This window comes from Algibacillus agarilyticus (genome assembly GCF_003286125.1).
Lineage (GTDB): Bacteria > Pseudomonadota > Gammaproteobacteria > Enterobacterales > Alteromonadaceae > Algibacillus > Algibacillus agarilyticus.
The window spans coordinates 230,687-288,357 of sequence record NZ_QMED01000003.1 but is presented as its reverse complement, the minus strand read 5'-3'; the positions used below and the strand labels follow the sequence as shown (position 1 = coordinate 288,357).

The 57,671-nt window shown below is 38.6% G+C and carries 43 protein-coding genes, 1 tRNA gene and 1 other annotated feature (2 of these 45 running past the window's edge); of the genes, 21 read left to right on the top strand and 23 right to left on the bottom strand.

What is annotated here, in order from left to right; genetic code table 11:
- From DPX34_RS04550 to DPX34_RS04535, 4 genes are all read right to left on the bottom strand, one after another.
- Nucleotides 1–1,310, bottom strand: partial view of an ABC transporter permease subunit gene (locus DPX34_RS04550; protein ID WP_111977224.1) — the 5' portion only. It extends 925 nt beyond the left edge of the window; 1,310 of the gene's 2,235 nt are visible here — the first part of the coding sequence; it begins with the start codon at nt 1,308–1,310; its stop codon lies off the left edge, out of view.
- 485 nt (nt 1,311–1,795) lie between these two features.
- Entirely contained in the window at nt 1,796–3,064 is a 1,269-nt protein-coding gene (locus tag DPX34_RS04545; RefSeq protein WP_111977223.1) for an inorganic phosphate transporter, read from the bottom strand.
- Between the two features lie 18 nt (nt 3,065–3,082).
- On the bottom strand, nt 3,083–3,760 hold the full coding sequence (locus DPX34_RS04540; RefSeq protein WP_111977222.1) for a TIGR00153 family protein: 678 nt from the start codon (nt 3,758–3,760) through the stop codon (nt 3,083–3,085).
- 143 nt (nt 3,761–3,903) lie between these two features.
- Entirely contained in the window at nt 3,904–5,853 is a 1,950-nt protein-coding gene (locus DPX34_RS04535; protein ID WP_111977221.1) for a methyl-accepting chemotaxis protein, read from the bottom strand.
- Between the two features lie 128 nt (nt 5,854–5,981).
- Between DPX34_RS04535 and DPX34_RS04530 the strand changes: the two genes are divergently transcribed.
- The 11 genes from DPX34_RS04530 to DPX34_RS22250 all read left to right on the top strand — a co-directional run bounded on the left by DPX34_RS04530 (nt 5,982) and on the right by DPX34_RS22250 (nt 15,030).
- Nucleotides 5,982–6,788: a TatD family hydrolase gene (locus DPX34_RS04530; protein WP_111977220.1), complete on the top strand. Its 807-nt coding sequence runs from the start codon at nt 5,982–5,984 to the stop codon at nt 6,786–6,788.
- A gap of 49 nt (nt 6,789–6,837) precedes the next feature.
- Nucleotides 6,838–7,572 carry an ion transporter gene (locus DPX34_RS04525; protein ID WP_232824653.1) on the top strand — a complete coding sequence of 245 codons (735 nt, stop codon included), beginning with the start codon at nt 6,838–6,840 and terminating at the stop codon, nt 7,570–7,572.
- Between the two features lie 228 nt (nt 7,573–7,800).
- On the top strand, nt 7,801–8,958 hold the full coding sequence (locus tag DPX34_RS04520; protein ID WP_111977218.1) for a cytochrome P450: 1,158 nt from the start codon (nt 7,801–7,803) through the stop codon (nt 8,956–8,958).
- A gap of 49 nt (nt 8,959–9,007) precedes the next feature.
- A complete protein-coding gene (locus DPX34_RS04515) occupies nt 9,008–9,316 on the top strand; it encodes a 2Fe-2S iron-sulfur cluster-binding protein (protein WP_111977217.1) in 309 nt (102 codons plus the stop codon).
- A gap of 31 nt (nt 9,317–9,347) precedes the next feature.
- Nucleotides 9,348–10,604: an NAD(P)/FAD-dependent oxidoreductase gene (locus DPX34_RS04510; protein ID WP_111977216.1), complete on the top strand. Its 1,257-nt coding sequence runs from the start codon at nt 9,348–9,350 to the stop codon at nt 10,602–10,604.
- A 1,015-nt stretch (nt 10,605–11,619) separates the two neighbouring features.
- Nucleotides 11,620–12,903, top strand: coding sequence for a hypothetical protein (locus DPX34_RS04505; protein WP_111977215.1), 1,284 nt, complete (start codon nt 11,620–11,622; stop codon nt 12,901–12,903).
- A 376-nt stretch (nt 12,904–13,279) separates the two neighbouring features.
- On the top strand, nt 13,280–13,486 hold the full coding sequence (locus DPX34_RS04500; protein WP_111977214.1) for a hypothetical protein: 207 nt from the start codon (nt 13,280–13,282) through the stop codon (nt 13,484–13,486).
- A gap of 365 nt (nt 13,487–13,851) precedes the next feature.
- On the top strand, nt 13,852–13,986 hold the full coding sequence (locus tag DPX34_RS22255; RefSeq protein ID WP_269815508.1) for a hypothetical protein: 135 nt from the start codon (nt 13,852–13,854) through the stop codon (nt 13,984–13,986).
- A 61-nt stretch (nt 13,987–14,047) separates the two neighbouring features.
- A complete protein-coding gene (locus DPX34_RS04495; protein WP_157964616.1) occupies nt 14,048–14,494 on the top strand; it encodes a hypothetical protein in 447 nt (148 codons plus the stop codon).
- Between the two features lie 135 nt (nt 14,495–14,629).
- Complete coding sequence (locus DPX34_RS04490) at nt 14,630–14,881, top strand: hypothetical protein (protein ID WP_232824652.1); 252 nt, start codon at nt 14,630–14,632, stop codon at nt 14,879–14,881.
- Nucleotides 14,882–14,907: 26 nt separating this feature from the next.
- Nucleotides 14,908–15,030, top strand: a complete 123-nt coding sequence (locus DPX34_RS22250) for a hypothetical protein (protein ID WP_269815507.1) — start codon at nt 14,908–14,910, stop codon at nt 15,028–15,030.
- A 268-nt stretch (nt 15,031–15,298) separates the two neighbouring features.
- Here DPX34_RS22250 and DPX34_RS04485 read toward each other — a convergent pair whose 3' ends face one another.
- The 17 genes from DPX34_RS04485 to cysZ all read right to left on the bottom strand — a co-directional run bounded on the left by DPX34_RS04485 (nt 15,299) and on the right by cysZ (nt 38,932).
- A complete protein-coding gene (locus DPX34_RS04485; RefSeq protein ID WP_198673620.1) occupies nt 15,299–16,420 on the bottom strand; it encodes a Gfo/Idh/MocA family protein in 1,122 nt (373 codons plus the stop codon).
- A complete protein-coding gene (locus DPX34_RS04480; RefSeq protein ID WP_232824651.1) occupies nt 16,417–17,838 on the bottom strand; it encodes a divalent metal cation transporter in 1,422 nt (473 codons plus the stop codon). The genes DPX34_RS04485 and DPX34_RS04480 overlap by 4 nt, the downstream gene beginning before the upstream one ends.
- Nucleotides 17,839–17,904: 66 nt before the next feature.
- Nucleotides 17,905–19,068: a Gfo/Idh/MocA family protein gene (locus tag DPX34_RS04475; protein WP_232824650.1), complete on the bottom strand. Its 1,164-nt coding sequence runs from the start codon at nt 19,066–19,068 to the stop codon at nt 17,905–17,907.
- A gap of 23 nt (nt 19,069–19,091) precedes the next feature.
- On the bottom strand, nt 19,092–21,548 hold the full coding sequence (locus DPX34_RS04470; RefSeq protein WP_111977212.1) for a PVC-type heme-binding CxxCH protein: 2,457 nt from the start codon (nt 21,546–21,548) through the stop codon (nt 19,092–19,094).
- Between the two features lie 559 nt (nt 21,549–22,107).
- Nucleotides 22,108–24,048, bottom strand: coding sequence for an alpha/beta hydrolase family protein (locus DPX34_RS04465; RefSeq protein ID WP_111977211.1), 1,941 nt, complete (start codon nt 24,046–24,048; stop codon nt 22,108–22,110).
- A 649-nt stretch (nt 24,049–24,697) separates the two neighbouring features.
- A complete protein-coding gene (locus DPX34_RS04460; protein ID WP_111977210.1) occupies nt 24,698–27,907 on the bottom strand; it encodes a hypothetical protein in 3,210 nt (1,069 codons plus the stop codon).
- A gap of 10 nt (nt 27,908–27,917) precedes the next feature.
- Nucleotides 27,918–29,234: a vWA domain-containing protein gene (locus tag DPX34_RS04455; RefSeq protein WP_111977209.1), complete on the bottom strand. Its 1,317-nt coding sequence runs from the start codon at nt 29,232–29,234 to the stop codon at nt 27,918–27,920.
- A complete protein-coding gene (locus tag DPX34_RS04450) occupies nt 29,224–30,243 on the bottom strand; it encodes an AAA family ATPase (protein ID WP_111977208.1) in 1,020 nt (339 codons plus the stop codon). The genes DPX34_RS04455 and DPX34_RS04450 overlap by 11 nt, the downstream gene beginning before the upstream one ends.
- A 470-nt stretch (nt 30,244–30,713) precedes the next feature.
- Nucleotides 30,714–31,334 carry a bifunctional phosphoribosyl-AMP cyclohydrolase/phosphoribosyl-ATP diphosphatase HisIE gene (hisIE, locus tag DPX34_RS04445; RefSeq protein ID WP_111977207.1) on the bottom strand — a complete coding sequence of 207 codons (621 nt, stop codon included), beginning with the start codon at nt 31,332–31,334 and terminating at the stop codon, nt 30,714–30,716.
- Nucleotides 31,328–32,104: an imidazole glycerol phosphate synthase subunit HisF gene (hisF, locus tag DPX34_RS04440; protein WP_111977206.1), complete on the bottom strand. Its 777-nt coding sequence runs from the start codon at nt 32,102–32,104 to the stop codon at nt 31,328–31,330. Before hisF ends, hisIE begins: the two co-directional genes overlap by 7 nt.
- The gene (hisA, locus tag DPX34_RS04435) at nt 32,086–32,823 is read right to left on the bottom strand and encodes a 1-(5-phosphoribosyl)-5-[(5-phosphoribosylamino)methylideneamino]imidazole-4-carboxamide isomerase (protein WP_111977205.1); all 738 of its coding nucleotides are present in this window, start codon (nt 32,821–32,823) and stop codon (nt 32,086–32,088) included. The genes hisF and hisA overlap by 19 nt, the downstream gene beginning before the upstream one ends.
- A complete protein-coding gene (gene hisH / locus DPX34_RS04430) occupies nt 32,820–33,431 on the bottom strand; it encodes an imidazole glycerol phosphate synthase subunit HisH (RefSeq protein ID WP_111977204.1) in 612 nt (203 codons plus the stop codon). Before hisH ends, hisA begins: the two co-directional genes overlap by 4 nt.
- Nucleotides 33,432–34,502 carry a bifunctional histidinol-phosphatase/imidazoleglycerol-phosphate dehydratase HisB gene (gene hisB, locus DPX34_RS04425; RefSeq protein ID WP_111977203.1) on the bottom strand — a complete coding sequence of 357 codons (1,071 nt, stop codon included), beginning with the start codon at nt 34,500–34,502 and terminating at the stop codon, nt 33,432–33,434.
- 4 nt (nt 34,503–34,506) lie between these two features.
- The gene (gene hisC, locus DPX34_RS04420) at nt 34,507–35,580 is read right to left on the bottom strand and encodes a histidinol-phosphate transaminase (RefSeq protein ID WP_111977202.1); all 1,074 of its coding nucleotides are present in this window, start codon (nt 35,578–35,580) and stop codon (nt 34,507–34,509) included.
- Nucleotides 35,577–36,908 carry a histidinol dehydrogenase gene (gene hisD, locus DPX34_RS04415; RefSeq protein WP_111977201.1) on the bottom strand — a complete coding sequence of 444 codons (1,332 nt, stop codon included), beginning with the start codon at nt 36,906–36,908 and terminating at the stop codon, nt 35,577–35,579. Before hisD ends, hisC begins: the two co-directional genes overlap by 4 nt.
- A gap of 42 nt (nt 36,909–36,950) precedes the next feature.
- Nucleotides 36,951–37,853, bottom strand: coding sequence for an ATP phosphoribosyltransferase (hisG, locus tag DPX34_RS04410; RefSeq protein WP_111977200.1), 903 nt, complete (start codon nt 37,851–37,853; stop codon nt 36,951–36,953).
- A gap of 17 nt (nt 37,854–37,870) precedes the next feature.
- Nucleotides 37,871–37,993 (bottom strand) — a sequence feature (His leader region).
- Nucleotides 37,994–38,239: 246 nt separating this feature from the next.
- Nucleotides 38,240–38,932, bottom strand: a complete 693-nt coding sequence (gene cysZ / locus DPX34_RS04405; protein ID WP_111977199.1) for a sulfate transporter CysZ — start codon at nt 38,930–38,932, stop codon at nt 38,240–38,242.
- 142 nt (nt 38,933–39,074) lie between these two features.
- Here cysZ and smc point away from each other — a divergent pair, with 142 nt between their 5' ends.
- Nucleotides 39,075–42,575, top strand: coding sequence for a chromosome segregation protein SMC (gene smc / locus DPX34_RS04400; protein WP_111977198.1), 3,501 nt, complete (start codon nt 39,075–39,077; stop codon nt 42,573–42,575).
- Nucleotides 42,576–42,590: 15 nt separating this feature from the next.
- On the top strand, nt 42,591–43,418 hold the full coding sequence (zipA, locus tag DPX34_RS04395; RefSeq protein WP_111977197.1) for a cell division protein ZipA: 828 nt from the start codon (nt 42,591–42,593) through the stop codon (nt 43,416–43,418).
- Between the two features lie 295 nt (nt 43,419–43,713).
- On the opposite strand, the gene msrP is transcribed toward zipA, so the two are convergent.
- Nucleotides 43,714–44,727, bottom strand: a complete 1,014-nt coding sequence (msrP, locus tag DPX34_RS04390; protein WP_111977196.1) for a protein-methionine-sulfoxide reductase catalytic subunit MsrP — start codon at nt 44,725–44,727, stop codon at nt 43,714–43,716.
- A gap of 377 nt (nt 44,728–45,104) precedes the next feature.
- On the opposite strand from msrP, the gene DPX34_RS04385 reads away from it, so the two are divergent.
- A tRNA-Leu gene (locus tag DPX34_RS04385) sits at nt 45,105–45,189 on the top strand.
- A gap of 756 nt (nt 45,190–45,945) precedes the next feature.
- Here the strand turns inward: DPX34_RS04385 and DPX34_RS22440 are convergent.
- Nucleotides 45,946–46,134 carry a hypothetical protein gene (locus tag DPX34_RS22440; protein ID WP_499698285.1) on the bottom strand — a complete coding sequence of 63 codons (189 nt, stop codon included), beginning with the start codon at nt 46,132–46,134 and terminating at the stop codon, nt 45,946–45,948.
- Nucleotides 46,135–46,331: 197 nt separating this feature from the next.
- On the opposite strand from DPX34_RS22440, the gene DPX34_RS04375 reads away from it, so the two are divergent.
- The 7 genes from DPX34_RS04375 to DPX34_RS04345 all read left to right on the top strand — a co-directional run.
- Nucleotides 46,332–47,846: a sigma 54-interacting transcriptional regulator gene (locus tag DPX34_RS04375; protein WP_111977195.1), complete on the top strand. Its 1,515-nt coding sequence runs from the start codon at nt 46,332–46,334 to the stop codon at nt 47,844–47,846.
- Nucleotides 47,847–47,898: 52 nt separating this feature from the next.
- Nucleotides 47,899–51,378: a DEAD/DEAH box helicase family protein gene (locus DPX34_RS04370; protein ID WP_111977194.1), complete on the top strand. Its 3,480-nt coding sequence runs from the start codon at nt 47,899–47,901 to the stop codon at nt 51,376–51,378.
- A 1-nt stretch (nt 51,379) separates the two neighbouring features.
- Nucleotides 51,380–52,387: a virulence RhuM family protein/type II toxin-antitoxin system death-on-curing family toxin gene (locus DPX34_RS04365; protein WP_111977193.1), complete on the top strand. Its 1,008-nt coding sequence runs from the start codon at nt 51,380–51,382 to the stop codon at nt 52,385–52,387.
- Nucleotides 52,388–52,466: 79 nt separating this feature from the next.
- Nucleotides 52,467–54,116 (top strand): type I restriction-modification system subunit M, encoded by a 1,650-nt coding sequence (locus DPX34_RS04360; RefSeq protein ID WP_111977192.1) that lies wholly within the window; start codon nt 52,467–52,469, stop codon nt 54,114–54,116.
- The gene (locus tag DPX34_RS04355) at nt 54,113–55,285 is read left to right on the top strand and encodes a restriction endonuclease subunit S (protein ID WP_198673619.1); all 1,173 of its coding nucleotides are present in this window, start codon (nt 54,113–54,115) and stop codon (nt 55,283–55,285) included. Before DPX34_RS04360 ends, DPX34_RS04355 begins: the two co-directional genes overlap by 4 nt.
- Entirely contained in the window at nt 55,286–55,951 is a 666-nt protein-coding gene (locus DPX34_RS04350; RefSeq protein WP_111977191.1) for a DUF6602 domain-containing protein, read from the top strand. It begins immediately after the preceding gene.
- A 26-nt stretch (nt 55,952–55,977) separates the two neighbouring features.
- On the top strand, nt 55,978–57,671 hold the 5' portion of the coding sequence (locus DPX34_RS04345) for a DEAD/DEAH box helicase (RefSeq protein WP_111977190.1). Its footprint extends 1,354 nt past the window's final position; the window shows 1,694 of its 3,048 coding nt (coding positions 1–1,694); the start codon lies at nt 55,978–55,980; its stop codon lies off the right edge, out of view.

Below are 57,671 nucleotides of genomic sequence, written 5' to 3'. Positions count from 1 at the left end.
CTGAATTTTGATTCAAAATCATCACTGGCTGAAGTTGACTGCCAGATGTAATCGGGTTCAGGATAACCTTCATACCACACTTCTTGCCATAAAGCCGACCAGGTTACTTCTGGGTGCTCGTTTTCTACATGAAAGAGTTGAAGTTTATTGTCGGCTTGTAAAAATACCGCATTAGCTCTTGGTGCAACGGCTAAATGAGTAATGCTGCCTTCAGTTAAGCTGTCGGTAAATAAAGTTGCTTCACTTGTTGTGTAATGAACGCCAAATTGTCCTTTTGCGCCAGTGGTAAAGAATGTTTTACGATAAAGTTCAGGGTAAATTGCATTAACTGATGCTTCTTCACTTTTAAATGAACGCGCTTTAACAAATTCACGTCCGTTTTTACCATTAATTTCAAACCATTGGCTGATAGTGCCTTCGTTGTTGGCAATGAGAATTGAATTGGCACCCGAAAGTAGGGCTGACGCGGTAATTTGGGTATTAAAGTCAGTTACGTTTATTTGATAAAGTATTTCAATCTCATCGATGTCTCTTATATCAATTACCGATAATAAAGTACCTTGAATAGCAAAAGCGCGACTTAAATCAGGGCTAATGTGTAATTGCTGAATATTGCCTTTGATTTGTTCAATCGCAACCGTTTCGCCAACCCATTCAATTTCATCGGTCATGAAATTTTCTTCAGCCAGTAATTGTTTATAAAACAACTCACCGCTGTCGTTGGTAAATATAAAACCTGTTGTTTCTTCAGAAATTGAAAAGGCGAGTTGAGTGATCGCATCACCTTCTTCACTTAATTCTAAAGGTGCATCGCCAAGAGGCATTCTATAGGTTGGCGTGATTTTTCTTACATCATTTGGAAAGGTTATTCTAAAGCTAGGCTTAACAACTTGAACTTGGCCATTTTCAAAACCATAAGCATATAAGTTTAAGTGAGGTGCAGATTGTGCAAATGAAGTAACTTCACTTTGAAAATCAAAAGCATGTTCAAATATTTTTGCACCTAAATTGGTGTGTAAGTCATAAAACTCAAGTTTAGAATCTTTAGTGAAACGATAAGCTGTTTCAAGATGTTCATCGACACCAATAGATAAAGTATTTAAGGGTTCGTTTAACGCTATGCTTTGATGGTGTTCTACATCCACATCATCAAAGATAGGCTTAACGACATAAAGCAGATAGAAAAAAATCATTAATAATGCCGCTAATACGAGTAAACCACCGGCGGTGACTCCATATTTTGCGACCTTATCTTTTACTTTTCTAAATTGGTCTTTATTAGACGTTTGTGTTAATTGCTGAGACATCATTAACCTTAAGCAGCTGAAGTTGCCGCGCAGTATATGATAATTTTATTACACTTTTGTTACAGCTGTCATATTTCAACGTAAGCCTTGATCTTTATCATTTTAAAGACTCAGATAAACGTTAGATATCGCTGTTAAAGCTTATTATCACGGGGTTTAAATTAAGATTGTTTTATAAATGAGTAGAACTTATAAAATAAAAATACAGCTATTGGCTTCAAGGTGAATGACGATTTTATGACCGTTATTGTCACTTTAAAATACGCTAATAGCGGTTTTAAATTATGGTTCTTTCATTTTGGTATATCGCTAAAGCTGATTAAGTGCTATATGCACTCGCAAGCACTTTGCAAAATTATGTATACGAAGATTTTTTAATTTTCGATACTCAAAAATGTTACTAACAAATTGTGACATTTTGAGACGCCAGCATAAAAAAAGCAGCTAAACGCTGCTTTTTAGTTGGCCTTTCTTAACTATTTAGCTAATTACAATAAAATAGCGGTTAGTGCAAAGTAAGAGATAATCGCTAAAGCAGCGCCAATTGGCAGGGTAACAACCCAAGAGATAGCAATGTTTCTAACAACACCTAAATTAAGCGCGGCAATACCACGTGCTAAACCAACACCTAATACCGCACCTACTAATGTTTGAGTAGTCGATATTGGTAAGCCGGTACCTGAAGCAATAACAACGGTAGAAGCCGCGGCTAGTTCAGCCGCAAAACCACGACTCGGTGTTAAATGTGTAATCCCTTTACCTATCGTAGCCATAACGCGATGACCAAATAAAGCTAAGCCCGATACAATACCTAAACCACCCAGTGGTAAAATCCACCACGCTAATTCAGCTTTGGCAACAATTTGACCATCGTTTGCGATAATGCTGCTAACCGCAGCTAAAGGACCAATTGCATTGGCGACATCATTTGAGCCATGTGCAAATGCCATACAACAAGCCGTCACAATCATTAATACGGCAAATATTTTTTCAACATTGTTATATTGCATTTCTTTATCGGCTTCAGGGTCGATCTTAACGCGTGAAACAAAATAAGCACCGATTAACGCAACTAAAATAGAGATGGCAATAGCGGCTAAGTATGACTCTGCTGTGGTGAATTTAATATCACTGACATGCTTAAGCCCTTTTTTAATTGTAACTAATGAAAGAACAAAGCCCGCAAGCGCCATGTAAACCGGCACAAAACGTTTTGCATTTTTAATCGGATTATCAGTGTCGAAGATGAGTTTTTGCGCACTCATGAAGATGAGGTAAGCCACAATACCAGACAACAGTGGGGTCACAATCCAACTCCCAACTATACCTGTTACTTTTGCCCAATTTACAGCCTCTGGCCCAGCGCTCACAACGGCGAAACCCACAATAGCACCAACAATTGAATGTGTCGTTGATACAGGCCAGCCCATATAAGAGGCAACAGCAAGCCAAGTACCGGCTGCTATTAAGGCTGAGATCATACCAATAACCAATAATTCAGGGTGCGGAATGAAAGGTGCAGAATCAATAATTCCTTTTCTGATGGTCGAGGTCACTTCACCACCGGCCAAATAAGCACCGGCAAACTCGAAAATCATAGCAATAATAATTGCCTGTTTGATAGTTAACGCTTTTGAACCCACTGAGGTGCCCATGGCATTAGCAACATCATTTGCCCCAATACCCCAAGCCATAAAAAAGCCAACAACAGCGGCAAAGATAATTAAAATTAAACCGTAACTTTGAATAATATCCACGAATATAGTCTCTGTTATTTATTTTGCTAAAAGCAGTTCTAAGCGACCGCCAACTGATTCAGCTCTATCGGCTAAATCACCAATCCATTCCATTACGTTGTACAGAAATATAACATCTACAGGGTTGCGACCTTCTTCGACATTACGTAATGCTCTGCGTAATTTAATTTGTAACTTATCCGTTTCTTCTTCGATTTCATCAACTTGGTTGATTATTTTTTCAACCAGAACCACTTCACGCCCGCGGAAGCCGGTTTCAAGTAATTCATCTAATTCATTAATTGCTTTTGCTGCAAGTTGAACCGCATCTAGGGCGAGTTTCAAATAAGCCATGAAATCTTCTTGTAATGGCTCAGGAATTTCTAACTCACGACCCACAACACGGCCTGCAATGTCTTTCGCTTTATTGGCTATTTTGTCTTGTTCGGTTAGGAGTTCGAGAAGGTCGGTGCGATCAATAGGTAAGAATAAGCCTTTAGGTAAGTTTAATCGTATGCTTTGTTTCTGATCATCGGCTTTGCGTTCGATTTTTGAAATTTCTTTACGAACTTTTTCTGCTTCTTTCCAATCTTTGGCGAAAACAGCATTAAAAAATGGAACGAGTTGTTGAGCTGCAAAGGCAGCTGTATCAATATGCTTTTCCATCGCTTTAAAGGGCGACTTAGCAAAAACACTTAGAATGGAATTGCCGGACATTTGAGTATACCTATTTTGATTTGTAGTATAGGTCGCGGATTTTACACAAATATCTCAGACAATCCACCGTATGGGGGATTTAAGTAACTATTTTAATTTAATCTTAACGTTATATGACCTGAAATGTTATTCAATTTAAGGGGTTAAGCGGCATTGAGGGTGTTAATTATTTTAGCCGCTTGTTGTTCTGTATTATCGGCGATGTTTCTGGCAGTGTGATTTGAATGCTCTGCCGCGTTAACCGCTTGGTTAATTTCAGATTGAAAACGCGTTAAATAGTTAACTTGTGTTTTAGCATTTTGCACACATTGGTTTGCTGCTGCGGCCGAGTTTTGTGCTTTAGCCATGATCTCGATGCCGGTTTGACTCAGTGTTTGATTAATTTGTGTTTGGTTTGCGGTGAGTGAGCTGATGTCATTGACATTATTTTTTAAATCATTGGACGACTGTTTTAACTTCTCAAGAATGTTTGATATATCACGCAATGAATTTTGGGTGTGTAATGAAAGGTTACGGACTTCATCGGCAACCACGGCAAATCCTCGTCCGTGCTCACCCGCTCGTGCGGCCTCAATAGCAGCATTGAGTGCTAATAAATTTGTTTGATCGGCAATGGTACCAATCACCTCAACAATCGAAGATACATCGTTAACTGAGCTTAATAAACTTTCAACAGAATGATGGCTGTGCTCAACATGCTTAACAATAATATTAATTTCGGCGCTCATCAGTGCTATTTTTTGGTTACTGAGTTCAACGGCATTTTGGGTTTCTGTAGCATCAAGCTGTACGCCTTCTGAGCCCGAATAGACTTCTTGCGCTAAAGTGATAAGTTCTTGCGTAAAATGATTTGAATTACTGAGCTGCTCAACTATTTGTTTAGTTTCGGATTGGATACTGTTTGTTTCTTCCACCAAGGCATCAAGTGAACCAGACACATCCATAAGTTGTGTTGATTTCTGACTTTTATCACTTTCTAACATATCGATTAATATATTGAAGTTTTTAAATACAGAGTTTATTTCGGCTTTAGATTGGGTTGTTGGTAATGCTTTTAATTGGCCATTACTCACTAGCTCCGCAAATGCTGAATGCAAAATTTTAATCCGCTTAACAATTAAGGTGTACTGAAAAACCGTTGATAATAGGGCGGTAAAAATGAGCAAAATTGCCGCGATGTATAACCATGTCCGTGTTAAATTATTGATATTGACCAGTTCTTGTTTGATTTCTATTTCAGCATCAAAAAAACTATTCTCAAATCCTTTAACGGCTTGTTTCAATGTTGAAAAATCAGTTTCTAACTTATTTTTGTTATTTAACGTGTTTTTGAGTTCTTTTGGGTAACGATTTATTAAGCTGTTTAATTCACTTAAGATCGTATCTCCACTTTCTTCTGCTTCGTCTTCGTCATCGAGAAATAAATCGAAGTCATCCGCTTGTTCCTCTTCTTGCTCTGGGTATAAATTAAAACGTGGCAACGCATCCATTATTTTGAGTTGGGTTTGTACTTGTTCAACTCGGTTTAAAATATTGTTTTGGTTTTCTGCGGTGGGGTAATTAAACAGACGCGTGCGATCAACACTTAATTGGTTTAATAAATTAGCAAATTGTAGTGCGGTATTTTGATAAGTCGCCGCCAGCTCAATATCTTTATCTTTGCCCATACTGATATAATGAGATAAATCTTGGCTGTAACTTAGTAAATTATTTTCAGCGTGGTCAAGTAATGAAAATAAGTCGGCGCTAATTTTACCAGCAGAACGAATATCGCCTTGCAATACGGTTTCGAGTTTGAGAATGTGTTTAAGTGACGATTGGATTAGCGGACTATTTTGATTATTTATATTGGTTTTAATCGCTTTTAATTCAGCTTCTGCTGCGGTTAATTTTAATGTATTACCGGTTTCTAGGTATTCATCAACTAAAACTTTAAAGTGACGAGTGATCCGGTTTTTAGTTTCTTGATAAGTATCAACGGTGGCTTGCGCTTGATCTTGGGTTGTTGTTGACCAATTTATAATCACCAACAGTGATAATGCAATGGTAATAAGTAAAGAAGCAGATAAAACTGAAAAACTGGAGATTTTCATGCAAATACCACAGGTTATAGTGAATAAACGGTTGCACCATAACAGCCTTTTATTACATTTTTATTTCTATTCTTAAAACTGTAACAATAGGTGCGTTATGGTGAGTTTTTGTGGAAAAAGAGAAATAAATGATCAGTGAATCAACCTTAATAGACAGTCATTGTCATCTTGATTTTGAATGTTTTGATTTAACGCTTGAAAATCTACTTTATCGTTGCCGGCAAAAAAATATTAGTCACTTTATTGTTCCTGCCGTTAAAACCGATTCTTGGTCGCGTCTGTTATTACTGGCAGAGCGGCATAAAAATTGGTTTGTCGCTTTGGGGTTGCATCCTTATTTTATTCATCAGCATGAAGAAAAACATCTAATTCATTTAAACCAACAATTAGCGCAGCCACGATTTTCACGTATTATCGCTGTTGGCGAAATAGGGTTGGACTTTTCTTTAACTGAAGCATCATGGCCAAAACAAATTGCGTATTTTCAACAGCAATTACAAATGGCTAAAGATCACAAATTACCCATAATATTGCATCATAGGCAATCGATTGATGTGTTATGCAAATATATTAAAGCGACTAATTTTGAATATGGTGGCGTGCTACATGCTTTTTCGGGCAGTTTGCAGCAAGCACAACGCATGATAGATTTAGGTTTTAAATTGGGAGTGGGCGGCACAATAACTTACCCGCGTGCGCAAAAAACACGCAAAGTGATTCAACAATTACCTTTAGAAAGTTTAGTGCTTGAGACCGATTCGCCCGATATGCCGATTAATGGACAACAAGGGCAACAAAATACGCCTTTAAGTTTATTGGCCATTTTAACGGTATTAACCGAAATAAGATGTGAATCACCCCAGGTGATCAAACAGGCTTTATGGGATAATACCCAAGCGGCTTTTAAATTAAACTTAAGTTGTAATCAATCTTAATGGCGTTAATATTGCGCAAAATAAACGAGAACGAAAATAGGAATGCGGTTTGAGTATTAGAAGCCAGTTGCAGCAAATGATTGAGCATAATGAGAGTGTGCAGAGCCGTATTTTTGCGATCACGGTACAAATTTTAATTGTTGTTTCGTTACTGAGCTTTTCAATATCAACCTTACCCAATTTAGCGCCCGCAACCATTATTTGGTTAGATCGACTTGAAATGTTTATCGTTATTATTTTCACGATAGAATACATATTGCGTTTAGTGAGCTCGCCAAAACCTGTCTCTTTTATATTTAGCTTTTATGGCTTAATTGATTTAATCGCGATTGTCCCTTTTTATCTAGCGGTGGGCTTAGACTTAAGAGTTGTCCGTTCGTTTAGGTTATTAAGATTGGTCTTGATTTTCAAATTACTTAAATACAGTAAAGCGATGGATCGATTTAGACGCGCAATGCTGATTGCTAAAGAAGAACTGTTATTGTTTATGATGGTTGCCTGCATTTTATTATATTTATCGGCTGTGGGCATTTATTATTGTGAAAATGCCGCGCAGCCTGAATTATTCAAATCGGTTTTTCACAGTTTGTGGTGGGCCGTAACGACGTTAACCACGGTTGGTTATGGTGATATGGTGCCTATTACGGTGGGCGGAAAAATATTTACCTTCTTTATTTTAATGCTTGGCCTTGGGATCGTTGCATTACCCACGGGGTTAATTGCTTCGGCTTTATCTGAAGTTAGAAAAGCCGATCGTAAAAAAGCAGCAAAAATAGCTAAATAATCTTTTTATTCCTCGTCTCCATTCAATAGTTTATTTAGAACTAAGTAAACTTATTTTTAATCTTCTTTGTTATTTCAAAGCGCATATAAATGATATTTTTAACGTTTTTATGCGTATTTTAAGCCTGTTTAGCACAATATAATGCTGAATAATCTAATTTTGGTTTGATTGTTGTTAACCAAATTATTCAACTCATTTGAGTTTAGGCAGACTGACAGAGAGAATACAATGAAGAAAAGTGAACTTTCAGACCCATTTGAACAAGCCCGGTTAGAAAAAGGTTACGGTGAAATGAATGATCAAGATGATCCTGTCACTATTCTTTTACGCCACAAAGATGTTCGCAAATGTGCTCATAATTGGAAGACCTTTCAATCTGGTGCGGTGCCTGGCCGTATTGTTGTGCCATCTGAAGTCAATATTCGCGAAACCCGCCAAATTCCTTTTGAAGTTGATCCCCCCATGCATGGTGGTTACCGAGCGATTGTTGAACCTTGGTTTAAACGCCCTTTACAACCAGAGTATCAAGCCAAATTAACGGCGCAAATTCAAGACTTAGTTGACGAAGTAGCAGATTGGGATTCGGTTGAAGTCGTGAGTGACTTTGCTTTGCGTTTACAATCAAGAGCGTTAACGTTGTTGCTAAACATTCCTTATGAAGAAGCGCAAACATGGATAGAGTGGGGTACGCATGTATTTAGAAGTGAAGATGACGCGCTTGATGGATCTAAAGCCGCTATTTTGTATGACTATATTGATGCCCAAATAGATAAAGCGATTGCACAACCGGGTGAAGATTTATATTCGGTATTACTTGATTCTGAATTAGACGGCAAAAAACTCACCCGAGAAGAAGTAAAAGGCGTAATGATTTTAACGTTTGCGGGTGGCCGAGATACCGTTATTAATGCGGTAACCAATTCAATTGCTTACTTTGCTGAACACCCAGAATCGTTAACTCGATTACGCAATGAACCTGAAATTACCGGTCGAGCTATTGAAGAACTTATACGTTATTTTGCCCCTTTAACCCATATGGGCCGTGTTGTAACAGAAGACACACAAGTTTGCGAGCATGCGGCAAAAGCGGATACACGCGTGTCATTATGCTGGGCTTCAGCTAACCGTGATGCCGCGGTGTTTGAAAAACCAAATGAAGTTGTGCTTGACCGTAAACTGAATCCACATGTTAGTTTTGGGTTTAGCCATCATAATTGCTTAGGCGCAACTCATGCCCGTCAAATTATGAATATTTTAGTCAAAACCTTAGCTGATAAAGTGCAATCAATCGATATTCTGGCAAGCCAAGAAAATATTGAAGAGTTGGGCGAGTTCAATCGTAAAGTCGGTTTTGACAGTATCAAGGTTAAGTTTAACGCACGTTAATTTTATTAAATTTATTCATTCAACGATTTGTAAAAAGAGAGTAAAAATCATGGCTAAAATCACATTTATAACAACAGACAACGAAAGTGTAACGTTAGAAGCCGATTCAGGTTCGGTAATGGAACTCGCAGTGCAAAATAATATTAAAGGTATTGATGGCGATTGTGGTGGTGTTTGTTCATGCGCCACGTGTCATGTGCATGTAGCACCTGAACATGTTGAAAAAGCCGGTGAAGCCAGCGAAATTGAAAAAGACATGTTAGAGCTTGATGACAACGCAGATGAATTTAGCCGTTTATGTTGTCAGTTAGATGTTACCGATCAACTCGATGGCATTATTTTACGTGTTGCTGTTTAACTAATATCTAACTATTAAGAGAACTTATTATATGAATCAAGTCGTTAGTCAATTACCTATTTGTGTTGTGATAGGGGCGAGTCATGCAGGTGTCAATTTAGCTTTCTCATTAAGAAAAGAAGGTTGGCAGGGTAAAATTAAATTGTTCGATGCCGATCCCGTTTTACCTTATCACCGCCCGCCTTTATCTAAAGCGTATTTAACTAGCGAAGATGGCATTGATAAAAATTTACTTAAAAGTGCAGAGAGTTATGAAAAAGAAGATATTCAACTCGCTTTAGGTACCAAAGTGAGCTCAATTGATCGTGAAAATAAAATGATCACGCTTGATGATGGCTCACAGCAAGCTTACGACAAATTAGTTTATGCTGCCGGTGCTCGACCGATTATTCCACCTATAACCGGTATTGAAACCGCAAAGCATTTATACCCGTTAAGAACGGCTGCAGATGTTACTCATATTCGTCAAGCGCTGAATGCCAGTGAGACCAAGCGAGTGGTTATTATAGGCGGCGGCTATATTGGGCTTGAAACGGCTGCGTCTCTTAAAAAACTAGGGGCTAAAGTAACGGTACTTGAACGTGAGCCGCGAATATTAGCGCGTGTGACTGCACCTGAAATGTCGAACTTCTTTGCTAAATTACATGCAGAGCAGGGGGTTGACGTATATACCCATAAGAATGTGGTCGAGATTGAAACGCAGGCCGGTCTTAATCAGGTTAAATGTTCTGACGGCACACAATATACGGCTGATATTATTATTGTTGGTGTTGGGATACGTGTTAATAGCGAATTAGCCGCGAGTGCGGGCATAAAGCTTGATAATGGCATTTTAGTAGATGAAATGGCTTGTACTAATGATAAAGATATTTATGCCATCGGGGATTGTACCTACCATTTTAATCCACATTATGATCGTTATATTCGGCTTGAATCGGTGCAAAATGCGGTTGATCAAGCCAAAGTCGCGGCAGCGGCGATTTGTGGTAAAGCGCCAGTTTATAACACATTACCTTGGTTTTGGTCAGATCAGTATGGTATTAAACTACAAATGGTTGGGCTTTCAACCGGTTACACCCACATTGTGATGCGAGAAGAAGCAGGCGATGATACTAAATTTTCGGTTTGGTATTTTAAAGATGAAACGTTATTAGCGGTTGATGCCATAAACAATGCCAAAGCGTATGTTATTGGCACTAAGTTTATTAAGGGTGGCGATAAAGTTTGCCAAACAAAGTTGGCTGACTCGACTGTTGAATTTAAGCCAGCTAATTTACTGATTGATTAAGTATATACTTTAAATGGTTAAACATTCGGGTCTTTACAACATTATTGGTGAAACCCAGTAAAAAGCCAAATAGGTTGGGCTGAAGCATCAAGCCCAACATTGCCTGCTAACCCCAAACCGGTATAAAACCGGCATTACACAAGCATAAAACCAGCATTATAATGAACCATGCGTGACGTTGATCTGCGCAAACTCGGCGCTCTAGCTTTTGACGAGGGCAGCAAGGATTAGATTTTTTAAAAAATCTTGTAGGTTGCCATGCGTGAAACGAATCGCAACACACTAAACTAACAGCTTAAAACTAAGCAACAAATGCATAAAACAGAACAAAAAATTCGCCAATATAACAACCGAAGATGGGGTGGTTAGTAAGTGGGCTGGCATTAAGGTTAGTCATTGATGTTTAACCGATTTGATAATGTAATATCGAATTTAATCATAGGTTTAATGATGCCTGTCCTGCATGATTGCATAAAGAAAAAATAGGTCGAAACAATTACTACGTGAATCAACAATTAGTGACTCTATTTGTTGTTCGTAACTAGCAATCAAATTTAAGAAATAGACGAAGAATTTTTTGATACTTGATCTTTACTCGAGCTTCCCCCCAATTTTCTAAGAAAAATTAATGGTTAACGATACACTTGTCCTACACAATACACTCATGAATTGCGTTAACTTAAAGTTGAATAAATAATAGGTTTAATTATGCCTGTCCTGCACGATCCATCTAAACGATCCGATTTAATGATTTACCCCGAGGTTTGGGCAAAAAAATAAGAAATGTGACTTGATTTAATCGGAGTGACCATATATGTCCTATACGATATTGGCCTACTTTTCCGTATTGACTTTATACAGATTTCAATAGAGTATAAAAATCACAAAGAGGTGGAGACGTTGTAGATAGACAACATATAGCCCAAGCATCGATTAATAGGCATGTAACATTGCCATATTTAAACAGCAATCGAAGTGTGAGCGATCATAAACCAGTGAAGGTAACTATAATATTATGATTATTTCTTATTCAAGACTACCAATAACTAAATGTTTTGTCTTTTTGATTACTTTAATTGCTGCTTTTTACAGCAATGCCTCATCAGATAATAAAATAATAGAAAACACCAAAGATCGCACAGTCATTTTTGTTAAAGGGACTTATACATTAGGTGATATAGATTCACTATATAATGCAAAAAAGTACCTTTCAGACCAGCTAAAAATAGAGGCCAGTGAGATATTTGGTGTACATGTACAGCATGAATTGGTGATAGATAATCAAAAAATAACTAAGGATAAATTATCAACGTATTCATATTCTTATATGCAATTCAACAAGTTATCCGAAAGTCCAAAATATATAAATGGCAAGATGACAATTGAAATATCAGCTCACGCCACATTTGATAAATCCCACATATCTAATCACTTAGATAATCTTGAAGGCCTTAATAAATTATCAGAAATTTCAAATGAAAATGAAAAGCTAAAACTACAATTAAAAGAGCTAAATACACTTGCACAGTCAGGAACGCTAAATCAGCAAAAAGATACTCGCAAAGACTTAATCAATAAAATAGAACATAACTCTAAAGCGTTCGTTCAAATTATAGATTCACGGAAGTTAGAAGAGCAAATAAATGATATCGAGCAAGGATTTGAAGCTGAGATAAAAAGATTAAATAAAGGTATGTTGAACATATTCAAAAATCATACAACCTTGAAAGTAAACCAACCCCAAATTATAGAAACACTCAAAGATAAAGTAACTGTAGCTATCAAAATTGACTATGAGATAGATAGGGGTCAATTAACCGAGTTATTTGGTAGATACTTTGATAGTAAAGAAACGAATAAGGCATATATAAGTCAATATGCTCACCTTTCGCATTTGGGCTATATATTTGGACGTCGCCCATCGGGCAGTGGGCGTTCAATTGTCTTTGATAATTTACATGAAGATATCATGAAACAAAGTTACTTTAAGTCTTTTTGGCCGCATTTATATTCACAGGCTTCGATTAAATTTAAATATCCAAATTTGAGCGAAATTTTGATCCTTCCAGTAAAACTAACACCTTCAGCAAAGGAGTTATTTCAACTTTTTCATATGGGTTTTTATGAAAGTATGCGTTCGGGAGGAATGTCAACAGAGTACAAGACACGTTTAATTATAAATTATAAAAGTACGGAAACATTGAAACTTAAATTGTTTAAAGAAGATTTATCGTCTTTGGAAGATCTTAAAATATCTTACGATATAACCCCAGTAGAACTTCCTCTGGGTTACCGTTAAAGCGAATGAATGATGTTGCGGATATTGCTTATCGGGGTAAAGATGCCGTGTCCCACACGATTTCGCTTGAAAAGCCAAGCGAAGCTCGGCTGTGTGAAATAAAAAATAGAGTTGAATCAAACGCGTAGTTAGCTTAAATTAAGTTGTATAAAGCGAGCAAGTCATCGTAAATGGATAGTAAATGCAAATAACAGGGATGCCAAGTTGATTACATCAATCAAGCTTAAAAAAAATTCCTACAGCATAAATCAAACCAACCTCGTTGTTCATCCGCCCGTTCAACAAATGATTCATTCACACAAACTGCGTGTGAATGAATACTAAATGTTAGTAGTACCACTATAGCAATTCAAAAAATAAAAATGAGGGGAAGAAAATGAATGAAGATGCATTTGAACAAGCGTTAGTAGCTTTTATAGCGGAGGCAAAAAAATCTGGCTTGGATGTTGAAAAAACTTCAATGGAAGCTAAAGCTGGGATAATGGGTAACAAAATTTATTCTTGGATCTCGACTAAAGAAAAGAATAAGGCAGTTGATGCTTTGGATGAAGCAATTGCCGAAGTATCTAAACTTAACCTATAGCGAAATCAGTCACGCGAGTCCCAAAAGACGGGAGCCATTTTTTGGGTCGCATGCTGGCAGTAATAGGTGTGGGACGGGCATCATTGATACTTCTTGCTGAAGGCTTTAAATAAAATCAAAAAACAAATCAAAGGTTATTGATGCCTGTACTGTCTTGTTTATTGTTGAAAACTTTGTTGAGTTTATGGGGAAGTAAATCATCTAGGATAGTCTATCAAACATAATTAGCGTTTATGGGTTCACTGGACATGAAATGTTGGATGAGCTTAGTTTAGTACATATGAATGGTCGGGTTTATGATCCTGTCATAGGAATAACACTATCGGGGACATGCATTGATAATAAATATGCATGTCCTTTAAGTATTGACAGCCTCTGGTGGGGATGCTGATGGATCAGCGGAAGGTCCTAAAGCTGAATTTTCCCATTCATCAGGCGGTACACTAGAATCAGATGGTGTTCTGAAAGTAGGCGCTAAAGTAGGCTTTGCTCAGGTTTAACGATGCCTGTCCTGAACGATATCTCGATGCACTTCATAACGCACCAAAATTTGAGAGTTTTATGGTACTAGATAAAAACGTAATCGAAGATATTAAAGCTTTCAGAAGAACATTGGAGTCATTTTCGAAAAGTGATTTTCCGTCAAAGACCTCTTTTTACAATTGTAGTGGATTTCCTAGAGGGTGTTGTGGAGATACTGCTGGTGTACTCGGCCTATTACTTACTATTAAACATAAAATGGAATGCTTTTATGTTTCTGCAACGGGACTTGGTAGTAATAATAGCTCTCATGCTTGGTTAGAAGTTAATGGTTCTATTGTCGACATAACCGCTGACCAATTTAATGAGGATGGATATGAAGTAGGTGCAGTGGTGATTGGAAATGATAGCCATTTTCATACCTTATTTCACAAGGTTGAGAAACGTTTATTTGACCCCAAAGATCCTCAATTGTCTCAAATATTAGCAGTCTACCAAAAAGTTATAGAAAAAATTAATGCGGAATAAAGGTTTAATGATGCCTGTCCTGAACGATATCTTATAATATCCACGTTAAAAGCTAACCAGAGATTGCATTAAAAGCTAATTATAATTTACACTAAAAGCTAGCGGGTGATTTCAGTAAAAGCTAATGGTGTTAACATGAATCAAGTGTCAAAAAAGCTCGCATATTCGTTAGAGCAATTAAAGCGATTGCAAGATAGCGGCATTATTGCTGTCCAATCGAAAATGCTTGAACGCACCGATAGAGAGCGCTTGACCAAGCATGGCTTCATTAAAGAAGTTATGCGAGGTTGGTATATTCCTTCAAGTCCAGATGAACAACAAGGTGATAGTACCGCCTGGTATACCTCTTTTTGGGACTTTTGTAACACTATCGGGGACATGCATTGATAATAAATATGCATGTCCTTTAAGTATTGACAGCCACTGGTGGGGATGCCGATGGATCAGCGGAAGGTCCTAAAGCTGAATTTTCCCATTCATCAGGCGGTACACTAGAATCAGATGGTGTTCTGAAAGTAGGCTTTGCTCAGGTTTGATGATGCCTGTCCTGAACGATATCTTTTATACGCATTATTGAAAAATAAAAATTGGTAACTATTTTTACCTTCAATTGGTTTTCTCGGGTACGAAAACTTTTGTTGGGTTTATGGGGAAAATGTGCCACCCGGCTTACGCGCCTACGGCGCTAAACCGGTCTAGTTAAAAAATATCAAACTTCTTATTCTTGAGGTTTATTAGCGGATAAAGGTCAACTTTATCCGTATTTTATATATGTATCCCCAAGTGACTATTATACCCACATGACTATGCTTGAGTGTCGGCTATTGCTTGTGCTTGCATGCTTAATTCAGCGGCTTTAAACACATGCGCTTGGGTCATTGCATTTTCTGTTCGATTAATGACATCTAAAATCAATTGGCCAAAATACGGAAAGCTACATTGACCAAAGCAGTCGATCTCTTGTTCTTTATTATTGTCGGTAATAAAGAGTTTAGAGGCGGGTGCCTGACGGGCGACGTCATTATATTTACGCACTTCAATATTGCCTTCGGTGCCAATAATAAATGTTCGACCATCGCCCCAAGTCGCTTGACCTTCAGGGGTAAACCAATCAACACGCGTGTAAAATGATGCGCCGTTGGGGCTGGTCATGGATATTTCGCCAAAGTCTTCTAAGCCCGGTTTATCGGCATTATTTAAGTTGGTCGCGCGCGAAAAATTGATTGTTGCTTCGGTTTCGCCCGTATAAGTTAAAAATTGTTCAACTTGATGCGAACCAATATCGGTTAAGATACCGCCGTACTGTGTTTTATCAAAAAACCAATCTGGGCGAGTGGCTTTTGCTAAACGGTGTGGGGCTAGGTTAATCACTTGCAGTACTCGGCCTATAGCACCTTGTTTTATGAGTTCACCTGCTTGCCAAGCGGCTTCATTGTGTAGTCGCTCGGCATAATAAACGGCGTATTTTTGCCCCGTTTGTTCAACAACTGATTTTACTTCATCTAGTTGGGCTAACGTTGTGAAAGGTGATTTATCGGTAAAGTAATCTTTGCCCGCTTGCATCACTTTTATACCAATACCCGATCGTAAATTTGGGATCGCGGCACTGGCAATGAGTTTGGTATCGGTGTCATTTAAGATTTGCTCAAAACTTTCAGCCATGGTTGCTTCTGGGTAACGCTCACAAAATGCGGCTAAACGCACAGGATCTGGATCGTAAACATATTTAAGGCTAGCACCGGCTTGCAACAAACCATTGGTTTGGCCGTTAATATGGCCATGATCTAAATACGCCACTGAGAAATGAAAGGGAGTATCACCCACAACATTAACCGGTTTACCGACTGGCGCGTAATTAGCACCATCTTTCATGTTAGCTGATTTTTTTTCTATGTTGTTTGTAGCGGTATGGTTTGAGTCACTCATGAGATATAACCTATTTTGACAAGAGTAGAATAAGTCACGCTGCTTAATACGGTTACAATACAAAGTAGCATGGCAATATTGATAAATAAGCGTTTATTACCCGTTGGCATGGCATTACCTAAATAACTCTTTTTGTTATTCAAAATAGCCCAGCCAATATAAGCAATCGGCAGTAAAAAACCACAAATAGCAGAAGTGGGTAATACAACATAAGCTCCCATGCTTGACCACACAAATACACCTAAAACGGCAGGGGTAGGGGCCAGTAAGGCAATCTTATATTTAAGGCTATTTTCAGGCCAGTTAAACATAGCGGCGGCAGCCGAGCCACAACACAACATATGCATAACTAACGAACCAACGGCCATGCCTAAAATGCCAAACGCAAAAATCATACGGCTAGTAAATTCGTCTAACCCGGCCGACATAAACAATGTACCGGCTTGGGTTGGGCTTAGCTTACCTTGAATATCCATATCTGAACCAAAAAAGGCGCCTGCTGCAGCAATTGAGATTAAACTGGTGACTAATACGTAAGGAATAACTAAACCTAGGCCTATGTCATAACGTGATAATTCAGCATGCGAGGGGGTCCACTTTTTATGTAATAAAGTATATCCATAAATAAAGGTCATATTGATGCCTACCGCACTACCCAAAGCCGCCATAACAACGGTGACACCTTGTTTGTCACTTGGAAAAGAAGACGGAATGTATCCGGCCATGACGGCTGACCAATCAATTTTGCCATTAAGTGATGCACTAATGACAACCCAAGCAAAGGCAATAACAATTAAGCTGCTTAAAATTTTGATGCCGGTTTCAAATATGACAACGGCGTTGCTTTGGCCTTTTCCGTGATCGCCGTATTTCCATGCGGTAAACGCACAACCAGCCCAAATAATTAAAGCCAAAAATAATAAATAAAGGTCACGTGTTAGGCTATTTTCATCTTCAATACCAAAGCCCGTACTCACAACGATAATTTCTTCAAGCATGCCGGCGCTGAGCGGATAATGCGCAAAACCCCAGATGATGCTTGACGCAAATGCGGCTATTGCCCAACCCCATGCAATGGGTGCATTAACATGCTTTTTCATTGATTCAAAAGGCGATTTTTGTGTTTGTAGTGTTTGGTGCGATAACGCAAACAACATGATACAACCTATGATCATCGCTACAGGTTGAACCCACAATAATTCGTAACCAAAAAGTGCACCGATGGTGAGTGATGTTACGGCGCTACCACCGCCTAGCGTCATGGCACCTTGCAACCAGCCTGGGCCACTTAATTTTACATATTTGGGTATGCGCGCATACCATGGCTTTTTAGACAAAGCTTGCAACATGAGTGCTTCGTCTGAATGAGCGCTAGGCTCAGTTGATGATGTTTGTTCATCGAGTTGAGTTGTTGTCATTATTATCTCTTTTATTTAACGCATTTTATATTATGCACTTTTGAATAGGGGTCATTCATTTAGTGGTTAACGATAAGACTTGCTCATATCGACCGTTGCTTGCGTGTTTGATTTAACACGAAGTGTTGAGTTTTCTATTTTTTGGTCAAGTACACTTTGATATCGCTCTCGATTGAGTGGTAACTTAATCGTTTGTTGTTGCCATGTTGATAGCAGCATGGCATTGGCCATATCAAGTGAAGCTAAGCCAGCCGCTGCGGGGGCGATCAAAGGTTCGTCATTTAAAATGGCTTGCACAAAATTGTTCATGATCACCGCATGTTGATTGACGGTTTCGGTGATCTTAATGGCTTCTGTGGTCACCTCTGGTGAACCAAACATCTCTGTGGTTGTATTACTGAATTCTGCGGTACTTTGACTATTGGTTTTTAAGGTTAAAACGCCGCTATCAAAATGCAAGCTGCCTTTATCACCGACTACATCAAAGCGGTTAACCCCTGGCACTTCACCGGTTGAACCAATAAATATCCCGGTTGTTTTATCGCCATAACGCAAATACGCGGTAACTTCATCTTCAACTTCAATATCATGATATTTACCAAATTCGCAAAACGCGGTGATCTCGGTTGGAACACCACATATCCATTGAAATATATCTAGGTTGTGAATACATTGATTAACTAATAAGCCACCGCCTTCGCCTTTCCAAGTTGCACGCCAGTCACTTACCTGAAAATAAATATTAGGTCTAAACCAGTTTGTCATTGTCCAATGTGTACGTTGGATTGGCCCCAGTAAACCTGAATCAACGATTTGCTTCATTTTGCTAAACGTCGGGTCGGTACGTTGATTAAGCATTAAAGCAAATTTTGTTTCTTTATTGGCGAGCGCGATCAGCTTTTCACCTTCTAAAGCCGAAAGCCCAATGGGCTTTTCTAACATGACATGAATATTTTTATCGAGCGCATACGCGGCCATTTCAAAATGCGCTAATGTTGGGGTCGCAATTAAAACGGCATCAACTAAACCCGAATCAATTAATTCTTGGTAGTGAGTAAAATGTGTTGCCTTTAATTCATCAACTAATGGCGTTTTATTACGGGTTGCTATGGCCGTTATTACGCACCCGCTCACGGCTTGGCTCGTTATATTATTTATATGCTGTTGTGCAATATTGCCGAGACCGATCACACCTAATCGAATGGGGTTTTTTATATTTTTAGTCATCATTTAGTGTCTTATATTTTAATTTGTTATTTAATTTCATTCGCACTTTGTGCAGTATAAGTTGTGGTTTGCAGCTTTGTTTGCTCACGAACTTCTGTGACCGTTGCCGTTGAAACTGGGGTTGCGTTGTTATCCCATTCATTACGGATGTAAGTCGCTATTGCCGCCAGATCAGCGTCTTTAAAACCGGCATTAGTTGCTAAGCCCGGCATGGTCATTGGCGTTTCATACAATTTACCATTAACTGTAATTGGGCCGGCTAGACCATGCAGCAATATAGCGGTTAAACGCGTTTGAGAGCCCGTAACCCATTCACTTTTATTTAAAGGTGGTACAAATTGATTACCTTCACCATCTGCGCCATGGCAACCAAAACAACCTGCTTTGCCATTAAATAATTCTTTACCCTGTGCAATTTGAGCGGCTACCGCTGCTGAATGTTTTTTAACTTGTTTTGCTTCAATTTTCAATTCACTTAACACCATTAATTGCTTACGAGCTTCAAGGTTAATGTTATGACTTTCAGCGGCCAAATAAGGCGATTCTTGATGACCTAAACTCGCAATAATAAAATCATCTATCGTGAAGGTATTGATTAATTGTGTTATCGCTGGCCATGCTTGATGTGTGCCTGCGGCTAAACTTAAAGCCGCATACGTTTCATTACTGGCTTGTTTTGCTTGTGTGTTTAACCAAGTTTGTAATACGGGCGTTGTTTTTACAAATTCAGCTAAACGATAAACACTTACTTTTACTTTATCGTTGGCCGTTTTGCCTGCTGCTTGTAATGTAGCAAAATCAATAGAGCCTAGGCCTTCTAATACCCATAACGCTTTTATCTGTGCTAAATGATTAGCGTGTGATGTCGCCATTTTTTTCAAAGCATTTACCGCTGATAAATCTTGCTTCATCACTAATAGTTGTTGTGCCATATCACGATGCCAGCCGTTGGCATGGGCTAAATAAGGCACAAGTTCGTTAGCCGATAATTTATCTAAATAATCAACTTTGGGTAATGGTTTATGCTTATATTTTAATCGGTATAAACGACCAATGTGTTTACTGCGTTCAAGATCGCGTTGTTTGATTTGATTAACCAAGTAACTGGTTAAAAAGGTGCGGTCTTGAATAATGCCGTGGTAAAAATCAACGAGGGTAATGGTACCATCAGGTGAGTTAACGGCATTAACGGGTCTAAATCTTTCATCGGTTGAGGCAATGATTTCTTGTTTATCAAACAAGTTTTTACCCGTCACGACACCTTGTTTATCTGTTATTTTTGTTGCCTTTATTAAATTGCCGGCCGGTTCATTGGCTAAACCAATGCCATAATACTGTTCGGCAAATTGATTGCCGCGATAGATTAATGGACCACAAGCTGATGTATGGCTTTTTAACTTAAAATCTTTTGTGTACATCTTGGTTTGGTAACCGCGATTAATTCCGGGTGTGACTCTGGCCGGATAAACATCATTGGTGCCAACACGTTGAGTTAAGCGTTTTTTAGCAAATTTGTGTTTAGGGTTACGGTTTGCAACATTGGGTATAAAAGAGGTGGTTAACAAAGGCGTTGAGTTAACATTAAAATAATGGCGTCCGTAATCATCTTGAGTTAAACCAAATTGGCCGCGAAACTCGGTTGTTGATCTGACCATTTTCCATAAATGATTACGGTAAATTTCTTTTGCATTGGCAGGTAAACTTGCGCTAAGTGGGTAGGGGCGATATCGATTACTTGATTTAGCATTGTAATACCAGTTATCTAAACTAAATAGAAGACCATTGGTTTTGTGTTCTAGGTTGCCACCTTTGGCGTATGTTGGGTCTACAACCTCGGTTTTTAGTGCTCTTATTTGCCCTTGATTTTCGTGGGTTTCAGTAAAATACAATTGCTCATTATCAGCCCATATAAAGCCACCGGGTACAAAAGCAAAGGCACGCGGTAATAATATTTTTTCAACGACAACTTGGCGATGGTCCATTTCACCATCTTGATCTGTGTCAGTTAAAACCACTATTTGGCTTTCTTTAAGGTTTTGCCCTGTGGCCTCAACATCTTGCATAAATGTGGTCATTTCGACAGCCCAGACACGACCTGCCGCATCATATTGCACAATAATAGGATCAAACAACAGTGGATCTTGAGCGACGACTTGGAGTTCAAAATCGTCATGTACTTTAAACGCGGCGAGTGCTTGTTCAATATTTAAAATAGGTGCGGGGGGTATTTGGTCATGTGGCACGACTTCAGACATGTCGTGGCCTTTTCTATCTCCCGGGTTCTTTTTAACTTGTTGTACTGGCTGTTTAGTTTTAATAACGGCTGTTTGTTCAGTTTGAGTTACTTTTTTGGGTTCGGTCGTGTGCTCAGGTTTTGATATATCACCTTCATTTTTTTGAAGGTCTTTTGCAGTATAACTGGATGTACACCCTGCAATAAGAAGGCTAAATAGTACAGGCAACGCGGGTGTTAAGGCTTTCATATCAATATTGTCCTTATTCACAAAAAAATCACAATTTAGTAAATGATGATTATATTAGATTAATATTGTTGATATTATGTTTAATTTGATTGTATTTAAATTGTGTAAGGTGGTCAAGCCTCTATATAGGTTAGCATATGGATATCTATTTTTATATATGTAAGTTTATGTTTTTGGCTTAATTTAAATCATTGATTATTAAGTATTATTTAATTAAATACCAAAAGAGTAAAAGCACTAACACTCAGTAATTGATTGTTATTTATACGACCAACAACCTGTTACTAAATTTAATATTATGATTGCTGAATTTGGCTAAGGGTCGCTAAACTAATAAAAGCTGAAGGTTTGTTAATTGGGTTATGATGATTTACTAAGCTTTTCGTGTTTAAGTTGAGTGACTTGGCTATAGTTATAGACGTTAGTGAAGGTAAATATGTTGCGAGTTAATAGTTGAAGGTTAATGGCTGAAGGTTAATGAGTGAGATCATCGCTGTATGTGAAACGAATAACAAGGCAAGATCTTGCTAAACAAAATCTTGCCTTATGCACAACGTTGTTAATTGTTCATGTGTTTAGTGACAAATTTATCAATCTCTTTCAACGCTTGTAAACGAGTCGTGTAAGAGCGCAAATGGTGACCTTCATCTTCAAGTTCGATTAGCGTCACGTCTTTATCAAAATCTTCTAATTCATCAAACATATCATCAGATTGAGAATAAGGAACAATAGAATCATCTTCGCCGTGAATTAATAACACGGGAGCTTGAATTTTTTCAGCAAAATTAATCGGGGAAATACTTTCTAAGAATTCGTCGCTGTCTTGACCCTCTGCAATGTTATTTTCCCAATAGGCGACAACCCAGTGATCACTACCGTGGTCTCTTTTTTCGGTTTTGAGCATTTCTTTTACGTCACTCACACCATTAACTGATACCACACACTTGTATAGCTCAGGTGTAAAAGCTGCACCGGCGAGAGCCGCGTAACCACCGTAACTACTGCCGACAATACATACTTTTTTAGGGTCAATTTTGCCTTTTGCACTTAAATGCGTAATGGCATCGGTTAAATCATCTTGCATTTTTCCGCCCCATTCACCGTGTCCTTTTTCTAAATGTGTACTGCCAAACCCAGATGAACCTCTAAATTGGGGTTGAATAACTAAATAACCACGACTCGCAAAATATTGTGCTTTCCAATTAAACCCGTATCTATCATAAGATGCAGGGCCGCCATGCGGCATGAGTATAGCGGGCAAGTTATCTTTTTTAACTAACTTGGCGGGGTAGGTTAATAATGTGGGTATGGCTAATCCATCTCGTGCTTTATAAGTGTATTCAATAACGGGGTTAACAAAATCAGGCGTTATTGATTTTCTGGCCGACGCTAAAAATGAAAAACTTCCATCTTTATACAAAATAAAATCACCCGATGAGCCTTCACCTTCAAGGTAAAACACTAAACTTGACCAAGATTCATCGTGATCGACTATTTTTATTGAGTTATTTGGCATCGCAGCTTGAATGGCTTTGATGGTTTTATCTAATTTTTTATCAAAAAAGCCGTAACTGGGTTTAAAACCGGAATAGCGAACACCTTTAACAACACGATTAATATCGGTAAAAACTTGTGCAACACTAGCATCTTCGCGGCCAAATATTGGTTCTGAAATAGTCCCATCTTTTAACGACATGGTAAAATAAGCACTGTTATCGGTTTTATTTGAGTAACCTAACATAACTAATGATTGTCTGTCTGGCGTTACACCAACAAAGGATTTATTACGATACTCCGTTTCTTCGAAAAATATTTTATGCCATTCATCATTTCGCCAGGCTTCAACAGTATGACGATTTTCTTTGTTGTTATAACGTTCACGCGCTAATGTGTTGCCTTGGTTATCTACAAACCAATCAACAACATCACTGTTGCCTTTTTTAAATCGGCGAGGTTCACGTTTTTTAGTTAAGTCGACGCGTAATAAATCATAACTTGGGTTTGTACCGTCTTTACCCACATAAGCAGGCATGTAAGCATAACGTTTGTCTGGAGATAAACCGACGATAGACCCTAATCCGGTTTGACCTCTATAAATGCCGTATCCAGGGGTTAATAATTGACGCAGTTCTTTTTCTTTTATGTCGTATACAAAAGCTGAACTCACATCATGTTTGCCGCGATAACCATGTAATTTTTTATATTCTGAAGCAACAAGAATAAGTTTATCATCAGATATAAAATACATGTGATTTGGGTTAATTTGAGATATATCAAATGCACCTAAGGTTTTCTTTTCTTGCATGTTGTAAACAACAACTAAATCTTTGTCAGCTGAAGATGCGCGATAAGCGATACGTTGCATGTTAGGCGACACTCGCATCATGGCCGTATTGGGTAGAGCGCCATAATTTTCAAGTGGTAATACTGATGTTTGAGTAGAAGCTGTAAACCCTTGAGCACTAAAGAGTGCTAAAAGTATAAATAGGTATTTTTTCATGATAAGTCCATTTTTTATCTGGTGTTTGTTTTCGTGTGTTATATGTGTGTTTATAAAAATAAATACCCTATACGATGTAGTAAATGTTCGCTAATAAGGTTTTAATATTCAGCGCGACAGTTTAACGAATTGTTACAAAAAAGCAATTGAGGTATGTGTTTGAGTGCTTGGTAATACAGCGTATAACAATGAATACGATTTCAGTTTTGGTCAGTTTACATGCGGATAGCAAGTGGCTTAATCGTTATTAAGTAAGTAATACAAGACTCTTTTTTTGGCTTACGTAAATTGTATTAATACCTAATTAGTTAGTGGTATTCTATTGATAGATTAACTTTTCTTGCCAGTATTCACCCGAATACTGGCATTTAATACTAGGGCGTGTTTATCTTTTGTGTATGCTTTTGCAGCCGTATTTGCACGATTTATACAAGGCAGAGCGATTGCGGTGTCGTTATTCTACATAAATGAGCGATAAAGACTTTATGCTTCTGCAAAGTCACCTTACCCCACATCCATGTGGGGCAACATAGTAGAAATAGTGCAAATGCGCTGCCCTTTGGGTTCAATCCAAAACGTTTTGCTCTTTGTTATTGGCTTTTGACGTAGAACCACTATGCCATCAAGCCAATGCCGCGATCAAAACGCCCTAGGCTGTCATCATCCGTTTGTTTAGGTTTTCTATGGCTATTTTAGCCGCTTTCCCGTTTTTTTGACTGAGTAAAGTTAATGTCTCGGGGTGAGTTGTTTGTGACGTGTGTGTCCTTTTTTGACACTCTGCTAGATCAACATTTAATTCGGTGATGTTTAAAGCCGCTATTCTTGCTTCTTGTTCAATAGTTAACGCTTGATGATCGATTAAGTGATAGAAAAAATAATGGTCTTTTGCCGTATCCATTAAATAGTTTATTTGTTCTGTATTATAAACATAAGTTTGGGCTAACCTCTGTGCATAATCTTTTTCTTTGCTTCGAATTAAATAGTCTACAACTTCAGGTGATAATTGTGTGTTTTTTTCAAATAAACGCACGGGTTTAGTACGCCAATTAAGGTCTTTTTTAGGCTGACTTAAATAAATTTGCAAAAACGGTAAATCAAGGCAATGCGCGTACATAGATAAACTGTACATGTCGATCATATCTGAATATTGACTTAATATTTCTTTCACTTGCTCTAGTGAGAGTTTTGCAGAAATTATAAATTGTTTATCTTGTTTTATATCGCAATTTCTTAATCCAAATAAGCAAATATCCGGATGACTATTTTCAATCATCATATATAAATAATCAGAACTCATTTGTTTAAATTGTTCAGCGAGTTCTAGCGTCATACTGGGTGAATGCAGCAATGTTTTAAATTGATTTTTGTATTGATAATGAGCTGTGTTTTGATCTGTAGCATTACGCTGTATATCAAATACGATACGTTCTAATAATGCTGAATCAGTGATTTTAGCGTGTAGCTCATTGTTTATGTCTGGATCGGCAGTTGGATATAGTTGGGTTAATGTATCACAAGGTTCGGCAGCTTTAATTGCATAACAACGTGTCTGGCTGCTGTATGCATCATTGATGGCTATATTTACAGCGTTGTTATGTAACGTTAATCGTTGCGTATCGGTTAATTCATGACGATATTGTATGTTATTGAGTAGTTTATATATTTCGGTTAGTACCTTATCTTCTTTTTCGTCGAGTAAATTGATTAGTTCAGATTGTGTCCAACGTCTATTTCTGCCTGTTAAGGCGGCTATCTTTACGGCTTGATCTTTATCTTTAGCTAAAATTCTGACGATGGCGTCAGGTATAGAATCTCGTTTTGCCAGAGTCAGTCTAACTTGTTTAACGGTGTCTTTAGTTAATAGCGTTAATATCTTAATATCAGATGAATTTCGAGCAAAGTGAACACGAGATGAAGAGTCACCTAAACTTTTGGGATCGTTTTCATCTATATAATATGATGGGGCGCTTTTAGTTATATTACCTTTATATTCACTGAGTAATTTTTGTAAACCGGCGTCTTTATCTTGACTTAAAATATCTAAAATGGCTTGAGGTAATTTTTTAATATTGGTAACCAATAAGCGCTTAACCGCGAGTGAACCTTGTCTTGCGATCCCTTCGTAAATAAAACGCGTGTATTTAATATGTTTGTTGGTTTCGACTAAACGTTTAAAGAAATGTACATCATCAGAGAGGATATGTTGCTGTAATAAACAACGGTTAATAAAAAAACAAGATGATAATGTCCGGACATATGGCGTGTCATATTGTTGCAGTAGTAAATCAGTTATACATTGAAATACGCCATCATAACTCGCCGCTGATTCAATTCGCTCATTATCATAGCCATTAAAGCCTTTTGCACTGCGAGATAATTTTTTCTCTTTATTCGGGTTTTTATTGGCATCATCGGGTAAATAATACCCGAGTGTACGATATAAGCTTGGCACACAGTTAGGGTGCCTAACCATTCCTTTATTTACGACCAGAGGTAAGCGTGCTTTGTGTTCCATTATTTCATCTAGCACCGCTCTTGGTGTTTCAGGGTCACGTAAGTCGATCACATTTTTAGCCCAACCTGATTTAGTATTGGGCCGTGCTAATTCTTTTTTTAATGCGGCTTGCAACACATCTTCGTCATCATAAAATTGAGCAGCAAGTGACTGTGCTACTTCACTGCGTCTGTCGTTAGTGAGTTTAAGCGCAAGTGCTTTTGATATATGTGGGTTGTAAGCTAAATTAAGGTGTATATCGGGATCTAATGTTGAGAATAATGTTTGCAAGTGTATTGGGTTACGGGTACGCAATGCCGCACTTACTTTGGTCCAATGCTCATCTTCCTGCATTAATGCATCAAAATATTCTTCACCTGATAAATGATGGAAACCGCCAACGGCTCGAATAAAAGGATCGGGGTGTTTTAAGAATGCTGCGATCGTTTTCGCGGTTGTGTTAGGGGCTTTGTATAGATCTAAAGCTTGTTTGATTGTAATGGTGGGTATATCTAATTGCAGTGCTGCAGTTTTTTTTTCAAGTAAGGCTTGCTCAACGACAGAGGGCAAACTTGAATGTGATTGGAGTGACTTTATAACACGTTCGTCTGTGTCTTTCACAAAGTTTAATAAAATATCGGTCGGTGTTGCAGGGTTCATGATGAGCGTTTTTTTGACCGACACATTTTTGTCTTGTGCTAGCTGGTTAAATTGCACAATGCTAAGGTCGGTTCGACCCGCTAAAGATTGTCTAACTTTGGCTCTTTTATCATTAATATATTCATGAATAACTTCAGGGCGGGCTAGTTCTATTAATTTACAAAGGTCTGGTAAATTTAAATCCGGTTTAATGTTTTCTAAAATAAAATGAGGGATAAAAAAGTAATTTAATGAGAAAGAGTATTCACTTATAAAGTAGTAACTATTATAGACGGGGTGATGATATGTTGTGTCAGATAGATAAGGGTAAAGTATTTTGTAAATCTCATTGATATCACTTGGTTTTTTGATGTCGAGTTGTTGCCATTCTTTATTTATTTCATCATCTAAACAGCGTAATTCAAGTAAGGCAAGAGCGTCGGATTGATCAAATAACGCTGCTTTATACCATTGTAACGATTTGAGTATATTAAGCGGGCAATTAACATTATTTAAGAGTAAGTTAAAGCTAGCATCATCGAAATTTTGTGCTGCATACATAAAACACAAAGACATAAATATTGGGGTCGTATTGTCTTTTTCGAGTAATCGATTTAACTCTGCAGTTGTCGCATTTTCAATTAGTTGAATCATTAATTTAGTGTTTTTTGTTGAAGAGAATATACACTCAGAAGCCGCTAATGTGTCTAATGTTAAATTTTTCATTTAAATCCTTTTAAGCTATGTCTATGTGGATGGTTGTACCAAATGGGGCAGTTATGCTTAAATCGGTGATTAACCATAATGTTGGAATTTCGGGGGCTTTAGTTGGAAATATAGCGCCACCATCGGTTAAATATAATAATGCATCAGGTGGGGAAAACGTAAAATCGGTCTCTATTTTTTTAAAAAATTGATTAAATGTTGTGCCTCCGCCTCCTCGTGGTATGGGTAAATCTTTGGTTTCATTGTTTAAGGCATAGGGGCCTACAATATCAGCATCAGCAAAATATAAACTAATATCGATATCCGTAAAGGTATGGATAATTTGATTGAGTTCGGCCATAAATATTGATAACTCATGTTGACTGACTGAGCTACTGGTATCGATGGCAACCGCGAGGTGTAATCCCTCTGAATACATTTCTTCTCGATAAAGTCCACGGCTGACAAACCGCCAGTCAAACTCTTTAAAGTCACTTAACCTTGTTTGGCAATATCGCCATAACACCGAGCGCCAATCGACTTTATTTGAAATTGCGATTTCAAATTCGCGTTTTAATAACTCGGGTATGTTACCCCATGTTTTAAGCTTTTGTTGTTGAATACGTATCGACTGACAAGCTTTATCCCAATATGGTTTTAATTGTTTATTTTGCTCTGTTGCTGTTTTATGTGAGCTCACGTCATGTTTAGAGCGGTATTGCTGTAGCTGTGGATTTTTTAATGACGATTTGGTTTGTTGAACTTTTTCAGTGTCTTGTGTTGAGTCGTTATGACAATCATCTTGCTTACTATTTTTGTTAGAGCTGGGGTCAGAGTTTGGATCTGAACTGGGGTCTTCATCGGGATCTAAGTCTGGAACTGAAAGAGTATACGCTTGTTGTTGATCTCTATTGGGAGACGTCACACAAGAAGGAGATGTACTTTCGTTTTCAAGTGTTATTAGCGCATTGTAAATTTCTTCAGCTGTGCAGCCTTTATATCGATTATCCCAAGCGGTGAAAGGGGCCGGTTTTAATGATGAACAGTCAGTTATAATTAAGTTTACGGCTATGTCGGCTGCAATATTCCAAATTTCAGTCTGTTTATGTTGTCCGCGCAGTGGATGTTGCAAACTTAAATGCAAAACTTGATGCAACAGAAAACTGAATTTTTCAGCGAGTGATAAAGACTCAAAAAATTGACTATTTATATGCATTGTTTTACCGCTTGTTTCGGCAAAATCAACAGACATGCTTATTTTAAACTGACAGTACATCGCGAATGTCGAAAAAAACGGTTGGTTTTTTCTGAGGTACAATAAAAATTGCGACCAAATATCAGAGGACATCGTTAATCGCTTTTGTTAATTTAGCATAGTCTTGTAAATATTTTTTGGCTGTTGGGTCTTTGATAAAAGCAGTCGCAAATTGAGCAAACTGACCATTTGCATTCAACAATAAAAACAAATCGTTTATAAAAACTTGGATCCATTCAGGATTGGCTGTTTTGAGTAGCCATTTAAAGCTGTTAACAGCGTCTGATGGTACTTTAATTTTTATTGCTAATGCCGATATAAGTGCGTATGAAATTGAAGGTGTTGTAGGGAAATCATCGATGCTCGTGCCTTGCATTATAGCGTTCAAATCAGGCATATTGTAAGACAATTCGATAAATGCCTCCAATTCAATCGCACATCCATTACCAATGGCCGATGATGTATTTAAGCCTATCTTTAATAATTGACTCGCCATTTCCCAGCTGCGCGGTGAAGGCCAACGAGGATCGTTATCATTCGGTTTATGTAATAATGCCGGTCTAAAATTTAAAAAACCGATGATTTTACTATCAATGTTATTGAGTAACGCGTAGCGCTTGAAGTCGTCTAGCGATATAGCAACATCAAAGTGCAAGAAACGATTTGCAAGTGGTGCGGGCATTTTAAATACGGCTGCTTTATCTTCTGCTCGATTACCGGCTGCCCAAATAAACCATCCATCTGGAACGTTATAATCACCAATCTTTCGATCTAGGATAAGTTGCTGTGCAACACCTTGCATTGTTGGAGGAGCCATATTTATTTCATCCAGAAACAGAATTCCTTTTCCCTTTGTCGGTAAAAATGAAGGTGGAAACCAATGCGTTTTACCTTGGTCTGGAACCGGGATCCCGCGTAAATCGCTGGGCATGAGTTGAGTTAATCGTATGTCGACAAATGCGAGATTGTTTTGTTTGGCTATATTCGCGACGACAGATGATTTTCCAATTCCGGGCTTTCCCCAGATCATCACTGAAAGTTGAGTGTCGGTGGTTATAAGTGTTGATAATGAATTGTGTAGCTCATTAGGCGAGAGCAGCATGCAGAGAATCCTTTCTATTAACTATATAATTTTACTCTGTTTTTTAATTTACTATGTGGTTTTAGTTTTATCAATAGAGATATGAAGTTGTCGAAGTATTAACTAAATAAAATGCGTATATTCATGGTTGATGTTGATTTTTAATTGCTGTCGTTTTATTGAAATAGCAACCCGGGTGACTTTTCAACAATAATTTCAAGCCGCATCGTCTTAAAAATGAGCTCTATTTAAATGTGTTTTCAGTGAATAATGAGAGGGATATGTTGTTAAATTTAAAATTTAAAGCTCAGTTTTTCACTATACCCAAGTGACTTTATAACTGATAACGGTGAACGTATTTTTTGCAATGACTTGGGTATTTATAAAGAGACCTAAATATGAACACTTTTTTAAGAACACAAAAAAAAAGCAGAAAATTAAATGATTAATTATCTGCTTTTTTTTATAGTGGGTATTAAAGAACGATTTGCTTATTTAGCGTGGCGTTCTTTTAATTTATCGATAACATCTGAAAGTGATAAGTCCATGCTTTGTAATAAGACGGTTAAGTGATATAGCAAATCAGCCGATTCGCAAATTAATTCGTCTTTGTCACCTGAAGTGGCAGCCAGGGCTACTTCTACGCCTTCTTCACCTACTTTTTGTGAAATACGTTTTACACCTTTGGCATATAAACTCGCGGTATAACTTGAACTAGCATCGGCACCTTTACGACTAGCGATAACGTCTTGTAAGTCACTAATAAAGGCTAAGTGCGGCTGGGCTTCGGTATTCCAACAGGTTTCGCTGCCCGTATGACAAGTTGGGCCAACAGGCTCTGCTAATGCAATTAAACTGTCGCTATCGCAATCTGTCGATAATTCAACCAGTTTAAGGCTGTTACCCGATTCTTCGCCTTTAGTCCATAAGCGGTCTTTACTACGACTATAAAAAGTAACTAAACCTGTTGAGAATGTTTTCTCTAACGCGGCTTTATCGGCATAGCCTTGCATTAAAATTTTACCTGAAAATGCATTTTGAACGATAAGCGGCAGCATGCCATCGCCTTTTTCCCAAGCAAGGGTATTTAGTGTTTCTGCTGTGACTAGCATGGGCGGATCTCCACATTTTCATTAATTAGGGTTTGTTTTAGCTCGGCCATTTCAATTACATTTTTATGAAAAACGCTTGCTGCTAATGCGCCATCTACGTCGGCGTCTTTAAATACGGTTGTGAAATGCTCAATAGCACCTGCGCCGCCAGAAGCGATAAGGGGCACGTTACAAACAGCTCGTGCTTGTTTTAATTGCACAATATCGTAACCTTCACGCACACCGTCTTGATTCATACAGTTAAGAACGATTTCACCCGCTCCGCGTTTCTGCACTTCTTGGATCCAATCAAAGGTGGTCCAGCTGGTTTTTTGCGTACGACTTTCATCACCCGTAAATTGGTACACTTCGTATTGATTGGTGTCTTTATTATAAAAAGAATCGATGCCAATCACGATGCATTGCTGACCAAAACGCTGATTTAATTCGGTAATTAATTCTGGGTTAGCAAGAGCAGGAGAGTTGATTGAAATTTTATCAGCCCCCATTTCTAAAATTATGCGAGCTTGTTCAACTGTTTTAATGCCACCGGCTACGCAAAAAGGTATATCGATTTTTTCAGCGATGCGCGAAACCCAGCTTTTATCAACGACACGTTGATCGCTTGATGCGGTAATATCATAAAAGACTAATTCATCCGCACCCATTTCAGCGTATTTTTGCGCTAAAGGCACAATGTCGCCAATTATTTCGTGGTTACGAAATTTAACGCCTTTTACTACTTTGCCTTCGCGAACATCTAAACAAGGTATTATGCGTCTTGCCAACATGCAATCGCCTCCTCGATGGTGAACTTACCTTCTAATAGTGCACGACCTAAAATAACGCCGCCCACTTTAGTTGGTTTAAGTGCTTCAATATCACTTACGCCACCAATACCACCTGAAGATTGCCAAACAATTTGCGGATACGCTTGAGTTAAACTTTGGTAAAGTTCAACGTTAGAACCTTTTAACGTACCATCACGGCTGATGTCGGTACATAATACATGACGTACACCGACGGTAAGGTAGTCGTCTAAAATCTCTTCTAAACGTACGCCTGAATTTTTTTGCCAACCATGAGTTGCGATAAATTTATTGCCATCTTTATCAATATTGATATCAAGTGCTAATACAATTGCATCAGGGCCAAAGACTTCAACCCAATTTTTTACAACTTCAGGGTATTTAACGGCAAGTGACCCAATGACAACTCGTTCTACACCGGCTTCTAATAATTGTTCTACATCGCTTTTTCGACGAATACCGCCACCCGCTTGAAAGCGCATTAAGCCGGTATCTGTTAATTCTTTAATTAATTTAAGTTGACGCTTTTCTGGATCTTTAGCGCCGGTTAAATCAACGATGTGTAACCATTTTGCGCCACCGTCAGCGTAGGTTTTGGCAACGTCAAGAGGGTTTAATTTATATTCAGTTTTTTGCTCGTAGTCACCTTGATACAAGCGAACGACTTTACCGTCGATTAGATCAATAGCAGGAATTATCATGCTTTCATCTCCAAGAAATTTTTAATGATTTTTGCACCCGCTTTGCCTGAACGCTCGGGATGAAATTGCACGCCGGCAAAATTTCCTGAGCCGATTGAAGCCGCAAATGTTTGGCCATAATCGCAAGTTGCTAATGTGTTCGTTGAGGTTGATACGCAAAAGCTGTGCACAAAATAAAAGTAGTCATCAAATGTGATGCCACTAAAGATAGGGTGGTCTGAAATACTCGATAGTGTATTCCAACCCATGTGTGGTAAACGCAACCCTTCAGCTTGGATTGGGTTTACTTGCTCATCGATTAATTGTAGGCAGTCGACGTTTCCTTCTTTGGAAAACGCGGTCATTAATTGCATACCTAAACAAATACCTAAAACCGGTTGGGTTAGGCTTTTGATAATTGGGATGAGTTTACGTTCGTTAATGATGTGCATTGCCGCATTAGCAGAACCCACACCCGGTAAAAATACTTTATCGGCATTTTTTATAACGGCTTCGTCAAAACTAACTTCAACTTTGTAACCTAAGCGTTCTACTGCAAATCGCAACGATGATAAGTTGGCACAGCCCGTGTCGATAATAACGATCTTTTGATCTGTATTAACTGACATTTATAAAACCCCTTTACTGCTAGGTAGTTCAGTGCCTTCTATGCGAATGGCTTGACGTAGCGCGCGACCAAATACTTTAAATAAGCTTTCTACACGATGATGATCATTATCACCGGTTGTTGAAAGGTGTAAAGTAATTGCCATGCCATCGGCTAATGAGCGGAAGAAATGTGGCACCATTTCAGTGGCTAATCCACCAACTAACGCGTGATCAAATTGAGCATCAAATTTAGTAAATGCCCGGCCTGATATATCAAGTACACATTGAGCTAAACATTCGTCCATTGGTAAACTAAAACCAAAACGGCCAATGCCTTTTTTGTTGCCAAGGGCTTTTTTCAATGCTTGACCCAGTGCAAGCGCGGTATCTTCAACACTATGGTGATCATCAATATGTAAGTCACCATCGACTTTAATATTCATATAAAAGCCACCGTGAGTCGATATTTGATCAAGCATGTGATCAAAGAAACCAACGCCAGTCGAAATATCGGCTTTAGCGACTTTATCTAAATTAACTTCGACTAAAATATCGGTTTCGCTGGTTTTTCGATGAATACTGGCTTCACGCGGTTGAGTTGTTAGTGCCGCAACAATGTGATCCCAGTTTAATGATTCCGGATTGTACTGGAAGCTTTGAATGCCCATATTTTGAGCGAGCTGTATATCAGTCATGCGATCGCCGATCACATAACTGTTTTCAAAATCTACTTTACCTTGCTGCAAATAATCACTGACTAAACCGAGTTTAGGTTTACGGCATGTGCAATTATCTGATTCAAAATGTGGACAGACTAAAATGTCGTCAAATGTGATGCCTTGTGACGCAAAAATATCGAGCATTTTTTGCTGTGGCTTTTCAAAATCAGCAGTTGGAAAGCTATCAGTACCTAAACCGTCTTGGTTAGTTACCATCACTAATAAGTAGCCTTCTGCTCTTAATTTAGTTAAAGCGGCAAAAACATTAGGTTCGAAAACCAACTTTTCTAATGTATCTAATTGATAATCAACCGGTGGTTCAACAACTAAAGTCCCGTCACGGTCGATAAATAATATTTTTTGTCTAGACATGGTTCTATTCAGCCTTAAATGCTTGCATAGCCTCTATCAAGGCTTGGGTTTCTTCTGCGCTACCAATCGAAATTCGAAGGCTATCATCGAGCAATACTTGCTTCGAATAATCACGAATTAATATGCCGTTATCAACGAGGTATTTAAATAAACCTTGTTTTTGTTTAGTCCGGAACATAATAAAATTTGATGCGCTAGGTAATTGTTCGTATACATAATCAAGCGAGTCGAGTGCTTGTTGTACTTTATTTTTCTGTTCTAAAATTATTGCTAGCTGTGAATGCATGCGAGCTAAGCCCGTTTCGCTAAGTGCTTGTGTCGCAATTTGTGCAACAGGCCAGCTGATCGGGTAGGGCGCAATCACTTTGCTCATCGATTCAATGATATCTTTATTCGCTAGCGTATAACCACAGCGAATACCCGCTAAACCAAATGCTTTAGACATGGTGCGTAGTACTGCTAAGTTAGCGTATTTATTTATCCAACCTGCAACCGTATTTTCATACGCAAATTCTATGTATGCTTCGTCAACCGCAACGATGGCACTACTAGCGAATATATTGAGCACTTGTTTTATTTGTGTTGCCGAAACTAAATGCCCAGTCGGGTTATTGGGTGAGCAAATAAACACAACTTTAATTTTATGTTCTTTTTGAGCTTGCTCAATAGCCGGAATATCTAAGGTGAAATCTGATTTTAATGGCACTTTAACCACATCGATGTTACATGTTTCTGCGCTAATCGCGTACATGCCGTATGTGGGTGGGCAAATTAATATTTTCTCGTCTTTTTCACAAAAAGTGCGAACAAGTAATTCAATGGCTTCATCTGCGCCTCGGCCGGCCAATACTTGGTTTTTTTCAACATTGGCATAAGCGGCGTAACTTGAAATTAAGTCTGCGGGTTGAAAGTCTGGGTAACGATTATAAACAGAGTCATCTAATTCATAAGCATTAGCAAAAGGCGATTCATTGGCATTAAGCCAAATACGTCCGCCAGACATGGTACGACGAGCAGACTCATAAGGTACTAAACCTTGTATGTTTTTACGGGTTAATTGATTTGCTAAACTCATTATTTCTCTCCACCTAAGACGGCTTGTTTATCTAGGCGAATTTTAACTGCATTTTTATGTGCATCTAGGCCTTCTGCGTTAGCCAATGCCATAATGGCTGGTCCAATCGCATTTAACCCCGATTCTGTTAATTCTTGTACTGTAAATTGCTTCATATAGCTAGATAAGTTTAAGCTTGAGTAAGCTCGGGTGTAGCCATAAGTTGGAAGTACATGATTGGTGCCGCTGGCATAATCACCGGCCGATTCAGGGGTAAATGCCCCAATAAAAATTGAACCGGCATTTTCAAACTGTGGTAATAAATCACGTGCATTTTCTGTTTGTACAATTAAGTGCTCAGGGGCATATTGGTTTGACACACTAATGCCTTGCTCAATTGATTCTACAATGATAATTCGACTGTGTTTTAACGCTTCTGTTGCTATGGCTTTACGTGGCAATAAATTAAGTTGTTGCTGGGTCGCTAACTCAACTGCGGTCGCTTGTTGTGCCGAGTTGGTAATTAAAATGACTTGCGAGTCGGCGCCGTGTTCCGCTTGCGAAAGTAAATCGGCGGCCACGTAATCTGCATCGGCTAAAGCATCGGCTAACACTAAAACTTCACTTGGGCCAGCCGGCATATCAATAGCGGCACCTAATGCATCTTGGCTAACTTGTTGTTTAGCTTCGGTAACAAAGCTATTGCCCGGGCCATAAATTTTATCTACTTTTTTAATGCTATTGGTACCATAAGCTAATGCGGCAATTGCTTGCGCACCACCTGAAATATAGAGCTCGTCTACGCCACATACTTTTGCCGCGTATCTTATTTCAGGTGTAACCTTGCCTTCAGCATTTGGCGGTGTAAACATAGCAACGCGTTTGCAACCCGCTATTTTGGCTGGTGTTGCCGTCATAATAACGGTTGAAGGCAACGGTGCCGTACCGCCTGGTACATATAATCCCACTTCATTAATCGCTTGCGAACGCAGTTCGCAAACAACACCAGGAATGGTTTCTACTTTTATGGGTTGCGGTATTTGAGCCGCGTGAAAAGCATGTACTTGACGGTGAGCAAGTTCGATTGCATCTTTAACTTCGGTCGATATTTCATTAATCGCGTTATCAATATCGTGTTGTGAAACACGTAAATTATCTAATTTAACACCATCAAATTTTTCAGCTAATTCAATTAATACTGAATCACCTTCTGCTCTAACTCGCGCAATAATATCGCGCACAATTGTTGCAAGGCTTGAGCTGTCTGCAAGTGCAGGGCGGGCGAGCAAAGCAGTTTGTTCTGCTTCACTTAAATTAGCCCAGTTTTGTGTTTGACCGAATACGTTACTCACGTACTTTACTCTCCGTCTATAAACTAATAAAAGTCGCTAGCATTAACCTAGCATTTTTTCAATTGGCATAACTAAAATTGAACTTGCACCTAATGTTCTAAGTTCTTCCATTGTTTCCCAGAATAATGTTTCTGGGCTTACAATATGAACCGCAACTTGGTCATCTGAACCCGCAAGCGGTAAAATAGTTGGTGAACCCGAACCCGGTAGTAAAGCAACAATGTCATCAAGTTGTGCTTTAGGTGCATGCAACATAATGTATTTACTTTCTTTAGCTTGCATAATACCTTCAATGCGAGTTAAGAACGTATCGATTAAGCTTTGTTTCTCAGTGCTCAAGGTGACGGCTGTTTGAATTAATGTCGCTTTAGATTTGTAGATAACTTCTGCTTCTTTTAAGCCGTTGGCTTCAAGTGTTGCACCTGTAGAAACTAAATCACATATACCGTCAGCCAAGCCAGCACGAGTGGCCACTTCAACAGAGCCTTTTAATAAGCAAAATGTTAAATTGATGCCTTTAGCCGACATGTATTTTTCGGTTAAGCGTGGGTATGTTGTTGCGATACGGGCATTTTGTAAAGACTCAGGGCCTTTATAATCCATTTCTTCTGCAACCGCGATTGATAAATGACAACCGCCAAAATCTAATTCTTTAAGTTCTTTAAACTCACAAGCATTACCTTTAGCTTCACGCTCTAATTTTTCTTCTTCTAAAACGTTTTGGCCAATAATGCCTAAATCACATACGCCATCCATAACTAAACCTGGAATGTCGTCATCGCGAACGAGTAATAAATCAACGGGCATGTTGGTTGAATGCGCGATTAATTTACGATCGCGTGTACTAAATTTCATACCTAAAGCTTTTAAAAGCTTCTTTGATTCATCGCTTAAACGACCGCCTTTTTGAATAGCGATACGAAGTCTTGTGTTGTCTATTGTCATTTTATTATGTCCTGAAAACTAAAAAACCCTCGGTAGGCGTGCCTTCCGAGGGTTTGAAAACTGGGTTTTAAAACGCCGGAAGATGCATTGTGCCTTCCAGTTACTGCCTGAAAGACTAATCCAAAATGTGATGGTGATGGTGGATAGAAACTTTCAAGTTTGTCATTTTAATATTACCAAATAATGTTAAATCAGCTTAAAAAACGAGATTGTAATGCAAGCTATAAATTTATGGCGACAAAGTACCTTAATTGTTAAATAAACGCAAGGTGCAGAATAAAACCAATAGTGATTTTATATACTTAAAATCACTATTTCACTTTAAATTGATTAAGTGACTAATAAATAGCCTACCTTTGTTTAATTACATTCTTTATTTAAGTGTGTTAATTATTAATTTCTTCTACCCATAATTTTGTCGCACCACACACAGCGACCGGCATCACAAGCAAGTTGATAAATGGCACCATAGAAAATAAGACAACGGTACCACCAAAGCTAAATGCGCTGCCTTTGTGCTGCCAAAGGGTATCTTTCATATCGCCAAACTCAACCTTATGATTATCAAACGGGTAATCACAATACTGAATAGCCATAATCCACGCACTAAATAAAAACCAAATAACTTGACCAAATATCGGTACAAGCCAAAAAAGAATTAAAAAACCGATACTTTTAGGCAAAACGTACATCAATTTTTGCCATTCGCGTTTTAAAGTGCGCGTTACTTCAGAAGAAAATGTTGTTTGATAGTCTGGACTTTTACCGGTGAGCAGGTGTTCAGTTTTTTCAGCTAAAATGCCATTGAAAGGCGCGGCGATGAAATTAGCAACCGCGGTAAAAATAAATGAAAAAACCATGAACGTAGCAATGATGATTAAAGGCGAGACTAAATATGAAAGCCAAGATAACCAAGAAGGTAATAATGAATAAGCCCAATCTGTAATGTGATCCAGCTGAGAAATTAAGGCAATCAATGCAATCACAAATAAAATGATATTAATGAGCAATGGCACGATCACAAAACGTCTTAACCCAGGTTGGGTAATTAAATTAAATCCGGCAAAAAAATGGTTCATATAAAAATACTCAACTTTAATAAGTAAGGTTTGTTGATAAAACGCGCAGTGAACTAGATTCTTCGAAGGCGAGCATTGTCGCGAGGCACAGCATCTGTTATGTTTAGCGATTGTTCAATAAAAATCGATTATCCAACATTTCATGCGGTTAAAACAAATTAAATTAGCAGGCTTTAAGTCTTTTGTGGATCCCACTACGGTTCCTTTTCCTGCACAAATGACAGCAATTGTCGGGCCTAATGGTTGTGGTAAATCGAATATCATTGATGCGGTTAGATGGGTTTTAGGCGAAAGTTCGGCTAAAAATTTACGCGGCGATGCCATGACCGATGTTATTTTTAATGGTTCAACTTCGCGTAAACCTATTTCACAAGCCAGTATTGAATTAGTTTTTGATAATAGTGAAGGGCGCTTAAAAGGAGAGTACGCGGCCTTTAATGAAATTTCGATTAAGCGCATTGTCACACGTGAAGCGGTTTCAACTTATTTATTAAACGGCGCCAAGTGCCGAAAAAAAGATATAACGGAATTATTTTTAGGTACCGGTTTAGGGCCTCGCTCATATGCCATTATTGAACAAGGCATGATCTCTCGTTTAATTGAATCAAAACCGCAAGAGTTGCGAATTTTTTTGGAAGAAGCAGCCGGTATTTCTAAATACAAAGAACGTCGACGTGAAACTGAAAATCGCATAAAACACACCCGTGATAATTTAGAGCGATTAGCCGATGTTCGAGCCGAATTACAGCAACAGCTAGAAAAGCTGCAAAAACAAGCTTCGGCTGCTAAACGTTATAAAGACCTAAAATCTCAAGAACGTAAACTCAAAGCTGAGCATTGTGTTTTGCGTTGGATGCGTTTGAATAACCAAACCGAAGCGCTTGATAAAAACATAAAACAAAAGCAATTAGCCCTTGAAGCCCTTTCAACTGCGCAACAAGGTGATCAAAACCAATTATTCACATTAAAAACACAACAAGCAGAATTAAAACATCAACTTGAGCAAATTAACCAACAACTCTTTACCTTTGCTAAATCGATTACCCGAGCAGAACAACAGCAACTGCACTTGCGTGAGAAAAAAGCAGGTTTAGAGCGTAATAAAAATCATCAGCAAAGTGAAAAACAAAATCTCGAAACCGATTTAGTGGCGGCTGAAGCTCGATTAACCGAGTTAAAATCGCAGTTTGATGATTTATTACCCGAACTTACTATGGCTAAAGAAGAACAAGACGAAGCCATTTTGCTATTAGAAGAAAATGAACAACAGCATGAATTAATTCTAGAAACATGGCAGTCGCAATCCCAGTCTTTTTATCAAACCGACAATAAAGTTAAAACAATTGAAGCACAATTGAATGCACTAAAACCGTTGATGCAAAAAACACAACAGCGTATTAGCTATATTCAACAAGATATAAAAGAGTTAAAGCACCTGCAATCTGAACAACATGATGATGTTATATCTGACCAAATAGAAATTAAAAAAGAACAGTTAATCGACATTGAACACGCGTTTATAGCAACCAAACAACAAGCTCATCAGCAGCAAGATAAATTATCCGAGTTAGAGCAACAAGACCGAGATGAGCAAAAAAATTATCAAGTGCTCAACGCTGAACTGGCATCGCTTGATTTACTCATCGCTAAAAAATCACAAATGGTTGATGTCGCGGCGTTATCAAGTGGGTTAGCTCAAAGCAATATCAACATTGCGGCACTTCTGCATGAAAGCATAAAAGTTGAAGCCGGCTGGGAAAAAGCCGTGGATGTGGTTCTGCAGCCATTAAACCCTGCTGTCTGGGTTGATACTTTGCTTAAACCTGAAGAAGCACAGGCTATCACTTTAAATGATGAACCATTACCCGCTGTATTTTTATTTAAAGAATCTAGTCAACATGACATAACATCAGCGAAAAAACGTTATGCGACTTTAGCTGACAAAGTGACCGCTCCTGCCAGCATACTGGCCATTTTAAGTCGAGTAAGAATTGATGCTGATGCCAAGCCTGATGCAGAATATAGTGTAATTGATCAAAATGGATTTTGGCGTAATGAAAGTTGGCAATATCTTGCCGGTTTGCAAAACGATAGTATTTTAGCCTGGAAAAATGAAAGGCTAGAAAAACAAGCTCACCTCGATATTTTAAGCCAGCATAATGCTCAAACGACTAAAGACCTCAAGCAAGCTCGATTGACATTGGCAGAATTAACAACACGACTCGAACAGCAAAAAGAAAATATAGGGCAAGCTAAATCCAGTATTCAAACACTTGAGTATCAACAACAAATTGCGCTGCGAGACCGACAAGAGACTGCGCAGCGCCTTGAAAAATACACGCAAGAATTGATTGAACACCAAGCCGCGCTAGAAGACGAGCAAATAGAGAAAATTGAGTTAGAAGCGGCATTAGAAACGGCAATACAACAAAAGCAGCTTTTAACGGGTTCACAAGAGAATGCGCTTAAACAAAAAGAACATAGTAGTCATGCTTTAGCGCTTGCCAGACATAAAGTTGATCAGGCTAAAACGACGGTGCATGATCGCGTCTTAAAAAATGAAACGTTAAAAGGTCAAATTGACAATGCAACACAAGCCATAGTATCGGCTAAAAATAGAACGGTGATGCTGACCGAACAGCATGAAGCGATCCAACTTGAATTGAATGAAATTGATATGCCACTCGAAGATGCTGCTATACAATTACAAGAAAGTTTAGAAGCTAAAGCCGAGGTTGAAGTTAAGCAACGTGAATTTGCGCAACAATTAAGCCTAGTCGAAGACGACATTAACACCTGTGAAAAAGATCAACATGGTGTGATTAACCAAGTACAAAAAATAAAAGATGAGTTAGCGAGCCTACAAATAGAGCGTGAAGGTTATTTAGTTAGGGCTAACTCGGTGCTTGACTCGTTAAATGAAACCGGTCAAGTGCTTAAAAATGTAATAGAAACGTTACCAGACGACGCCAACGAAGGTATCTGGTTAAAAGAATTAGAAAAAATATCGACGGCTATTCAACGTTTGGGGGCTATAAACTTAGCGGCTATCGAAGAATATGATCACCAAAGTGAACGAAAAAATTATTTAGATGCCCAACACGAAGACCTGTTTTCGGCTTTAGACACGCTAGAAAGTGCAATTCGTAAAATAGATCGTGAAACAAAAGCTAAATTTAAACAAACCTTTGATAGTGTAAATGAAGACTTACAAATGCTATTTCCAAAAGTTTTTGGAGGAGGAGCCGCATGGTTAGAGTTAACAGGTGATGACTTATTAGATACAGGTGTTACTATAATGGCGCGACCACCTGGAAAAAGAAATAGCACAATACATTTACTTTCTGGTGGAGAAAAAGCGCTGACCGCATTATCATTGGTATTTGCTATCTTTAGATTAAACCCAGCCCCGTTTTGTATGCTGGATGAAGTCGATGCGCCATTAGATGATGCAAACGTGGTCCGTTTTTGTCGATTAGTTGAAGAAATGTCAAGTAACGTACAATTCATTTTTATTTCGCATAATAAAATTGCGATGGAAATGGCTACAAATTTAGTCGGTGTTACTATGCAAGAACCTGGTTGTTCGCGTATGGTTGCCGTTGATGTTGATAAAGCAATAGCGCTCGCTGAAGCGTCTTAGAGAGAATAATAAGCGATGGATGATTTTCGCATTGTATTAATGATTTTAGGTATTTTGGCTGTTTTGGCTCTTGTTGCACATGGTATATGGACGGTGCGTAAAAATAACCAAAGCTCGATAGAGCCACCATTACCCGATGAAAAACAACCGAAACACAGTAGTAAAGATAAAAAATCGGCTGGTTTTTCGTTAAAGAGCAAAATAGACAGTATTAAGCCGGAGCAAAAAACAGAATCAAAAGACAAGGTGCGTGTTGAACCTAATTTTGATGATGTGCAACTTGAAATGGAATTGCCCGATGAAATGGATTCGTTTATCGCAACGGAAACTGAAACACCTCAAGTGCAAACACATCGTGAAGAAAAAATGTCAACCACAACTGAGCAAAGCGCAAGCGAACCAGCCGAGCAACATACCCCAGAAGAAGTGCTCATTCTCAATGTGATCGCACCCGAAGGTCAGGTGATATCAGGAGCAAGTTTATTACCTTTTTTACTGACTCTTGGTTTTAAATTTGGTGATATGGCTATTTTCCATCGTTATGAAGAAAGCTCAGGCGATGGTGAAATTTTGTTTAGTTTAGCGAATATGTTTAACCCTGGTACATTTGATATAGACAACATGGAGCACTTTACATCACCAGGTGTTTCTTTATTTATGTCTTTGCCGACAAAGAGCGATGCATCACAAGTTTTTAATATGATGCATAACGCCAGTAAGAAAATAGCAGCCGAATTTAATGGCCAAGTATTAGACGGCCAACGCAGTGTATTAACGCGCCAAACTGTTCAGCATTACATTGAACGTATTCGTGAATTTGAACGTCGTCAACTATTAAAATAATGAATATAGTCTTCTCGCTCAGGTTTTATGGTTCATTGTCAGCGCTTACTCTCGACTTTGGCTCCTGCGTCGTTCTAACACCTAAATCCATTTAGGCGGCCCCAATCACATAGTAAAGCATATGCTCATGGGGTCTCGAAGCTTGACTGCTTTGCTTACATGGAAGTAAGTACTTAGGTTTCGTCTGGAACGAGAAACCTGCCCCTAAAACCCGATCGCTTTGACTATAAAACTACAGATAAATAAACAAAAAAAGGTGCTGATTAGCACCTTTTTTTATGCTTGAATTTAGCAATTAAAAGTATTTAGTTAAGTCCATTCCTTTATATAAGTGAGCGACTTCTTTTCCGTAGCCATTAAACGGTAACGTTTTAATGTATTGCTGCGAAAACAACCCACCTTGTGTGATCCTACGTTCCTGCGCCTGACTCCAACGAGGATGCGAAACAGCAGGGTTAACATTGGCATAAAAGCCATATTCACTTGGGGCACTTAAATTCCATGTCGTGGGGGGTTCTTTATCAACTAACTTAATATTTACAATTGATTTGATACTTTTAAAGCCATATTTCCAAGGGACAACTAACCGAACAGGGGCACCATTTTGTGCCGGTAACGCTTTGTCGTATAAGCCAACCGCAATTAAGGTTAATGGATGCATTGCTTCTTCAATGGTGAGTCCTTCAACATACGGATAGTTAATACCCCCGCCAACTAACCGGCTTTGCTGGCCAATCATTTCTTCAGGTCGTTTTAAGGTTTCAAAAGCGACATATTGGGCGTTGCTTTTTGGATCGGCTTGTTTTAACAAAGTGGCTAACGGAATACCAATCCAAGGGATAACCATAGACCAAGCCTCAACACAGCGCATACGGTAGATACGCTCTTCTAATGCATACTTATTAAATAAATCTTCATAACCCAATTCAAATGGCTTGTGACATAAGCCGTTAATGCTTAAATTCCATGGATTTAAGGTGAGTGCATGGGCATTTTGAGCTGGGTCTGTTTTACTGGTGCCAAATTCATAAAAATTATTATAAGAAGTCACCTTAGCTTCGGGGGTTAATTCGTCACGTGCTGCTTTGTCTTTAATAAAGCTTAGGTTTTGCATAACGGCAGCGGGTTTATTTTGTGGTTTATCACTTGAGAATAAATCTAAAATATTCGCTTGGCTGGGGGATGATAGTAAACTACCTGCGCCTAAAAACCCCATTTGCTTTAGCAATTTACGTCTTTGATTAAAAACCGTTTCGTCTGTTATTTCGTGATCTTTAAACTGCGATTGATTGGAACAGGTAATTTTCATACAAAAACCTTAAATAAGTAAATCAGTAATGTGAGCCACTGGGTTTTATTATTATAAATATTGATACCCGGAGCAAAACCATTTTTAAAATATACGAGTATATTAATAGACCGGATAAATAAGTTGTCATTTCATTTTAATTAATTAGCAAGCAATGTAATAAACTGAGATTAATATTAAAAACCTCAAAAATTAAGTATATATGAGATCGTCAGACCTGTTTCTATTATCCAAAAGAGAAAAAGCCGGAAAAAGTTGTTAAATTGCTGTAAAAATAAGCACTTGAAACAAAAGCTGTAAAAATTACTTGCGACTGAGTAAAGCCTTTGTATAATGCAACGCATCAAGTTAATACTTGATGCAACGTTTGTTAATGTGCCGGTGTGATGGAATTGGTAGACATGACGGATTCAAAATCCGTTGCCTTCGGGCGTGGCGGTTCAAGTCCGCCCACCGGTACCACCTTAACAAATGTAAATAAGCCAGCTGACGCTGGTTTTTTTGTGCCTAAAAATCATAAATCATCCTCTTTTCTTCATCTTAAATTAATAAGAATTTTTAACGGCTAAACACCCAAAATGTATCTGTTTTTGGGATGGCTTTTTCGCTGATTCATTTTTGTCGTTTTAAGAAACGGCTCTAAAACTTCACAAGTTATACCAATTCATATAAATAAGTGATCTCTCAGAATGCATCCAGCGGTTTTTGAACAAGGCGTCGGTGTGTAGGAATGTTTTTTCCCTTTCAAATACCGATAACGCAGGTCAAAAGCCGCTGGGGCATTCCTTTCAGGCGAGTTTTAAATGCGCTTACTCTGTGTTGCTCGAACTCAAAAGAGCACCACTATTCTTTCATGTAAGCGCATTTAAACGCTCGCTGAGTGGGCACTTATTATTACGGATTGGTATTAATGGTTGTATCGTCTATTGACGATTCTCTTGGGTGTTCCTGGAATTATGGGAAGTAAACAACTCAGTGGTCTTCAATATTTTCAATTTCTTTGATAAATGAATTCATTAACTTTAAAGGTAGTATGTGCTAAAAAAAGATCTGATCAGCGAAAGTCAGAAAAGTTCAAAAAACTTTCCATCATATTCTATTATTCTTAGAAAAAGCGCGATCCCGCCCTGCTTGTTCGACCATCAACACAGTTTTGTTTCTTTTTCTTTTATAATGCGGTTAGTTTGGCGTGATAGAAGGTAAAGCTGCATTGCTTCATCAAATAAATACTTTTTTTACTTGTGAGGTTAGCGGCTGCCATAAGTCATGTTTTAGTTGCGTTTCGAATGCTTCCGCTTTGGCTTTAGATGTACTGCGGGTGCTCTTATTAATGTTTTTTTGGTCTAGGTAACTAAGTTCAAATTTAGTGTACCAGTATTTAGAGTTGGTTTTTTTAGAGTATAAAATCTCCTCTGATAACAGGTATCAGAAATACTAATGATATAAATTTTAAAAGCCTTTTTTCCGCTGGCCAGTGTGCCAAACTAAATTTAAGCATTCGGCCTCTAATTCGTTATTTGCTTAAGTATTATTAATGTTTTGTTAGGTAAAGAAAGTTATCTGCGGTAATATTTTTTACAAAATAATTATTAAGTGGACTTCAGTTGAACACTCTTCTTACATGGTTAGGAAATCGCGATATAGAGAATATGGAGCAAGATCAAAACGCTTCTATTGTTACGATCGCATCTAAATCAGCAGCTCCATTTGATAAAATTGTCATTCTCTCTAATCAGCTACAAGAAAAATGGCCTGCTTTTGAACGTTATCTAAAAAAGCGTATGACAATACTGGGTTTTCCAACCCATGATATACAAATTAAAAAAGCACATATCTCAAGCCCTATTGATTACCAATCAATAGCACTAGAAACTGAAAAGTGGATAACGAAACTATCTGAAAGTTCTGATTCGTTAGCAATTAACTTAACATCAGGTACACCGGCAATGACGACTTTGTCTGTGTTGATAGGCAAAGGCAAAAACAATGCTTATTTTGTGCAAACAACTCCTAATAATGACTTGTTAAAAGTCGATATACCTCTCAATTTTGCTAGAGCTTATGTACACTCAGCTGCTAAAAATATCGCGAATACGGCAACTTCAAAACCTAAACTAAATTTGGAGAATGCCTTTTCTGAATTAACGGCTAAATCAAGCATAATGCAAACGGCTGTTGCTAAAGCAAAACGTATCGCGCAATCAGAATTGCCAGCTTTGATTTTAGGTGAAACGGGTACAGGAAAAGAGCTAATGGCAAATGCAATTCACAAAGGCAGCCTTAGAGGAAACAAGTCGATAAGAATCGTAAACTGCGGTGCGCTTGCTGATAACTTAGTCGATTCAACACTGTTTGGTCATAAAAAAGGTGCGTTTACGGGGGCAGATAAAGATTATGCAGGTTTATTTGAACAAGCTAACGGCGGCACTTTATTTTTAGACGAAGTGGGTGAGCTTAAACCTGGTATACAGGTAAAGTTACTCAGGGCATTACAGCAAGGCGAAATTACCAGACTAGGTGATACCAAAACCATTAATGTTGATGTACGTGTTATAGCGGCTACCCACCAAGATTTAACCACTTTGATTGAACAAGGGGATTTTCGAGAAGATCTGTTTTACCGCCTAGCGGTGGGCATTATCAAAATGCCACCACTAAGAGATCGAATGGAAGATATTCCCGTCATAGTTGAACAACTGACAGTACAAATTAATGAGTCGGGTTCGAAGCACCCGGAGTATGTAAGTAAAAAAGTTTCCGAAGATGGAATAAAGTTTATTTTATCTCAATCTTGGTTAGGCAATATTCGTGAATTATGGAGCACATTGAACCGGGCTTTTTTGTGGACGGATGCAAAATTGGTGGGTGAAAAGGAACTGTCTGAAGCCATCATAAACAGAAGAGTTGGTGAACAAAATAATGATGTGACGCTTTCTTTCAATGATAAAGTTGATATAGTTCAACTAACTGAAAATTATCAAAAAAAGTATATTGAAGCTGCATTAAGAGCAAGCGGGAATGTTAAGAAGCATGCAACCCAAATGCTGGGCTTAAAAGATCATCAAACGCTAACAAATTGGATGAAGCGATTGGGGGTTCAAAATGAAAAAGAACAATAATTTCGAATTTGGTATTGGACTTGCAAAATAGGATATAAGGAATCAAACAGGAATGAAGCAATCAATGAATTTTGAACACATCCAAACCAAATGGCCTGAATTACATCAGCTTGCTGCATTTGCAGAAGACTATGTGATCAGTGACCCTCAAAGTGCTCTAGTAAAATTACGCTGTTTTGCTGAAAAAGTCGTTGGCTATTTGTATAAGGAGCTACGCCTTCCGGTATTCCCGAACTCTAATATCTATGACAAGTTAACCACTGATGACTTTACCAGTGTCGTTCCTCGACAAATCACAGATAAATTACATGCTATTCGTAAAAGTGGAAATCAAGCCGCGCACGAAGGCAAAGTCGATCAACAACAAGCCATTTGGATCTTAAAAGAAAGTTATTTTGTGGCCAGTTATTTGTTTATGGTTTATAACAACGGTAAACAGTCAGACTGCCCTGAATTTAAAGCACCTTTACCACAACAGCCCCACGATCAATCAAGTGCAGAGTTCATTAAAAAGAACAAGCTTCTAGAAAAACAACTAGTAGAAAGCAAAACGCGTCTTAAACTTGCATTGGAAGAATTAGAAGCATCGCAAGCCGCGCAAAAACAAGCTCAAATTGAAGCCTCCAAGCTTAAACAAGCAATTGACTCTGAAAAAGTCAGCCAAGTGCAATCACTGAATACGAAAATCACTTCTAGCTTTAACTTTAATGAAGCCGAAACGCGTGCTCGTATTATTGATATGGATTTACGTGCAGCAGGGTGGAATGTATCACTAGACGAATCTAGTACCGACGACGTTGGCAAAGAAGTCGAGGTTGCGCACCAGCCTACACCTACAGGTATTGGCTATGTTGATTATGTGCTTTGGAATGACGATGGTAAGCCATTGGCTGTTATTGAAGCAAAGCGTACTCGTGAATCGGTTGAGAAAGGCCGCGAGCAAGTAAAAATCTATGCTGATGCGCTAGAGAAGGAATATAGTCAACGGCCTGTAATATTCTATTCAAATGGTTACGACATTCGTATTTTAGACGATGCGCAAGGTTACAACAGCCGCAAGCTTTATGGCTACTACTCAAAAGACTCGTTGCAGTACCTTATTAAGCAGCGAGCGTTGAAAAAAGACCTAAACCAAACACCTATCGATACCGATGTTGCTGGTCGCATGTATCAAATGGAAACGATCACAAGGGTATGTGAACGCTTTTCAGATAAACATCGAAAATCCTTAATAGTTCAGGCTACAGGAACTGGAAAAACACGAGTATCTATCGCATTGGCGAAACGCTTGTTGGATGCTGGTTGGGCAAAGCGAGTGCTATTTCTTTGTGACCGTAAAGAGTTACGTAAACAAGCGGGTAATGCCTTTAACGAATTTACCAACGAGCCACTATATGTGGTTGGAAAAAGCAAAAAATCGGCGGCTAAATCAGCGCGTATATTCGTCGCAACTTATCCGGGCATGATGAAGTATATATATAGCGATGAATACGATGTTGGCTATTTTGATCTGATTGTTGCCGATGAATCTCACCGTTCAATTTACAATGTATACGGTGATATCTTTAAGTATTTTGATGCGTTGGAAGTTGGTTTAACAGCAACCCCTGTAGAAATGGTGTCACGTTCAACCTGTCAGCTATTCGGTTGTGACTTTAAAATGCCGACGGCGAATTACCCGTTAGAACAAGCGATAGAAGACGGCAACTTAGTACCCTACAAAATCGTAAGCTTTACCACTAAATTCTTACGTGAAGGGATCCGTAAAGATAATCTCACCGACGAGCAAATTGCCGAACTAGAAGAACAAGGTATAGACCCTAACGAGTTAGACTTCGACGCCAAACAAATCGATGAAGCAGTCAAAAATAAAGATACCAACCGTGTGATACTGCGTAACCTGATGGAAAAAGGGTTACGTGATGTAGACGGTCAATTGCCGGGTAAAACAATTGTCTTTGCGCGGAATATTGCTCACGCCGAACTTATGGCTAACCTATTTGCTGAAATGTATCCTCAGTTAGGTAATAACTTCTGCCGCGTTATTCACTCAAAATATGAGCGGGCTGAAGAGCTTATTGACGATTTTAAATCGACTGAAGAAAACAGCGTTCGCATAGCAGTATCGGTTGATATGCTTGATACGGGCATTGATGTGCCAGAATGTGTCAACCTCGTATTTGCTAAGCCAATTAAATCAAAAGTAAAGTTTTGGCAAATGATTGGCCGTGGCACACGCTTGTGTAAAGACTTATACGCAACCGAGGGTGACAAAGGCGCTGGCAAAGACAAAACCCACTTCTTAATATTCGATCACTGGGAAAACTTCGAATACTTCGATATGGACCCAGAAGAAGAGGACGTTAAACAGTCTAAGTCGTTAACGCAAAAGTTATTTGAATCACGTTTATTGTTGGCTGAAACGGCACTTAAAAAAGCCGATGTCGCAACTTTTGATCAAGTGATAAAACTCATTCATCAAGATGTGTGTTCACTTGATATGAATACCATAGCGGTGCGTGACAATTGGCAAGTAGTTGAAGCGTGCAAAGACGAAAAATACCTAAACCAATTTGCCCCAAAAACCAAAGCAAGACTTTATGAGCATATTGCACCGCTGATGCAATGGCGCAATATTATGGGCCAGTCAGAAGCATATAAATTTGATAATGAAATCGCCATTATCCAAACCTTGCTATACACCGACCCAAGCCAAATTGACTTAGCTAGGCAAACGTTGATGGTGAAGATAGACAAATTACAAATGCATTTAAATGAAGTGCGTGCCAAGGCAAGTTTTATTGCTGATATTCAAAAAGACGGCTACTGGCAAAATTTAACAGCATCAATAGACGGTTTTGAAACACTAGAATCCAGCCGCAAAGCACTACGTGCCATTATTCATTTACGCGACAAAGGCACCTATACACCGCCACCAGAAGTCATTTTAGATATCAAAGAAGACAAAGCAGGCTATCAGGCCACAGCGCGTCCTACCAAAATCGTGTCAATCGACTATCAAATCTTCCGCCAAGAAGTAGAAAAAACCTTAACACCATTATTTGAAACTGATAGCGTATTGCAAAAAATCCGTGCAGGTAGCCCAGTTACTGAAGATGATATTGCTCGATTAAATGCTTTGGTTCACATTCAAAACCCGAGTGTTGATTTAAATACCTTAAAAGAATTTTACCCAGATTCAACCGCCAGTTTAGATAAAATTCTACGTACTATTGTAGGAATGGATAAAGAGGCAATCGAGCAAAGCTTTACTAAACTTGTACAGCAAACCCATACCCATATGAATGCCAAACAACAGCGTTTCATTGGTTTATTAAAAAATCACCTCATACGTTATGGCGTCATTAGCATCGACCAACTTTACGACGCGCCGTTTACCCAAATTCACGACATGGGGCTCGACGGCGTTTTTAGCCAAGCACAAGCCGATGTAATACAGCAATTTATTAAACAGTTTGATGTTGAACTTGGCAACAAGTCACCAACGGTTAATAAAACAGTAAGGTTATAATATGAATGATAATCAAAAAAATAGTGACAACAAAATTGTTATCTACCAAACGCAAGAAGGGGCATTATCTTTTGATATTCCGCTTAAAAATGAATCTTTGTGGTTATCACAAGCGCAAATGGCAGAGCTTTTTGGTACCAAACGCCCAGCAATTACCAAGCATTTAGCTAATATATTTAAATCAGGTGAACTTGAGCAAAATGTGGTTAGTTCCATTTTGGAACTAACCACTGAACACGGTGCTATTGCGGGTAAAACACAAAAATCAAAAACCAAATTTTATAACCTCGACGCTATTATTTCTGTGGGTTACCGCGTTAATTCAACCCAAGCCACTCGTTTTCGCCAATGGGCAACTAAAACCTTAAAGCAACATTTATTACAAGGGTACACCCTTAACGAGCAACGCCTAACCGAAAACGCCAACGAACTCGAAAAAGCCTTAATATTAGTAAAACGCGCGGCAGCATTACCTTATAATAGCGAATTTGGTGCTGGGCTTGTTGATATACTGGCCAGTTATACTCAAACCTTTTTATGGTTACAGCAATACGACGAAGGTTTGTTAACCGCACCAGAAGGGCAACAAGGCGGCAACTTAACCCCGTTAAAAGACGCCAAACAAGCCATTAGCCAACTTAAACAAAATTTAATGAATAAAGGTGAAGCCACTCAATTGTTCGCGCAAGAGCGACAAAACGGACTCGATGCTATTTGGGGCGCACTAGAGCAAACCGTATTTGGCGAGCCAGCTTACCCAAGCCTAGAAAGCAAAGCCGCACACTTATTGTATTTTGTGGTAAAAAACCATCCGTTTTCAGATGGCAATAAACGCACCGCGGCATTTTTATTTATTGATTTTCTAAACAGAAATAATCGATTATTAAATGACAATTACCAACCCGTTATTAATGACACTGGGCTAGCGGCCATTACATTGTTAGTCGCAGAATCTAAACCAACAGAAAAAGACACCATAATCCGCTTAATTGAAAACCTTTTAAGCTAAAACAAGCATAAGCAAATACAAGCAAGTACATTTTATTTTTTTGGATATGCCCAAACATTCACACTGGAAAAAAACAAACATGATCACAGGTCCACTAAAAAGCAAAATCGACAAACTATGGGAAGAATTCTGGACGGGCGGTATTACCAACCCGCTCACCGTGATTGAGCAAATTACCTTTTTAATGTACGCCCGTATGCTCGACATGAACGAGCAAGCCGATGAAAAACGCAGCGCCCGTACCAAAAAGCCATTTACCCGCCGTTTTAACGACAACGAGCAACACTTACGCTGGCAAAATTTACGTCATTTAGGCGCAGAAGCGTTATTTAAAGTAGTACGCAACGAGTTATTTCCGTACTTCTCTAAACCGAGTGATAACGAAACAACCGAAGGCGCAATTTTCAACGAGTTTATGAAAGACGCGCAATTGATGATCCAAAAACAATCGTTACTGGTAAAAGCCGTTGAAATGGTTAACGACTTACCGCTAGAAAATTCAGACACCAAAGGCGACTTATACGAATACCTATTAAGCAAACTCACCACCGCCGGCATTAACGGCCAGTTTAGAACGCCGCGCCATATTATTCGTGCCATGGTAGAAATGATGGACCCAAGCGTAAACAGCCGTATTTGTGATCCGTCTACCGGCACCGGTGGCTTTTTAACTAACTCATACGAATACTTATTAGAAAAATACACCTCAGAAGAAGGCATAGAGCGCGAACCTGTATTGGTAGAAGAGGGTAGCGATCAAGGCAAGCCAGTACTTGATGTTAACGGCAAACCCGTTGAAAACATCCTTTATTCTGGCGATTTAATTACCCCAGAAGCTCGCGAACATATAGACACCAACATGTTCCACGGCTTTGACTTTGACGCCACCATGTTACGGGTAGCGGCCATGAACTTGGTGATGCACGGCATTAAACAGCCCGACATTCATTACCAAGACACCTTAAGCCAACGCTTTAGCGAGAATTTTCCGAATGAGGCCAAAGAAGGTTTTGACATTATTTTAGCTAACCCGCCATTTAAAGGCAGTTTAGACGAAGAAGACGTATGCCCAGAGTTATTGCGCAAAGTAAAAACCAAAAAAACCGAATTACTGTTTGTCGCTTTAATTGAGCGCATGTTAAAAATTGGCGGCCAGTCTGCCACCATAGTGCCAGACGGCGTATTATTTGGCTCATCAAAAGCCCATCAACAATTACGCCAATTATTGGTAGAAAACAACCAGCTTGAAGCGGTGATTTCACTACCTAGTGGTGTCTTTAAACCCTATGCGGGGGTATCAACCGCCATTTTAATTTTCACCAAAGGCGGCGCTGGTTCACAAGGAACCGACCATGTTTGGTTTTACGACGTACAAGCCGATGGTTTCTCACTTGACGACAAACGCACCCCAATAAAAGACAACGACTTACCTGATTTAGTTGCCCAGTTTAAAGCCCGCGATAAGAATGAAGCGATAGAGCAAGACAAACTCAGAAAGGCTGACGTGCAGGGAAGCACTAATGCCGCGGGTGCAGGACGCACAGGAGCGGCCTTTTGGGTAAGCAAAGACGAAATCATCACAAACAAATACGACCTTTCCATCAACCGCTACAAAGAAGTGGTATACGAAGAAGAAAGCTACGATCCACCAAAAGAGATCTTGGCTAAGTTAGTGGATTTAGAGAATGATATTCTAAAAGATTTAAAAGATCTGGAGGCGATGCTGTGAGTTGGCCGATGGTAAAGCTTGGTGAACTGGTCACGATAAAAGGTGGCGGGACACCAAGTAAAAAAATAGAGGATTATTGGAATGGGAGCATCCCATGGGCTTCTGTAAAAGACCTGAAAGAAAATGAAATATCTAAAACCCAAGATGCAATTACTGAGTTGGGTGTAAGTAATTCGGCTACGAATATAATACCTGCGGGAACTATACTGACTGCGACAAGAATGGCTTTAGGTAAGTTTGCAATCAATACCGTTGATATGGCTATTAATCAAGACCTTAAGGCACTATTTATTAATGATGAAGAGAAAGTTGATCGTGATTTCTTAATTCGATTTTTAGAATCTAAAGCTCAGTATATAGATTCAGAAGGTAAAGGAGCAACAGTAAAAGGGATCACATTAGATTTTTTAAAAAGCTTAGAAATCCCACTACCACCACTGGATGAACAAAAACGCATCGCCGCGATACTAGACAAAGCCGACGCCATCCGCCGCAAACGCCAACAAGCCATCAACCTCGCCGACGACTTCCTACGCGGCGTATTCCTAGACATGTTCGGTGATCCAGTCACCAACCCGAAGGGTTTTCCAATAGGTACTATTCGTGACTTTGTTGAAACTGCAAATTACGGGTCATCAGGTAAAGCGTCAGAAACAGAGGGTGAATATCCAATGTTACGTATGGGAAATATCACATACGAAGGTGGTTGGGATTTTACGAACCTAAAATATATTGATTTGAATGAAAAAGATAAACCTAAATATTTAACACAAAAAGGTGACTTACTGTTTAACCGTACAAACAGTAAAGAGTTGGTAGGTAAAACAGCCGTATTTGAAGAAGATAATCCAATGGCTATAGCAGGATATTTAATCCGAGTAAGAACTAATGAACTTGGAAATAACTATTACCTCTCAGGTTATTTAAATTCAGCTCATGGTAAAAAAACATTGGTCGGAATGTGTAAAAGCATTGTAGGTATGGCAAATATAAATGCGCAAGAGTTACAGAATATTAAAATTTTGCTACCGCCCATCGAACTTCAAAATGAGTTTCAAAATATTGTAAAAGCCACTAAGCATAAATTGAAAACCTTTGATAAAAGCAATGAGTTACTTAACGACAACTTTAACTCGCTAAGCCAAAAAGCTTTCGCGGGGGAATTGTAAATGCAGCACCTATACAACTACTTAGATGAATTGCTTGTTGTTCAATCTAAAGCTGCTGATAGGCATAATCACAAAGGAGTGCTGGGAGCTGTTCGTGAAGAATTTATAAAGACAATTATTAGTGAACGTTTAGATTGGCTTAAAGAAAGGGTCCAGACGGGAGAAATCGTTTCTGACAATAAATATTATGGTCAGCAAGATATTCTTATTCGCAAAGAGGGAGCTGTAAATACAGCGCTTGGAGGACAGTCTTTGTTAGATGTAAAAGATGCTGCTGCAATCATTGAAATAAAAACTAACGCTAAGTTAACTGAAATTACCAAATTTGATAAAGTTGCTCAAAAGCTGAAAGACGCTAACCCTAACTTAGTTACTGGCTTTCTTTGCTACAAGTTAAATGGTACGAAGAAAACTGTTTTGAAGAGAGCTGGTTATTCGTATGACAAAGAGCTTGAGACTTATGAACCAAGTACTGAACCAGAATACGAAGCTATAGATTTTATTATTTCACTAGATGAGGAGTTTGATCGAGGCGAAGAGAAGTCGTTTTATTTGCAACGAGATCAGTCTTCTAAATTTTACAGTTTTACTCCTTCAGGTCCGTTTAGCGAATATTTATTACTTGAAGTAAAACGAGCCGACCAAAACGCTAAAGAAGAACCATAAATATTAATAATAGCAAGGACGTTTAAATGAATGTAAGTGGTTTCACTGTTAATGAAGATTTGTGGCAAAGTCTAAGACACTGCCAGCAAGAAAGTATTCAAACGGCGTTAAGTTACTTAAAAAAGCCTTTAAATGAAAACGCTAACTCTTGCCTTATTAGCTTGCCAACAGGCGCAGGTAAATCGGGTGTAATTAGTATTGTCACTCACAAAGCAACCCAAAAGCGGGTGCTGGTTTTATGTCATCGACGTGCTGTGTGTGATCAACTTTTTAGAGAAATAAATGGAAAGTTCTTTAGTGATCGTGTTGAAGGTGAGGTTATCAAGCGCAAGGCTGTTTATAGTGACGTAAACGATACTTCTAAAAACGGTGTGTATGTTTCCACCTTCCAGAAACTACAAACTTTCAATAGTGCTCAGCTTGAGCGGTTAAAGCAAGATATTGATCTTATTATTATTGATGAGGGACACGCCGAACCTTCTCCTGTATGGAGCACCTTGGTTCGTGGTATTGATACTCATAAAGTCGTTATAACAGCTACTCCTTACAGGAATGATTTGTATCAATTCGATGTTACCGAAGATGCCAGTTATATTTATACCTTTGAAAGAGCACTTGCAGATGATGTTTTAAAAGAACCAACTTTTGAGTCAATTACTTTAGCTGAATTAAGCGGGAAAATTACAGACTTCTTAGAAGCTAATGATGGCACAAAGTGCATTATTAAATGTGAAAAGTTCGAAGATATTAATCGCTATTACGATTTGTTAAACGATGACTTTTCGGTATTAGCAATACATGAACAATTTACTAAAGATGAACGAGATAATGTAAAAGTTTCCGTGCCAGCGAACCTTAAAGGTTCTGATTCTCAAGTCATTATTCACCAGCGGAAACTGGATGAAGGGGTCGATATTCCTGAAGCGAAGTTATTGGTTTTGGCCTATGCAGTTAATAGTGGTCGCGAACTAGTTCAAACCATCGGAAGAGTAGTTCGTTTGTACGGTGATATTGAACCTAAAGTTTTGGAGATTGAAAGCGATGCAAATAGCCAAATGTGGCAAAACTACAGAAAATTTGATCGTTCACTTAACACCGCCGAGTCAGTTAAAAAATTCATAGCATCATTAGACAGTAATAAGTTGATTGAGCGTTACCTAGAGGCATTTCCTGATGTGAGTTATTACGGAAACCGCTTTGTAAGTAAGTTTGACCTCAATACCTTTGAGCCGGAAAGTTCTCTAAATATCCCAACAGCATCAATTTGTTTTTTGAATCAGACGCAGGGATTCAACGTTCAGCTTTTATCTGATCATCTATATTGGCGATCTAATAATGCGGGTGAACTTGCGAGAACATTTTCTACAGAATCTGGTATTCATGGTGTTATATCAATCGCATTCAATAAGTCTCGGTTTTTAACAGACCAATTTTTCTTTGAACCTTCACTTGAAATAACATTATACAAACAGCTCTCGAACAACGTTGTTGCAATTTATGATAGCCGAGGTCGCAGATTTAATGGTGAGAAAGATTTAAAACTCGGCTCTGCGGTATCTCTAGATAAACTGCTTAAGGTAATGTCATTAGGTGAATCAGCCTCAACGAAAGAAGCGAGTAGTAAATCGATTAGCTCTGCTAGAAAACGTCCTGAAAGCATCGCGGTAAAAGGGAAAGATTTAGAGCAAATGGCTGACATGCAAGCCAATGCGTCATATCG

Coding starts and splice junctions, on each gene's coding strand:
- DPX34_RS04540 (WP_111977222.1), bottom strand. CDS start 3,760: ATGTCCGGCAATTCCATTCTAAGTGTTTTTGCTAAGTCGCCCTTTAAA.
- DPX34_RS04535 (WP_111977221.1), bottom strand. CDS start 5,853: ATGAAAATCTCCAGTTTTTCAGTTTTATCTGCTTCTTTACTTATTACC.
- DPX34_RS04530 (WP_111977220.1), top strand. CDS start 5,982: ATGATCAGTGAATCAACCTTAATAGACAGTCATTGTCATCTTGATTTT.
- DPX34_RS04520 (WP_111977218.1), top strand. CDS start 7,801: ATGAAGAAAAGTGAACTTTCAGACCCATTTGAACAAGCCCGGTTAGAA.
- DPX34_RS04515 (WP_111977217.1), top strand. CDS start 9,008: ATGGCTAAAATCACATTTATAACAACAGACAACGAAAGTGTAACGTTA.
- DPX34_RS04510 (WP_111977216.1), top strand. CDS start 9,348: ATGAATCAAGTCGTTAGTCAATTACCTATTTGTGTTGTGATAGGGGCG.
- DPX34_RS04505 (WP_111977215.1), top strand. CDS start 11,620: ATGATTATTTCTTATTCAAGACTACCAATAACTAAATGTTTTGTCTTT.
- DPX34_RS04500 (WP_111977214.1), top strand. CDS start 13,280: ATGAATGAAGATGCATTTGAACAAGCGTTAGTAGCTTTTATAGCGGAG.
- DPX34_RS04495 (WP_157964616.1), top strand. CDS start 14,048: ATGGTACTAGATAAAAACGTAATCGAAGATATTAAAGCTTTCAGAAGA.
- DPX34_RS04490 (WP_232824652.1), top strand. CDS start 14,630: ATGAATCAAGTGTCAAAAAAGCTCGCATATTCGTTAGAGCAATTAAAG.
- DPX34_RS04485 (WP_198673620.1), bottom strand. CDS start 16,420: ATGAGTGACTCAAACCATACCGCTACAAACAACATAGAAAAAAAATCA.
- DPX34_RS04480 (WP_232824651.1), bottom strand. CDS start 17,838: ATGACAACAACTCAACTCGATGAACAAACATCATCAACTGAGCCTAGC.
- DPX34_RS04475 (WP_232824650.1), bottom strand. CDS start 19,068: ATGATGACTAAAAATATAAAAAACCCCATTCGATTAGGTGTGATCGGT.
- DPX34_RS04470 (WP_111977212.1), bottom strand. CDS start 21,548: ATGAAAGCCTTAACACCCGCGTTGCCTGTACTATTTAGCCTTCTTATT.
- DPX34_RS04465 (WP_111977211.1), bottom strand. CDS start 24,048: ATGAAAAAATACCTATTTATACTTTTAGCACTCTTTAGTGCTCAAGGG.
- DPX34_RS04460 (WP_111977210.1), bottom strand. CDS start 27,907: ATGAAAAATTTAACATTAGACACATTAGCGGCTTCTGAGTGTATATTC.
- DPX34_RS04455 (WP_111977209.1), bottom strand. CDS start 29,234: ATGTCCTCTGATATTTGGTCGCAATTTTTATTGTACCTCAGAAAAAAC.
- DPX34_RS04450 (WP_111977208.1), bottom strand. CDS start 30,243: ATGCTGCTCTCGCCTAATGAGCTACACAATTCATTATCAACACTTATA.
- hisIE (WP_111977207.1), bottom strand. CDS start 31,334: ATGCTAGTCACAGCAGAAACACTAAATACCCTTGCTTGGGAAAAAGGC.
- hisF (WP_111977206.1), bottom strand. CDS start 32,104: ATGTTGGCAAGACGCATAATACCTTGTTTAGATGTTCGCGAAGGCAAA.
- hisA (WP_111977205.1), bottom strand. CDS start 32,823: ATGATAATTCCTGCTATTGATCTAATCGACGGTAAAGTCGTTCGCTTG.
- hisH (WP_111977204.1), bottom strand. CDS start 33,431: ATGTCAGTTAATACAGATCAAAAGATCGTTATTATCGACACGGGCTGT.
- hisB (WP_111977203.1), bottom strand. CDS start 34,502: ATGTCTAGACAAAAAATATTATTTATCGACCGTGACGGGACTTTAGTT.
- hisG (WP_111977200.1), bottom strand. CDS start 37,853: ATGACAATAGACAACACAAGACTTCGTATCGCTATTCAAAAAGGCGGT.
- cysZ (WP_111977199.1), bottom strand. CDS start 38,932: ATGAACCATTTTTTTGCCGGATTTAATTTAATTACCCAACCTGGGTTA.
- smc (WP_111977198.1), top strand. CDS start 39,075: ATGCGGTTAAAACAAATTAAATTAGCAGGCTTTAAGTCTTTTGTGGAT.
- zipA (WP_111977197.1), top strand. CDS start 42,591: ATGGATGATTTTCGCATTGTATTAATGATTTTAGGTATTTTGGCTGTT.
- msrP (WP_111977196.1), bottom strand. CDS start 44,727: ATGAAAATTACCTGTTCCAATCAATCGCAGTTTAAAGATCACGAAATA.
- DPX34_RS04370 (WP_111977194.1), top strand. CDS start 47,899: ATGAAGCAATCAATGAATTTTGAACACATCCAAACCAAATGGCCTGAA.
- DPX34_RS04365 (WP_111977193.1), top strand. CDS start 51,380: ATGAATGATAATCAAAAAAATAGTGACAACAAAATTGTTATCTACCAA.
- DPX34_RS04360 (WP_111977192.1), top strand. CDS start 52,467: ATGATCACAGGTCCACTAAAAAGCAAAATCGACAAACTATGGGAAGAA.
- DPX34_RS04350 (WP_111977191.1), top strand. CDS start 55,286: ATGCAGCACCTATACAACTACTTAGATGAATTGCTTGTTGTTCAATCT.